At 63.9% G+C, this 47,491-nt stretch carries 45 protein-coding genes (1 of these 45 running past the window's edge); 29 read left to right on the top strand and 16 right to left on the bottom strand.

Annotated features, from left to right (window positions below; translation table 11 throughout):
* Window positions 1-1,032, top strand: the 3' portion of a protein-coding gene (locus tag V7N12_RS00260; RefSeq protein ID WP_333711846.1) for an NAD(P)/FAD-dependent oxidoreductase. 123 nt of this gene lie to the left of the window's left edge; the window shows 1,032 of its 1,155 coding nt (coding positions 124-1,155); the start codon falls outside the window, past its left edge; the stop codon is at window positions 1,030-1,032.
* Window positions 1,033-1,074: 42 nt separating this feature from the next.
* Here the strand turns inward: V7N12_RS00260 and V7N12_RS00265 are convergent, their stop codons facing one another.
* Window positions 1,075-2,091, bottom strand: coding sequence for a P1 family peptidase (locus tag V7N12_RS00265; RefSeq protein ID WP_333711892.1), 1,017 nt, complete (start codon window positions 2,089-2,091; stop codon window positions 1,075-1,077).
* A gap of 239 nt (window positions 2,092-2,330) precedes the next feature.
* Between V7N12_RS00265 and panB the strand changes: the two genes are divergently transcribed.
* Together panB and panC are read left to right on the top strand one after the other, a co-directional pair.
* A complete protein-coding gene (gene panB / locus V7N12_RS00270) occupies window positions 2,331-3,155 on the top strand; it encodes a 3-methyl-2-oxobutanoate hydroxymethyltransferase (protein ID WP_333711847.1) in 825 nt (274 codons plus the stop codon).
* Window positions 3,152-3,994 carry a pantoate--beta-alanine ligase gene (gene panC, locus V7N12_RS00275; RefSeq protein WP_333711848.1) on the top strand — a complete coding sequence of 281 codons (843 nt, stop codon included), beginning with the start codon at window positions 3,152-3,154 and terminating at the stop codon, window positions 3,992-3,994. Before panB ends, panC begins: the two co-directional genes overlap by 4 nt.
* Before the next feature lie 12 nt (window positions 3,995-4,006).
* Here panC and V7N12_RS00280 read toward each other — a convergent pair whose 3' ends face one another.
* Together V7N12_RS00280 and V7N12_RS00285 are read right to left on the bottom strand one after the other, a co-directional pair.
* A complete protein-coding gene (locus V7N12_RS00280) occupies window positions 4,007-5,293 on the bottom strand; it encodes an acetylornithine deacetylase/succinyl-diaminopimelate desuccinylase family protein (protein ID WP_333711849.1) in 1,287 nt (428 codons plus the stop codon).
* Entirely contained in the window at window positions 5,290-6,462 is a 1,173-nt protein-coding gene (locus V7N12_RS00285) for a glycosyltransferase family 2 protein (protein ID WP_333711850.1), read from the bottom strand. The genes V7N12_RS00280 and V7N12_RS00285 overlap by 4 nt, the downstream gene beginning before the upstream one ends.
* A 168-nt stretch (window positions 6,463-6,630) precedes the next feature.
* Between V7N12_RS00285 and V7N12_RS00290 the strand changes: the two genes are divergently transcribed.
* Together V7N12_RS00290 and V7N12_RS00295 are read left to right on the top strand one after the other, a co-directional pair.
* Window positions 6,631-8,412: a hypothetical protein gene (locus V7N12_RS00290; protein ID WP_333711851.1), complete on the top strand. Its 1,782-nt coding sequence runs from the start codon at window positions 6,631-6,633 to the stop codon at window positions 8,410-8,412.
* A complete protein-coding gene (locus tag V7N12_RS00295; protein WP_333711853.1) occupies window positions 8,409-8,819 on the top strand; it encodes a GtrA family protein in 411 nt (136 codons plus the stop codon). The genes V7N12_RS00290 and V7N12_RS00295 overlap by 4 nt, the downstream gene beginning before the upstream one ends.
* On the opposite strand, the gene V7N12_RS00300 is transcribed toward V7N12_RS00295, so the two are convergent.
* Window positions 8,782-9,402, bottom strand: coding sequence for a class I SAM-dependent methyltransferase (locus tag V7N12_RS00300; protein ID WP_333711854.1), 621 nt, complete (start codon window positions 9,400-9,402; stop codon window positions 8,782-8,784). The genes V7N12_RS00295 and V7N12_RS00300 overlap by 38 nt on opposite strands.
* Before the next feature lie 161 nt (window positions 9,403-9,563).
* Between V7N12_RS00300 and V7N12_RS00305 the strand changes: the two genes are divergently transcribed.
* The 6 genes from V7N12_RS00305 (at window position 9,564) to V7N12_RS00330 (ending at window position 16,129) form a co-directional block, all read left to right on the top strand.
* Window positions 9,564-11,573, top strand: a complete 2,010-nt coding sequence (locus V7N12_RS00305) for a hydantoinase/oxoprolinase family protein (protein ID WP_333711855.1) — start codon at window positions 9,564-9,566, stop codon at window positions 11,571-11,573.
* A 103-nt stretch (window positions 11,574-11,676) separates the two neighbouring features.
* Window positions 11,677-12,285: a CDP-alcohol phosphatidyltransferase family protein gene (locus tag V7N12_RS00310; protein ID WP_333711856.1), complete on the top strand. Its 609-nt coding sequence runs from the start codon at window positions 11,677-11,679 to the stop codon at window positions 12,283-12,285.
* Between the two features lie 12 nt (window positions 12,286-12,297).
* Window positions 12,298-13,497 (top strand): ABC transporter substrate-binding protein, encoded by a 1,200-nt coding sequence (locus V7N12_RS00315; protein WP_333711857.1) that lies wholly within the window; start codon window positions 12,298-12,300, stop codon window positions 13,495-13,497.
* A 93-nt stretch (window positions 13,498-13,590) separates the two neighbouring features.
* The gene (locus V7N12_RS00320) at window positions 13,591-15,234 is read left to right on the top strand and encodes an ABC transporter permease (RefSeq protein WP_333711893.1); all 1,644 of its coding nucleotides are present in this window, start codon (window positions 13,591-13,593) and stop codon (window positions 15,232-15,234) included.
* Window positions 15,227-15,868, top strand: a complete 642-nt coding sequence (locus V7N12_RS00325) for an ATP-binding cassette domain-containing protein (protein WP_333711858.1) — start codon at window positions 15,227-15,229, stop codon at window positions 15,866-15,868. Before V7N12_RS00320 ends, V7N12_RS00325 begins: the two co-directional genes overlap by 8 nt.
* Before the next feature lie 69 nt (window positions 15,869-15,937).
* Complete coding sequence (locus tag V7N12_RS00330; RefSeq protein WP_333711859.1) at window positions 15,938-16,129, top strand: YgaP family membrane protein; 192 nt, start codon at window positions 15,938-15,940, stop codon at window positions 16,127-16,129.
* A gap of 16 nt (window positions 16,130-16,145) precedes the next feature.
* On the opposite strand, the gene crtC is transcribed toward V7N12_RS00330, so the two are convergent.
* Together crtC and crtD are read right to left on the bottom strand one after the other, a co-directional pair.
* Complete coding sequence (gene crtC, locus V7N12_RS00335) at window positions 16,146-17,018, bottom strand: carotenoid 1,2-hydratase (RefSeq protein WP_333711894.1); 873 nt, start codon at window positions 17,016-17,018, stop codon at window positions 16,146-16,148.
* Window positions 16,982-18,535: a 1-hydroxycarotenoid 3,4-desaturase CrtD gene (gene crtD / locus V7N12_RS00340; protein ID WP_333711860.1), complete on the bottom strand. Its 1,554-nt coding sequence runs from the start codon at window positions 18,533-18,535 to the stop codon at window positions 16,982-16,984. The genes crtC and crtD overlap by 37 nt, the downstream gene beginning before the upstream one ends.
* An 84-nt stretch (window positions 18,536-18,619) precedes the next feature.
* Here crtD and V7N12_RS00345 point away from each other — a divergent pair, with 84 nt between their 5' ends.
* The 13 genes from V7N12_RS00345 to dxs all read left to right on the top strand — a co-directional run bounded on the left by V7N12_RS00345 (window position 18,620) and on the right by dxs (window position 30,886).
* Window positions 18,620-19,501, top strand: a complete 882-nt coding sequence (locus tag V7N12_RS00345; RefSeq protein ID WP_333711861.1) for a polyprenyl synthetase family protein — start codon at window positions 18,620-18,622, stop codon at window positions 19,499-19,501.
* Window positions 19,501-20,649, top strand: coding sequence for a methyltransferase (locus tag V7N12_RS00350; protein ID WP_333711862.1), 1,149 nt, complete (start codon window positions 19,501-19,503; stop codon window positions 20,647-20,649). The genes V7N12_RS00345 and V7N12_RS00350 overlap by 1 nt, the downstream gene beginning before the upstream one ends.
* A 110-nt stretch (window positions 20,650-20,759) precedes the next feature.
* On the top strand, window positions 20,760-21,698 hold the full coding sequence (gene bchC / locus V7N12_RS00355; RefSeq protein WP_333711863.1) for a chlorophyll synthesis pathway protein BchC: 939 nt from the start codon (window positions 20,760-20,762) through the stop codon (window positions 21,696-21,698).
* A complete protein-coding gene (locus V7N12_RS00360; RefSeq protein ID WP_333711864.1) occupies window positions 21,695-22,699 on the top strand; it encodes a chlorophyllide a reductase iron protein subunit X in 1,005 nt (334 codons plus the stop codon). The genes bchC and V7N12_RS00360 overlap by 4 nt, the downstream gene beginning before the upstream one ends.
* Before the next feature lie 122 nt (window positions 22,700-22,821).
* Window positions 22,822-24,426 (top strand): chlorophyllide a reductase subunit Y, encoded by a 1,605-nt coding sequence (gene bchY / locus V7N12_RS00365; RefSeq protein ID WP_333711865.1) that lies wholly within the window; start codon window positions 22,822-22,824, stop codon window positions 24,424-24,426.
* Window positions 24,427-24,475: 49 nt separating this feature from the next.
* On the top strand, window positions 24,476-25,936 hold the full coding sequence (gene bchZ / locus V7N12_RS00370; protein ID WP_333711867.1) for a chlorophyllide a reductase subunit Z: 1,461 nt from the start codon (window positions 24,476-24,478) through the stop codon (window positions 25,934-25,936).
* Window positions 25,933-26,157, top strand: coding sequence for a cytochrome PufQ (pufQ, locus tag V7N12_RS00375; protein WP_333711868.1), 225 nt, complete (start codon window positions 25,933-25,935; stop codon window positions 26,155-26,157). Before bchZ ends, pufQ begins: the two co-directional genes overlap by 4 nt.
* Window positions 26,158-26,304: 147 nt before the next feature.
* Window positions 26,305-26,460 carry a light-harvesting antenna LH1, beta subunit gene (gene pufB, locus V7N12_RS00380; RefSeq protein ID WP_090208168.1) on the top strand — a complete coding sequence of 52 codons (156 nt, stop codon included), beginning with the start codon at window positions 26,305-26,307 and terminating at the stop codon, window positions 26,458-26,460.
* Between the two features lie 15 nt (window positions 26,461-26,475).
* Window positions 26,476-26,631: a light-harvesting antenna LH1, alpha subunit gene (pufA, locus tag V7N12_RS00385; RefSeq protein ID WP_333711870.1), complete on the top strand. Its 156-nt coding sequence runs from the start codon at window positions 26,476-26,478 to the stop codon at window positions 26,629-26,631.
* Window positions 26,632-26,758: 127 nt separating this feature from the next.
* A complete protein-coding gene (gene pufL / locus V7N12_RS00390; protein ID WP_333711872.1) occupies window positions 26,759-27,589 on the top strand; it encodes a photosynthetic reaction center subunit L in 831 nt (276 codons plus the stop codon).
* 14 nt (window positions 27,590-27,603) lie between these two features.
* Entirely contained in the window at window positions 27,604-28,530 is a 927-nt protein-coding gene (pufM, locus tag V7N12_RS00395; RefSeq protein ID WP_333711873.1) for a photosynthetic reaction center subunit M, read from the top strand.
* Window positions 28,531-28,541: 11 nt separating this feature from the next.
* Window positions 28,542-28,778 carry an RC-LH1 core complex protein PufX gene (gene pufX, locus V7N12_RS00400; protein ID WP_333711874.1) on the top strand — a complete coding sequence of 79 codons (237 nt, stop codon included), beginning with the start codon at window positions 28,542-28,544 and terminating at the stop codon, window positions 28,776-28,778.
* Window positions 28,779-28,957: 179 nt separating this feature from the next.
* Window positions 28,958-30,886 (top strand): 1-deoxy-D-xylulose-5-phosphate synthase, encoded by a 1,929-nt coding sequence (dxs, locus tag V7N12_RS00405; protein WP_333711875.1) that lies wholly within the window; start codon window positions 28,958-28,960, stop codon window positions 30,884-30,886.
* Here dxs and V7N12_RS00410 read toward each other — a convergent pair.
* Genes V7N12_RS00410 through V7N12_RS00420 form a run of 3 tightly spaced genes read right to left on the bottom strand, consistent with a single transcriptional unit; the run spans window position 30,883 to window position 33,705 of the window.
* Window positions 30,883-31,782 carry a dihydrodipicolinate synthase family protein gene (locus V7N12_RS00410; RefSeq protein ID WP_333711877.1) on the bottom strand — a complete coding sequence of 300 codons (900 nt, stop codon included), beginning with the start codon at window positions 31,780-31,782 and terminating at the stop codon, window positions 30,883-30,885. The two genes, dxs and V7N12_RS00410, sit on opposite strands and share 4 nt — an antisense overlap.
* Before the next feature lie 21 nt (window positions 31,783-31,803).
* Window positions 31,804-32,916 carry a THUMP domain-containing class I SAM-dependent RNA methyltransferase gene (locus tag V7N12_RS00415; protein ID WP_333711878.1) on the bottom strand — a complete coding sequence of 371 codons (1,113 nt, stop codon included), beginning with the start codon at window positions 32,914-32,916 and terminating at the stop codon, window positions 31,804-31,806.
* A gap of 9 nt (window positions 32,917-32,925) precedes the next feature.
* Window positions 32,926-33,705, bottom strand: a complete 780-nt coding sequence (locus V7N12_RS00420) for a class I SAM-dependent methyltransferase (RefSeq protein ID WP_333711879.1) — start codon at window positions 33,703-33,705, stop codon at window positions 32,926-32,928.
* 63 nt (window positions 33,706-33,768) lie between these two features.
* Here V7N12_RS00420 and gloB point away from each other — a divergent pair, with 63 nt between their 5' ends.
* The 3 genes from gloB (at window position 33,769) to rpiB (ending at window position 37,615) form a co-directional block, all read left to right on the top strand.
* On the top strand, window positions 33,769-34,542 hold the full coding sequence (gene gloB, locus V7N12_RS00425; protein ID WP_333711880.1) for a hydroxyacylglutathione hydrolase: 774 nt from the start codon (window positions 33,769-33,771) through the stop codon (window positions 34,540-34,542).
* 175 nt (window positions 34,543-34,717) lie between these two features.
* On the top strand, window positions 34,718-37,045 hold the full coding sequence (clpA, locus tag V7N12_RS00430; RefSeq protein WP_333711881.1) for an ATP-dependent Clp protease ATP-binding subunit ClpA: 2,328 nt from the start codon (window positions 34,718-34,720) through the stop codon (window positions 37,043-37,045).
* A gap of 120 nt (window positions 37,046-37,165) precedes the next feature.
* Window positions 37,166-37,615, top strand: coding sequence for a ribose 5-phosphate isomerase B (gene rpiB / locus V7N12_RS00435; RefSeq protein WP_333711882.1), 450 nt, complete (start codon window positions 37,166-37,168; stop codon window positions 37,613-37,615).
* On the opposite strand, the gene V7N12_RS00440 is transcribed toward rpiB, so the two are convergent.
* The 7 genes from V7N12_RS00440 to chlG all read right to left on the bottom strand — a co-directional run bounded on the left by V7N12_RS00440 (window position 37,612) and on the right by chlG (window position 45,037).
* Entirely contained in the window at window positions 37,612-39,297 is a 1,686-nt protein-coding gene (locus V7N12_RS00440) for a peptidoglycan -binding protein (RefSeq protein WP_333711883.1), read from the bottom strand. The two genes, rpiB and V7N12_RS00440, sit on opposite strands and share 4 nt — an antisense overlap.
* A gap of 3 nt (window positions 39,298-39,300) precedes the next feature.
* Window positions 39,301-40,383 carry a biopolymer transporter ExbB gene (locus V7N12_RS00445; RefSeq protein WP_333711895.1) on the bottom strand — a complete coding sequence of 361 codons (1,083 nt, stop codon included), beginning with the start codon at window positions 40,381-40,383 and terminating at the stop codon, window positions 39,301-39,303.
* A gap of 155 nt (window positions 40,384-40,538) precedes the next feature.
* On the bottom strand, window positions 40,539-41,069 hold the full coding sequence (locus tag V7N12_RS00450) for a gamma-glutamylcyclotransferase (RefSeq protein WP_333711884.1): 531 nt from the start codon (window positions 41,067-41,069) through the stop codon (window positions 40,539-40,541).
* Between the two features lie 56 nt (window positions 41,070-41,125).
* Window positions 41,126-41,659: an isopentenyl-diphosphate Delta-isomerase gene (idi, locus tag V7N12_RS00455; RefSeq protein WP_333711885.1), complete on the bottom strand. Its 534-nt coding sequence runs from the start codon at window positions 41,657-41,659 to the stop codon at window positions 41,126-41,128.
* Window positions 41,656-42,837, bottom strand: coding sequence for a geranylgeranyl diphosphate reductase (locus tag V7N12_RS00460; RefSeq protein WP_333711886.1), 1,182 nt, complete (start codon window positions 42,835-42,837; stop codon window positions 41,656-41,658). Before V7N12_RS00460 ends, idi begins: the two co-directional genes overlap by 4 nt.
* A gap of 3 nt (window positions 42,838-42,840) precedes the next feature.
* Window positions 42,841-44,121: a BCD family MFS transporter gene (locus V7N12_RS00465; protein ID WP_333711887.1), complete on the bottom strand. Its 1,281-nt coding sequence runs from the start codon at window positions 44,119-44,121 to the stop codon at window positions 42,841-42,843.
* Between the two features lies 1 nt (window position 44,122).
* A complete protein-coding gene (chlG, locus tag V7N12_RS00470) occupies window positions 44,123-45,037 on the bottom strand; it encodes a chlorophyll synthase ChlG (protein WP_333711888.1) in 915 nt (304 codons plus the stop codon).
* A gap of 201 nt (window positions 45,038-45,238) precedes the next feature.
* On the opposite strand from chlG, the gene V7N12_RS00475 reads away from it, so the two are divergent.
* Both V7N12_RS00475 and V7N12_RS00480 read left to right on the top strand, forming a co-directional pair.
* Complete coding sequence (locus V7N12_RS00475; protein ID WP_333711889.1) at window positions 45,239-46,021, top strand: ThuA domain-containing protein; 783 nt, start codon at window positions 45,239-45,241, stop codon at window positions 46,019-46,021.
* Complete coding sequence (locus V7N12_RS00480) at window positions 46,018-47,067, top strand: Gfo/Idh/MocA family protein (RefSeq protein WP_333711891.1); 1,050 nt, start codon at window positions 46,018-46,020, stop codon at window positions 47,065-47,067. Before V7N12_RS00475 ends, V7N12_RS00480 begins: the two co-directional genes overlap by 4 nt.
* Window positions 47,068-47,491 lie beyond the last annotated feature (424 nt).

Raw genomic sequence — 47,491 nt, forward strand, 5'->3', positions numbered from 1 at the left:
TTTGCCAGTCATTATGATGCGGCGCGGATCACCCGCAAGATCGACACGCGCCCCAACTGGGCGCGTTTCAGTCAGGCAGCCATGGCGCGCTACGGCGAGATCGCGGCGGCGGGCGGCGTTGACTTCCACCATCCCGTCGGGGCCATCGTGGCAGGTCCCGAGGACGGGCCGAAGGCCTCCATGATCCGGCAGGCGCAGGAAAACGCGCAAAGGGACGGGATCGCGTTCGAGGCCCTGCGCGGTGCGGCGCTGCGCGCGCGGTTTGCGCAGTTCAGGTTTCCTGACGGGGTCCTTGCGCTTTACGAGGCTGATCAGGCGGGCTGGATCGACCCGCGCGCCCATGTGCGGGCCGAGATCGCGGGCGCGGTGGCCTTGGGTGTGGCTCTGTTGCGCACCGAGGTGCAGCGGCTGGATGAGGCAGGCGGCGTTGTCACCGCCCATTGCGCGGATGGCACGGTCCTGACGGGCGGCAAGGCCATTGTCGCCTGCGGTCCCTTCTCGAAAGCCGAAGGTCTGCTGCCCGAACCCTTGCCGATGCGGGTCTATGCCCGCACCATCGCGTTCTTTGAACTGCCCGAGGCAGAGGCCGCGCGACTGGCAGACATGCCCTCGGTCATCTATGTGCCGCCCGAAGGGCCGACCGATCCCTACATCCTGCCGCCGGTGCGCTATCCCGATGGCAAGACCTATATCAAGATCGGCGGCGATCCTGCGGATCGTGAACTGACCACCCCGGCCGAGATGAAGGACTGGTTCCGGACAGACGGCAACCCGCAGGCGGGTGCGGTGATGGCCGAGCAGTTGCTGCGTCTGATGCCCGATCTGGCCTATCGGGGCATCACATACGGCAGTTGCGCCACCTGTTTTTCACCGCATGGCAATCCGTTCATCACCCATCAGACCAGTGGCATCATGGCGCTGACCGCCGGCAATGGGGCGGCGGCGAAATGTGCCGACGAATTGGGACGGCTGGGGGCGCTGGTGGCTTTGGGCGAGGGTATTCCCGCACCCTACACGGGGGCTTTCGACTGAGAGCGCCGGAGCCTCCGGCGGGAGTTTCCCGGGAGAAAGAAGTCAGGGACGGTTCATCTGCCCGTAGGTCGCAAGCAGGTCGCCTGCGGCAGGGGTCGCGGCAAAAACCCCGCGTGCGATGGCGCGCGCAAGGCAGACAGAGGCCGCAGCGGCGATCTGCGTGAACTGTGGCAGGCTGACAGGGTCGCCCTGTCCTGTTGCAACACCGAAGACGAGGTCTCCGTCCAGGGGCGTATGGGCGGGAACAATCGCGCGGGCCATGCCGTCGTGGGCGGTGACGGCAAGGCGGTGGCACTGGGTTTTCGTCAGGGGCGCGTCGGTGGCTACGATGGCGATAGTGGTATGCGACATCTCAGTGCTGTGCAGGTGCATCGCTTGCGATTTGCGGCTGGGGTCGGGGCCGGTGTGACCGCCGGTCGGGTCGGGGCCTGCACCGCCGAATTCGGCCCCGATCTCGAAGGGGGCGGCCCAGAAATGCCGGTCGCCTGCGGTGGTCACGCTGCCGAGGCTGTTGACGACGACAAGCGCGCCGACGGTCGTGCCGTCCTCGAGGACCAGTGACGACGATCCCAGACCGCCCTTCTGCATGGCCGAAAGCGCGCCGGTGCCCGCACCAGCGGTGCCGATGGCGAAGTCGCGCGCGGCGCTTTCCAGCGCGGCACGGCCCAGCGCGCGATAGGGGTTTTCGGTCCAGTCCTTTGTGCCGCCGTTGATCAGATCGAAGATGATCGCCCCCGGCACGATCGGCACGCGCATCGGCCCCACGGCAAAGCCGCGCCCCATCGCGCGCAGCCCGTCCATCACGCCGGAACAGGCGTCCAGACCGAAGGCCGAACCGCCCGAAAGAACCAGTGCGTCCACCTCTTGCACGGTCTTGTCGGGGGCGAGCAGGTCGGTTTCCTTCGTCCCCGGTGCGCCACCCATGACATGCACGCTGGCGGTGAAGGGTGCGTCGGCGGTCAGCACGGTAGTGCCGGTCTTGATCGCGTGATCCTCGGCATTGCCGACCCGCAGGCCCGCGATATCGGTGATCAGGTTGCGGGGGCCGGGTGTGGGCATCTGGGCCAATGTCGGTTTCCTTGTCGCCTGTGGACCAGAGGCGCGCCTTGCCACCGTCCCCTGATGCGCCTGCATCCGTCCGTGCGAGGGTGCGCCGCATGATCTATCTTGCACGCCATAGTCGCCTGACCGACTGTCATGCGCAATATGACAAGGTGCCATGCCGCGATGTTCCCTGCTTGACGCTGGAAAGCGCGGCGCTTGGCTGATATTGCCTGTTGGCAAAGAAGGAACCTGCCATGAGTGCCACTGCCAAGAAACGCGCCCCCATGCCGGATGATATCCGCGCCGCCAAAGGGGGGACGCCGCTGGTCAGCCTGACCGCCTATACCACACCGATGGCGCAGATGATGGATGCGCATTGCGACATTGTTCTGGTGGGTGACAGTGTGGGGATGGTGCTGCATGGCCTGCCCTCGACCCTTGGGGTCACGATGGAGATGATGATCATGCACGGGCGCGCGGTGTCGCGTGGTCTGGAAAAGGCGATGATGGTCATCGACATGCCCTTCGGGTCCTACGAGGAAAGCCCGCAGCAGGCCTTTCGCAATGCCGCACGGCTGATGGCCGAAACGGGGGCCGGTGCGGTCAAGCTGGAAGGTGGCGTGGCCATGGCCGAGACGATTGCCTTTCTGATCAGGCGTGGCGTGCCGGTGATGGCCCATATCGGCCTGACGCCGCAGTCGATCAACACGCTGGGCGGCTACAAGGTGCAGGGTCGCGGGGCGGCGCGTGCCGCGCTAATCGCCGATGCCAAGGCGGTGGCGGATGCGGGGGCCTTCGCGGTCGTGCTGGAAAAGGTGCCGGCCAGCCTCGCCGACGAGATCACCTCAGCCGTGCCGATCCCGACGATCGGCATCGGCGCAAGCGCGGGCTGTGACGGGCAGGTATTGGTGCTGGACGATATGCTGGGGCTGTTCACCGCCTTCAAGGCCAAGTTCGTCAAGCGTTTTGCCGAACTGGGCAATGAAGCCGAGGCCGCGATTGCCGCCTATGCCGCCGAGGTCCGTGCGCGCAGCTTCCCCGCCGCCGAGCATGTCTTCGGCGATGAGGTAAAGACGTGATCGCGCCGATTGTCCGCAGTCTGTCGGACCTGCGGGCGCGCACCAAGGCGTGGCAGAGGGCGGATGAAACCATCGGCGTGGTGCCGACCATGGGTGCGCTGCATCAGGGGCATCTGTCGCTGGCGCGCGCGGCGCGCGAGAAATGCGACCGTGTGATCGTTACGATCTTCGTCAATCCCAAGCAGTTCAACGATCCCAAGGACCTCGAGAATTATCCCCGGACCGAGCAGGAGGATGCGCGCAAACTGGAAAGTCTCGGCGTCGATCTGATCTATGTGCCGGACCCCGACCAGATCTATCCGGACGGGTTCGCAACGACGGTATCGGTGTCGGGACTGACGGATATGCTCTGCGGGGAAAGCCGCCCGGGGCATTTCGATGGTGTGGCGACGGTCGTGTCGAAGCTGTTCTTGCAGACCTCGGCGGATTTCGCGTTTTTCGGCGAGAAGGACTATCAGCAGTTGCAGGTCGTGCGCCGCATGGCCGCTGATCTGGACATTCCCATCGCGGTGATCGGCTGCCCGACCATCCGCGAAGAGGACGGGCTGGCGATGTCGTCGCGCAACCTGCTGTTGTCGGATCGTGCGCGGATCAAGGCGCCGGTGCTGGCCGAGGTGATGAATGATCTGCGCGAGGCCCTGTTGGCCGGTGGTCGCATGTCCGACCTCGGGCCAGAGGCCGAGGCGCATTTGCTGGCGGCCGGGTTCAACAAGGTGGATTATCTGGAACTGCGCAGTGGCCGTGATCTGGGATTGCTGGATCAGGCGGCTGAGGATGCACGGCTATTCGCGGCGGCCTGGCTGGCGGGTGTGCGGTTGATCGACAATATCGGGGTCTGAGGGGCGCCCAGATTAGCGGTGGTCTGGGTCCACCAAAACCCGCCTCAACGCCCCCGCCATTACCTTGGCGCTGTCGATCATGTCTTCCACACCGACATACTCGTCCGGTTTGTGGGCCAGTTCCAGTATCCCCGGGCCATAGGCGATGCAGTTCTTCAGTTTCCCGATCCGGTCGATGTGTTTCTGGTCGTAGGTGCCGGGCGAGGCCACGAATTCAGCCGGTTTGCCCAAGACCTGTGCGATCTCGGCGGCGACGACCTGCACCACGGGGGCTGCGCGGTCGGTCATACTGGGCAGGACCACGTTGATTTCGCGCAAGGCGTAGTCGAAGCGGTCGCGGTCGCGTTTGAGGTCTTCGAGCAGGGCCCGCACCTCGCCGCGCACGTCGTCGAGGCGTTCTTCCGCCAGAAACCGCCGGTCGATCACGATGCGACAACTGTCGGGCACGCAATGGGCGGGCAGGCTGGTGTCGTCCGCGTCCTGATCGGGCTGGCCGCCATGGATCGCATTGATGTTCATCGTGGATGAGCGCGCGCCTTCCGGGACCACGGGCATGTCGGTCGTGCGGGCGGCCATCGCGGGGTAGAGCCTTTCCTCGAAGGCGGTCAGCACCGCCCCCATGTGCCGGACGGCGCAATCCCCGAGGAAAGGCATCGCGCCATGGGCGATTTCGCCGAAGGTCTCGATCTCGGCCCACCAGCCGCCACGGTGCCCCAGGCAGACGCGGTCCTTGTTCAGCGGTTCGGGGATGATCACGTGCTGCACGCGGTCGGGACTGAAATAGCCTTGCTCGGCCAGATAGGCCACACCGCCGTAGCCGCCGGATTCCTCGTCCGCGGTGCCGCTGATCTCGATGGCGCCAGCATGGTCGGGGTGGGTCGCGATAAAGGCCTCGGCTGCGATGATCGAGGCGGCGAGACCGCCTTTCATGTCGCAGGCCCCGCGACCGTAGATCCTGCCGTCGATCAATTCGCCGCCGAAGGGGTCCTTGGTCCAGCCAGCGCCGACCGCGACCACATCGGTGTGGCTGTTGAAATGGACACAGTCGCCTGTGCCTTTGCCCTGATGTCGGGCGAGGATGTTCCAGCGGGGGAAGCGGTCGCTGTCACCGGGGCTGCCATGGGCGCGGATCAGTTGGGTTTCGAACCCTGCATCCAGCAGACGCCGTTCCAGATATTCGCAGATCAGCCGGTAATCCTGTCCCGGCGGGTTCAGCGTGGGGATGCGGATCAGGTCCTGGGTCAGCGCGATCAGGTCGTCGCGGCGGTCTTCGATGGCCTGTGACAGCGCCTCGGTCATGACGTCCGGGACGGGGCGGGATCGGGGCGGATCGGTTGTTGCAGCATCGAGGACAGAAACCCTGTCGTGATGATCTGCACACCCAGCGAGGCGCTGACCACGGCCAGCGCGGCCGGTCGCACGATCTCGGTTGCGACCATGTCGCCAAAGCCCGTCGCCCCCCAACTGAAGACACCGGCCAGCGTCGCGATCAGGGCCACCAGCAACAACAGGCCGCCCAAGATACAGGCGTTGTCCACGCTGATCTTGTCGCGCAACCGCGCATAGCGGGGCGAGCTGGGCAAAAGATTGAAACGCACCGCGAAGATGCGGGTCAGCACATGGAAACAGACCATCTGGAATCCGGTCAGGATCAGCGCGCTGGCAAGGATCATCGTGGCGATGTCAAAACTGACGTCGCCGATCTGGATTGGTCCGACCATCAGCGCGAGGAACGCGACCGCGCCCACCGCGAAGAGGATCAGACCGGGATAGTAGAATAGCCAGTAGGGCGCGAAGGTCAGCAGCAGTTTCAGATGCAGCCAGCCGTCGCGCCAGCTGCGCAGGTGCGGTGGCCGCGACCGTCCGTCCGGTTTCAGGGTCGTCGGCACCTCGCGGATATCCAGACCGAAAAGCGTCGCGCGGATCACCATCTCGGATGCGAACTCCATCCCCGGCGTGTTCAGATGCAGCCCGAGGATGGCGTCGCGGTTGAAGCCGCGCAGGCCGCAATGAAAATCGCCGACCGGCGTGCGGTAGAAGATGCGACCGACTGCCGACAGCACCGGATTGCCAAGGTAGCGGTGAAGCGGGGGCATGGCGTTCTTGGCGATGCCGCCGCGAAACCGGTTGCCCATGACCAGATCGGCCCCCTTGCGCAATTCCGCGACAAAGGGATCGAGTTTCGAAAAGTCATAGCTGTCATCGCTGTCGCCCATGATGACGTATTTGCCCTGCGCCGCCGCGATCCCCGCCCCCAGCGCCGCCCCGTAGCCCTTGACCGGCACATCGACCACGCGCGCGCCCAGCCGCCGCGCGATATCCTGACTGCCATCGGTCGAGCCGTTGTCGGCGATCAGCACCTCGCCGTCGATGCCGGATCGTTCCAGATAGCCCTTGGCCTTGACGATACAGGTCTCGAGCGTCTCGGCCTCGTTCAGGCACGGCATCAGGATCGTGAGTTCTGTCATGGTCGGTCGGTTGCCTGTGCTGCTTGGATGGCTTTGCCCATAGCTTGCGGGGATCGCGTCCTTTGTGCAACAGCTTTCGACTTGCGCATGCGGGGTCACCCTTCTGCCTGAATCTGGCCATGGCGGACATGTTAGGTGGGCGCGAAACAGTCGCCAAAGCCGTTACCCATGTTCTCATCGTCGTTTTCCAAGAAGCTGGGCAAAATCGCCTTTCCGACGGTCATGCTCGGGGTCGTCGGGATCGTTCTGATCAAGGCGGTGATCTACGGTCAGGGGCTGGAGGAAAGATTTGCCGGTATGGGCAACGACGACATCCTGCGGCTGACCATGGTGCGCGACCTGATCGCGGGCCAGTCGTGGTTCGATCAGACGCAATACCGGCTGGTGCCGCCCGAAGGTGCGCCGCTGCACTGGTCGCGCTACATCGACGCCGGTATCGCTGCATTGATCATCCCGCTGTCGTGGGTCCTGCCGATGGCCATGGCCGAGCAGGTCGCCGTGGTGCTCTGGCCGACGCTGATCCTTGTCGTGACCTTGCTGGTGATCGGCTATGGGACGCGACGCATTTTCGGCGATGTGGCGGCCTGTTTCGCGCTGGCCTGCACGGTGTTCTGGCCGCTGACCGCCGATCTGCACGCGCGGCCGGGCAATGTCGACCATCACAACGTGCAGTTCCTGACGATGGTGATTGTCCTTTTCGCCATTGTCTGGCCCGGACGCGCGGCACGGGCCGGGATCATCGGCGGGGCCGCGGCGGCGTTTTCGCTGGCGGTCGGGCTGGAGAACATCATTTTCGTCGTCTTGGCCGGTGCGGTGCTTCTTGCGCGCGCGGCCTATCTTCGCGGCGATGATGTCGGGCGCCTGCGGGCGTTCTCGGTCTCGCTGCTGGTCTTCGGCGTTCTTTTCTGGGCGGGGCAGGCGGCGACGATCTACCGGTTCGCGATGATCTGCGACCAGTTGGGCGTGCCTGTGCTGGCGATGATCGGCGTGGCCTGTGCGGCCAGTGTCCTGCCCTTCGCGGTCCTGCGCGGGGACGCCAAACCGCTGCTGATCATCGGGGTTGCCGCAGCCGTCACTTTGGCGGGCCTTGTGCTGTTCTGGCCGATGACGCGCGTCTGTCTGGCGGGCCCTTACGGAACGCTGCCCGACTACATTCAGGAGTTCATCGGCGGCGCCATTACCGAAGCAAGGCCGGGGCTGGTCTATATCCAGCTACGGCCAGAGGCGGCGGTGCTGTTTTTGCTGCCGGTCGTCTCGGCCGTGGTGATCGGGTTCGGGGTCTATCTGGCCGACCGCCGCTTGGGCTATCTCGGGGATCGAGCCCGCACCACGCTGCTGATCTACCTGTGGTTCTGCGTGGCAGGGGTCGGGCTGGTCGCCTACCAGATGCGCATGGTCAATCTGGCCGCGACACCGGTGCCCATGGTTGCCGGCGCGGTCATGGCGTTTGTGTTGCGGGGCTATCTGGCCGAGCGGTCCCCCGCTGCGGCGGCAAAACTGTTTCTTGCAGGCTATCTTCTGGTTGCGCCGATCCTTCCGGGCTATCTGGCGGCGGCGCTGTTTGACTCGAATGCGTCCGATCAGGGCGTTGCGTCCTGCAAGGCGGTTGAACCCATGCAGGCCCTGAACGCAGTGCCGCCTGCGGTCATTCTGGCCCATGGCAACCTTGGTCCGCTGCTGATCTGGGGAACGCATCACGCGGCCCTTGCCGCGCCCTACCACCGCAGCGAGGCGGCCCTTGCGAATGCCATCCTGCCGTTCCGTGCCGATGATGCCGACATCGAAGAGGCGATCAGGGCGACGGGTGCCGAGATGCTGTTGCTGTGCAAGGATCAGGAACTGCAGAGCGGCTTTCTCAACCAGTTGGCGCAAGGCGGGTCTGCCCCTTGGCTGGCGCAGGTTCCCGTGGACAGCGAGGCCATCGCGCTCTTCAGGATATTGCCGCAATGACCGGGCGGGTCGGCCATCTGGCGTCTTTCCTGCGCTTCCTGATGGTCGGCGGCAGCTTCAGCCTTGGCTATGCGGTGCTGACCACGGCGCTGATCAATTTCGCCGGTGCACCGCCGCTTGTGACAAGCGTGGTGGTCTATCTGGTCTGCATCCCGCTGGCCTTTCTGGCCCAGCGCCGGTTCGCCTTCGGGCAGAGCAGCAATCGCCGCTATGGTCTGCTGATCTATACCGCGACGCAAGTCGTCTGTCTGACGTTCGTCGCCACGATCGCCAGCAGGTTCGTCAGCTATGACCTTTTGCTGGATACCGCGCTCTATCTTTTCACCGCAGGCATTGCGGCGGTGGCAAGCTATCTGATCTGCCGGTTCATCATTTTCCGGTCGCCGCCGGATGAAGCCGGGCAATGAAATGCAGGCTGCGGCCGAAGACCCATGACAGCGGCGCTGTGTACAGCGGCACTTGGGTCGAGAAACTGTCCTCGGCCAGTTCTGCCGTCTTGAACCAGTGGTCCCATTGGCGGCGGGGCGCGTAGTTGTAGGGCAGAACCACCCCGTGCGGCGCGTTGCCTACCCAATCCATCAACCGCAGCGTGGCATGGTCGAGCGCGTTTTCGCTGAGGTGGTCCTTGATGATCACGGCGGTCTTGGCGACCCGCGCCGCCTCGGAGATCAGGATCTGCGGATCGTCGGTATGGTGCAGCACGTCGACGAATGTCACCACGTCGACGCTGTTGTCCTCGAACGGGATCTTCGTGCCGTCGAACAGGGTGACGGGAATATGGGTCACCTCGCGCAGCATGATGTCGATGCCCTGAACTGTTGTGCCGGTCTGGCGCTCGCCGATCATCTTGGCGATCTGCCCGTCACCGGTGCCCACATCGAGAATAGAGGCGTTCTGCGGGATCAAAGCGCCGATTTGCTGAACCAGCACTTTGACACGCCGGTTGAAGATCAGCTTTTCATGGGCCTGACCAATCGATTTCTTGAGCATAGCGATCCCTTCGGCGCGGTTTGGTGCCGACAGTTAGCCATCTGTCGCGCGAGGTAAAGGATGCCGGTGCAATCCGTCGCTGATTTGACAGAATAATGTCGAATTGGCGTTGCGCCTTGCCGCAGGCTTCGGGCAACTACCCTGAAACGCAAGGAGGCGGCATGGCATATCTTTTGGGCGTCGACACAGGGGGCACCTATACCGATGCCGTGATCCTCGATGAAGCGGCCGATGCGGTCGTGGCCTCGGCCAAGGCGCTGACCTCGCGGCCGGATCTGGCTTTGGGGGTCGGACAGGCGATTGATGCGGCCCTGGCAGAGGCGGCGGTCGATCCGGCGGCCATTGCGATGGTGTCGCTGTCCACGACGCTGGCGACGAATGCGCTGGTCGAGGGACAGGGCGGGCGAATCGCATTGGTGGCCATCGGGTTCGATGAGGGCGATCTTGGCCGTGCAGGGCTGGCGGATGCGATGCGCGGCGATCCCGTGATCCGGCTGGCGGGCGGGCACAACCATGCGGGCGGACAGGTCGCGGCGCTGGATCTTGCATTGCTGGCGCAGGAGATTGCCGCGCTTGACGAAGGGATCACCGGTTGCGCGGTTGCCGCCGCCTTTGCCACCCGCAACCCCGCCCACGAGATCGCCGCCCGCGACCTGATCCGCGCGGCGACGGGCAAGCCTGTCAGTTGTTCGCATGATCTCAGCCGCGCGCTGGGTGGGCCGAAGCGGGCGCTGACCGCCGTTCTGAACGCGCGCCTGATCGGGATGATCGACCGATTGATCACCGCCTGCGAGGGGCATCTGGAAAAGCGCGGGATCATCGCGCGGCTGATGGTGGTGCGCGGGGACGGGGCGCTGGTCTCGGCCGGGGTCGCGCGCGAGAAGCCGATCGAAACGATCCTGAGCGGGCCTGCCGCATCCATCGCCGGTGCAAGCTGGCTGAGCGGCGAGACGGATGCGCTGGTCAGCGATATCGGGGGCACGACGACGGATATCTGCCTTTTGCGCGACGGACGCCCCAAGATCGACCCGCAGGGCGCGCGGGTCGGCCCCTACCGCACCATGGTCGAGGCCGTGGCGATGCGCACATGGGGGCTGGGCGGTGACAGCGAGGTGCATGTCAAGGAAGGGCTGGAGGGCGGCCTGTTCCTTGGCCCGCGCCGGTTGATGCCGATCTCGCTGGCCGCTGTGCAGTTTCCCGAACTGATCCATGCGACGCTGGACCGTGCGCTGGGTCAGGACATTCCCGCACCCGACGGCGGACTTTTCGTGATCCCGCTTTGGGACCAGTTGCCCGCCGGTCTGGACAAACGCGAGGCGCTGGTGGCCGAACGGCTGGCAGACGGGCCCTTGCGGCTGGGTCATGCGGTGCAGTCGCGGATGGAGAACCCCGCCCTCGGCCGTCTGATCGCACGCGGACTGGTGCTTTTGGCGGGGGTGACACCGTCTGATGCCTCGCACGTCCTGGGGCTGGTTGCGGCATGGGACAGCGAAGCAGCGGAAAAGGCGCTGACGCTGTTTGCCCGCCGTAGGACCGGCGCGGGCGAGCGGATCGCGCCTGATGCCGCAACCCTCGCGCGCCGGATCATCGACCAGTTGACCGCGCAGACGGTGGATTGCCTGTTGCAGGCCGGTTTTGCCGAGGATGACCGCGACTGGCCCGACCCCGTGGGGCTGGCGCGGCATCCGCTGGCGATGGCCGGGCTGGACCACCATAGCGGTGTCATGCGGGTGCAGATGTCCTTGGGTGTGCCGGTCGTGGGGTTGGGGGCCTCGGCTGCGACCTATTACGGTGCTGTCGGCGCACGGCTGGGCACGCGGATGGTGCTGCCTGCCCATGGCGGTGTCGCCAATGCGATCGGCGCGGTTGTGGGGCAGGTGCGGATGCAGGCGACGGGCACCGTGACCAGCGCGGGCGAAGGGGCCTATGCGGTGCATCTGGACGGTGGCCCAAAGGTCTTTGCCGACAGGGACGAGGCGCTGTCGGTTCTGGAAACACAGCTGAGGGCCGCGGCGGAAGGCGCTGTCCGCGCCTCGGGCGTCGAGGAAATCCGGATCTCGGTCAGCCGCGAGATTTCCGAGATCGAGGTCGAGAACAGCACGATGTTCATCGAGGCCACGCTGCGGGTCGAGGCCTCGGGTCGGCCGCGCATCGCCGACGACGCCATGTGAATTGTGACAGTTCCGGCGGGTCGTCTCACTTTCGCGTGGGCCGAATTGCGCGATTGCCGGTGATCGGTCAAAAGGCAACGGACAACCAGAGTGCGATGTCCAGATGCTTGACCGTTTTGCCCGACGCCTGATCGACCCGCCGCTGAACCGGATCGGGCGCGCGCTTGCCGGGGCCGGTGTGACGGCGGATGCGGTGACGCTGGTGGGTCTTGGACTGGGGCTGGTGGCCGCGGCGATGATCGCAGTGGGCGCGCCGCTGCTGGCGCTGGTGCCGTTACTGGCCAGCCGGATCGCCGACGGGCTGGACGGGGCGGTTGCTCGGGCGACGCGCAAGACCGACTTTGGCGGCTATCTGGATATCGCGGCGGATTTTCTGTTCTACGGGGCGATACCCTTTGCCTTTGTGCTGGCGGACCCCGCCGCCAACGGCGTCGCGGGCGCGTTTCTGCTGACCTCGTTCTACGTCAATGGCACCAGTTTTCTGGGCTACGCCATTCTTGCCGAAAAGCATGGTCACAAGACGGAGGCGCAGGGGCAGAAATCGCTTTACTACTCGAACGGCCTTCTGGAAGGCACCGAGACCATCGTTTTCTTCGTTCTGCTGTGCCTCTTTGAAACTTATTTCGTACCGCTTGCGTGGGTCTTTGGAACGCTCTGCTTTGCCACCGCTGTCCTGCGGATCTATGCCGCCAAACAAATCTACACGACCTGAAAGGAACCTTTGATGAAACATCTTGCCGTGCTGGCCGCCCTGCTGGCCCCCTTGCCTGCCTTGGCCGACACAGATCCCGCGGATTGGGACGCGGTGACTGCGGCTGCCCAAGGGCAGACCGTGTTCTGGAACGCCTGGGGCGGTTCGACCACGACGAACGACTTCATCGCATGGGTTGGCGCGCGCGTGGCCGAGGACTATGGCGTCACGCTGGAACACGTCAAACTGACCGACACGGCCGATGCCGTGACCCGCGTGTTGACGGAAAAGCAGGTCGGGGAGGACGACGATGGCGCGATCGACATGATCTGGATCAACGGCGCCAATTTCGCCGCGATGAAAGAGGCCGATCTGCTGTTCGGCCCCTTCGCCGAGCAACTGCCGAACTGGGCCCTTGTCGATGTCGAGGGCAAGACGGTCCAGACCGATTTCACCGTGCCTGTCGAAGGGTTCGAGGCCCCTTGGGCGATGGCACAGGTGGTCTTTATCCATGACACCGCCGATCTGGCCGAACCGCTGGGCTCGATGGACGAGATACTGGCGTGGTCCGTCGCGAACCCCGGTCGGTTCACCTATCCGCAGCCGCCGGATTTCCTTGGCACGACGTTTCTGAAACAGGCGCTTGTCGATCTGCTGGATGATCCTTCTGTCTTGTCGCAGCCCGCGACGGATGACAATTACGATGCGGTCACCGCACCGCTTTGGGCGTTCCTTGAAGAGCTGACACCGACGCTCTGGCGCGAGGGCCGCGCCTATCCGGCGACCGGCCCCGCGCAGTTGCAACTGATCGCGGATGGCGAGGTCGATCTGGCGATTTCCTTCAGCCCCGGTGAAGCGACGGCGGCGATTGCCAACAACCAGTTGCCCGACACGGTCCGCACCTTCGTGCTGGACAAGGGCACCATCGGCAATGCGTCCTTCGTGGCGATCCCCTACAACTCGGGCAGCAAGGAAGGCGCGATGGTCGTCGCCAACTTCCTGATGTCGCCCGAGGCGCAGGTGCGGGCGCAGAACCCGGAAATCCTGGGCTACGGCACCGTGCTGAACATGGACGCGCTCAGCGCCGAGGATCGCGCGGCCTTCGAGGCGCTGGAACTGGGGATCGCGACACTGTCACCGGCGGAACTGGGCACGGTTCAGGATGAACCGCACCCAAGCTGGATGACCCGCATCGCTGACGACTGGGCCACCCGCTATGGCGTGGCGCAGTAAGTGATCTTGGCGCGGCGGCTGCGTCGCGCCAAACTCTATCCTGTGACCCGCCGCCGTTTCCTGCCGCTGCTGCCTGCCCTGACGCTTCTGGCGATGCTGGGGCCTGTGGCGGCGGGGCTTTGGGGCACGGTGCTGCCCGCTTTCGGGCATCTGCCTGCGGCGGGGCTGACCGGGCCGAGCCTTGATCCTTTCCGCGACCTGTTCGGCTGGGCGGGCCTGCCGCGCGCGGTTTTCCTGTCCGTCAGCACCGGCCTGCTGGCGACGTTCTTTTCGCTGGCGATTGTCACGCTGGTCACGGCGGGCTGGTCCGGCACGCGGGCGTTTCGTGTGCTTGAACGCCTGCTTTCGCCGCTTCTTTCGGTGCCGCATGCGGCGGCGGCCTTTGGTCTGGCCTTTCTGATCGCACCATCAGGCTGGCTGTCGCGGTTGGTCTCGCCGGGTCTGACGGGCTGGGAAAGGCCGCCTGATCTTCTGATCGTGCAGGACACATGGGGTCTGACCATGACCGCCGGGTTGATCGTGAAGGAAGTGCCCTTCCTGTTGCTGATCATGCTGGCAGCCCTTGGGCAGGCGGATGGGCGGCGCAGTGTCGTCGTGGCGCAGGCCTTGGGCTACGGGCGGCTGACGGGGTGGCTGAAGACCGTCTTTCCGCGCGTCTATGCCCAGATCAGACCGCCGGTCTATGTGGTGCTGGCCTATTCGATGTCCGTGGTCGATGTGGCGGTGATCCTTGGCCCCAACACGCCACCGCCCCTGTCGGTGCAGATCGTCAAGCTGATGTCCGACCCCGACCTTTCCATGCGGCTGGAAGCGGCGGCGGGGGCCTTGCTGCAACTGGCGCTTGTCGTGGCCGCGCTGGGGCTCTGGCGGTTGGGCGAGGTCGCCGTCGCGCGGTCGGGTGCGCGCTGGATCGCGGCAGGCGGGCGCGGGCGGCTGGACGGGCCGGTTGCGGCCCTTGCCTTGGTCGGCGGGGCAGGTGCCGCACTGGCGGTTCTCTTGGGATTGGCCGTGCTGACGGTCTGGTCCTTTGCGGGGTTCTGGGGGTTTCCCGATGCCCTGCCTGACAGCTTTACGATGAAGAACTGGATGCGGCACAGCGACGGCGCCGTCGCGGCCTTGGGCGAGACGGCCCTGATTGCCGCCGTTGCCGCGCTGCTTGCGCTGATCCTGACCATCGGTTGTCTGGAGGCCGAGTATCGCCATGGCCTGAAGTGGAGCACGCGATCCGTCTGGTTGCTCTATCTGCCGCTGCTTGTGCCGCAGACGGCGTTTCTGCCGGGATTGCAAACGCTGATGCTGGGGATCGGCGCGGATGTGGGGCGGTTGCCCGTGATGATGGCGCATCTGGTCTTTGTGCTGCCCTATGTCTTTTTGTCGCTCGCCGATCCCTACCGCGCCTGGGATGCGCGGATGGGAACGATTGCGCGCGCCTTGGGTGCAAGCCCCGACCGCGTGCTCTGGCGGGTGCGCCTGCCGATGCTGCTGCGGCCGATCCTGACCGCCTTGGCGGTGGGACTGGCGGTCTCGGTCGGGCAGTATCTGCCGACCTTGCTGATCGGTGGGGGCCGCGTGGCAACGCTGACGACCGAGGCGGTGGCGCTCGCATCCGGAGGTGACCGCCGCGCCATCGGCGTTTATGGGCTGATGCAGACGGGGGCGGCGCTGGTGCCTTTCGCGCTGGCGCTGCTGATCCCCGCGCTGGTCTGGCGCAAGAGACAGGGGTTGCGGCATGGATAAGGGCTTGGTCCTGCAAGACGTGGTGATCGCCAAGGGCGGCAATGTGCTGCTGCGGGTCGATCACACCATCGGCCCGGGCGAGGTGCTGACGGTCATGGGCCCGTCCGGCGTCGGCAAGTCGACCCTGTTGTCTTTCGTCACGGGCACGCTTGCGACCGAGTTTTCCGCGACAGGGCGCGTTCTTCTCGACGGGCATGACATCACCGAGGCACCGGCGCATCTGCGGCGCGTCGGCATCCTGTTTCAGGACGACCTGCTGTTTCCACATATGTCCGTGGGGGCGAACCTTGCTTTCGGGCTTGCGCGGGGCGGGTCACGGGCGGAACGGGCGGCTAAGATCGCAGAGGCATTGTCAGAGGTCGGGCTAGAGGGTTTCGCCGACCGCGATCCGGCGACCCTGTCGGGGGGGCAAAAGGCGCGGGTCGCGCTGATGCGGATGCTGTTGTCGGACCCCTGCGCCTTGCTGCTGGATGAACCTTTCTCGCGGTTGGATGCGGCCTTGCGCGCGCAGGTGCGCGAGATGGTCTTTGCAAGGGCGCGCGTGCGGGCCTTGCCGGTGCTGATGGTGACACATGACGCCGAGGATGCGGCGGCGGCGGGGGGGCAGGTGATCGTCTTGTGCAACGATGCGTGACAATGTCACCGACTGGCGGTGCCAATCAGGCTAGGATGGCGATATCATCTCTCGGAAAGGAGACCCCCCATGACACGCAATGAAGGCACAATCGACCGCGCAGTCCGGATCATTGTCGGACTTGTCCTGATCTCGCTGGTTTTCGTCGGGCCACAGACCGCTTGGGGCTGGGTCGGCGTGATCCCGCTGGTGACCGGTGCAATCGGGACCTGCCCGCTCTATCGCGTCCTTGGCATCAATACCTGCGGTATCGCCAAATAGGGCAGCGACGGCCTGACTACGCCCCCGGCCAGCCTTTGCGCCGGGGGACACGCACGGCCAGCATCGGCTTGATCAGCGGCGAGGCGAAGCGGTCGAGGTCCAGCGCCTCGTGCACGCCGGTGACTGTCTCACCGTTGATCTGCGTCTGCACCGCCGAGCGCGAATAGAACGGCGCATCCAGCATCGGCAGCACCTGTTTGGGCATGACGCCCGCATCGGCCCGGGTTTCGCGCATGACCTGCCAAAGCGAGCGTTTGAACCGCCTGCGCGGCGGGGCCTTGACGATGCGGGCCTCGCCTTGCGCATCGAATGCGATCGCGGTGTCCAGTGTCGTGCCATCCCGCCGCACGGCATCATAGATGCAGGTCGCCCCCTCCTTGGTCGGATAGCGTCCCCATGTCCAGAAGCTGAAGTCCTGTTCCAGCGCCCGCGTGCCGAAATTGGCGTCGAAATAGCCATGGCCGGACCATTGCCAGCCCTTCGCCTGAAGTTCGACCTTGATGTCGGACGAGGGCGCGAAGGGGCGCCAGATATGGGTGCCCTCGGGTGTCAGCAACATTTCGACCGAGGTCAGCGCATGGGGTGTCACCGTGATCCGCCCGCGCAGGCGGCTGATCAGGGGCGGGCTGCTGATTTCATCGATCTCGATGACCAGTTCCCTGCCGGTCCAGTGCATCGACGAGGGGCCGACCTGAAGCCTGTCGGGTGTCGTTTGCAGCGCGTCGCGGCCTCGGTCGGTCATGGTGAACCGCCCGCCGCGCCCGTAGGTGGCGACGTTGATGCAGCAATGGTTGGCGGGGTCCTTGCGGCCCGACCACGCATACCAGGGCGAAAAGACCGATCCGATAAATCCTATGACCGAGACGGCTTTTGTCCCGTCATCGCTGATCCCGTCGACATACCACCACGCATACCCATTCGGCGGGACGTCGAGGTGGAAGCATGGTCGGTCATGATCGCCGCGACCGCGTGCTGCGCGGAGAGGGTGGCCATCGGCACCCCCGCCCCCGGATGCGCCCCGCCCCCGCACAGGTATAGCCCCGGGATCGCCGTGCGCGCCGTCGGGCGCTTGAAGGCCGCCATCAGCCCATGCGGGCTCCGCCCGTAGAGGGAACCGCGGCTCGCCGGAAAGAGCGCGTCGAACTCTGCCGGTGTGGTCAGCGCCGCGGGTTCCGGTGTCGGTGTGAAGTGCAGGCCGAAGTCCCGGAACCGGTTGAAGATCTGTGTCTGACATGGGGGCTTCTCCTTGGCCGGATCGCGCGGGACCGGGGGGGCGTTCATGATGATCTCGAACCGTTGCAGGGCGTCTGGGGCCACTTGCCCGTGGTCCTGCGCGCAAAGGTAGAGTGTGGCGTCGGTCGGCATTTCGTCGCGGGCGAGGGCTGCGAACTCGGCCCTCGGGTCGCGGCCGAAAAAGACCGTGTGATGGGCAAGAGGCAGGCCGTCGGGCATGGCCGCGAAGGCGTGGACATAGGCCGACAGGCTGCGCGGGCTGACGTGGTGGGGGGCGATGGCCTTGCGCGGCCCCTCGCCCAGAAGGCCGGTGGCCAGCGCATTGGGGTCGCCGTTGAAAAGCACGGTATCCGCGGGAAAATGGCTCGCCCCGGTCTGCACGCCCGACACGCGCCCGTTCTGCCGTGTGATCCGTGTTGCTGCCGTGGTGTAGTGAAAGACCGCGCCGCGCGCTTTGGCAAGGCTTTCGATCGCGCGGGCGAGCGCGTGCATCCCGCCTTTCACGGTCCAGACCCCCTGCGCCTCGGCCTGCCAGATCAGCGAAAGGATCGCGGGCGCGGCATAGGGCGACCCGCCGACATAGGTGGCATAGCGCCCGAAAAGCTGCGCAAGGCGCGGGTCAGAGAAGCTGCCGCGCAACAGGCCGGCCAGCGTGCGGTGCGGTGCCATGTCGAAGACAAGTGATGGGTGCCGCATGACAGTTGCGGTCAATGCGAACTGGCTGGGCGCCGCGGTGCGCATCATGGGCCCATCGAAGGCCTGAAACAGGCGCGCGGCGCGTTTGCTGAAGCGGGCGAACTGGCGCGCGGCCGTGTCGCCGAAGGCGGTGCGGATATTGGCGATGTTCCGGGCTTCGTCGGTCACCAGATCAAGGCTGGTGCCGTCGTCCCAATAGTGTCGTGCCAGCGTGGTCAGCGGGGACAGCGCGACATGGGCGTGCAGGTCCTCGCCCGCGTCGCGGAAAAGCGCCTCGAATACCGGCAGCATGGTCAGCACGGTCGGCCCCGCATCGACCGGCCCGGCATCCGAAGGCACGGTCCGCATCTTGCCGCCCGGGCCGCCATGCAGGTCGAGCACGGTCACATCGCAGCCCCGATGCGCCAGTCGCAGGGCTGCCGCAAGACCGCCGATACCAGCCCCGATAATCACCGTCTTGGGCCCGTGATCCGTCATCTTTGCCCTGATTCACTGTTTCATTTGATTTACATTGACATATGTAAACTAAAATAGACACACTGGAATGCAAAGGAGAGCCTGATGCGAATCTCGGACCGTATTGATGTCGCGATGCAGCGTGCCATTGCGCGCGGACAGGGCGGCGCGGCTCCGGCCAAGCTGGCCTCGGCGCTGGAATATGCGGTCACACCGGGCGGTGCGCGGATCAGGCCGACGATCCTGACCTCGGTTGCGATGGCCTGCGGTGACGATCAGCCCGCGCTGACCGATGCGGCGGCTGTGGCGCTGGAGGTGATCCATTGCGCCAGTCTGGTGCACGACGATCTGCCGTGCTTCGATGATGCCGACATGCGGCGGGGCAAGCCCGCGCTGCACAGGGCCTATTCGCAGCCGATCGCGGTTCTGGCCGGCGACAGCCTGATCATCATGGGCTTTCAGATCATTGCCCGCGCGGCGACGGCGGCGCCGGATCGCGCGCTGACCCTGATCGACATTCTGGGCACGCGGACGGGGATGCCTTTCGGGATTTGCGCCGGACAGGGCTGGGAAAGCGAAGAGACGATCGACCTTTCCGCCTATCATCAGGCCAAGACAGGCGCGCTGTTCATCGCCGCAACCCAGATGGGGGCCGTGGCCGCTGGGCAAGAGGCCGAGCCTTGGGAAGAACTGGGCGCCCGCATCGGCGAGGCGTTTCAGGTGGCCGACGACCTGCGCGATGCGCTGTGCGACGAGGCGACCTTGGGCAAACCTGCCGGACAGGACGGCCTTCACGGCCGCCCCAATGCTGTCGCGGCCTATGGTGTGCAGGGTGCCATCAGGCGCTTTGACGACATTCTCGGCGGTGCCATCGCCTCGATCCCCGCTTGCCCGGGCGAGGCGGCGCTGGCGCAGATGGTGCGGGCCTATGCCGACAAGCTGGTCCCGGCGGGTGCGCGTAGCAGGTCGACCGTTCCGGGCGAGTGATGGCGGACCAGCGACCGACCTCTCGGGTCGCGGTGCCCGACCGCCGATCCCTTCGCCGGTCGCGCTGGCTGACGCGGCTTGTCGCCTCGCGCGGGTTTCAGCAGTGGGCGACCCGGTTTCCCTTCACGCGCGGCATTGTCGTGTCGGAAGGCGAGGCGATGTTCGATCTGGTCGCGGGCTTTTGCCACAGCCAGATCCTGCAGGCTTTCGTGCGGCTGGACCTGCCCAAGATGCTTTTGGCGCAAGAGATGAAAGCCGATGCGCTGGCGATCGAAGCCCGCGTTCCGCCCGAGCGGATGCAGGTGCTTTTGTCGGGTGCCGTAGCGCTGAACCTGATCAAGCGGCGGCGGTCCGGCTTTTATGCCCTGACCCAGCGCGGAGCGGCCCTTGCCGGTGTGCCGGGGTTGCAGGGCATGATCGACCACCACGACATTCTCTATCTTGATCTCGCCGATCCGGTGGCCTTCTTCCGTGGCGAGGTCGAAACCGAGCTGGCCGCGTTCTGGCCCTATGTTTTCGGCGCGGGCGGCGCGACTAACCCCGAAACCTCGGCGCAGTATTCGCAACTGATGGCCGACAGTCAGGTCCTTGTGGCCGAGGACACGCTTGCCATGGTGGATTTCCGCAGGGCGAACCATGTCCTCGATGTCGGCGGCGGAACCGGCGCGTTTCTCGGCGCCCTCAGGCAGGCCCATCCGCAACTGGAACTGACGCTGTTCGATCTGCCTCAGGTGGCGCGGGTCGCCGAGGCGCGTTTCCTGGCCGCAAGCCTGGCCAAGACCGTCAATATCGTGCCGGGGTCCTTTCGCGACGATCCGCTGCCCAAGGGCGCGGATACCATCACGCTGGTCCGCGTTCTCTATGATCACAGCGACGAGACCGTCGCCGCATTGCTGAGGTCCGCCTTCGACGCCTTGCCTGCGGGCGGGCGGATCATCGTGTCGGAGCCGATGACGGGGGGCGATGCGCCGCAGCGCGCGGGGGATGCCTATTTCGCCCTTTATTGCATGGCGATGCGCACCGGAAAGGCGCGGTCCCCGGCGGAAATCACGACCCTTCTGGAAGGCGCGGGATTTACCACCCCCCGCGTGCCGCGTGCGCGGCGACCCTACATCACCTCGGTCGTTCAATGTGTAAAGCCAGATTGACAGATTAAGTGTCAAAAGAATTTGACACTTTGGTATGTAACACTACACTATGATCACGAAAGGGTGTCGCACCTTGCAGGACCTGCAGGCGCCACACGGCGGAGAAAACTTTGAAAACTAATGCAGTAATACTCTCAGCCCCGGGAAAGCTTTCGCTGGAAACGGTTGGAATCACACCGCCCGCCGCCGACGATATCGTTGTCGAGATCAGGCATTCGGGAATTTCCACGGGCACCGAGAAGCTGTTTTGGACGGGTGAGATGCCGCCGTTCCCCGGAATGGGCTATCCGCTGATCCCCGGCTACGAGGCTGCGGGCGAAGTGGTCGAGGCCGGTTCCGACAGCGGTTACCGCGTGGGCGAGCATGTCTTCGTGCCGGGTGCAAGCTGCTATATCGGTGCGCACGGGCTTTTCGGCGCGGCGGCCCGGACGATCGTCACCAAAGCGTCGCGCGTGACACGGATCGACCGTGGTCTCGGGGCGGCGGGTGCGCTTCTGGCGCTTGCCGCGACGGCGCGCCACGCCATGGCTGGCCCGCACAAGTCCGTCCCTGATCTGATCATCGGTCACGGTGTGCTGGGCCGTTTGCTTGCCCGTCTGACGATTGCCTCGGGCGCGCCTGCGCCCACTGTGTGGGAGGTCGATGCCCAGCGGATGGACGGCGCCACCGGATACAAGGTCATCACACCCGACACCGACGCGCGCCGCGACTACCGGTCCATCTATGATGCCTCCGGCCGGGGCGATCTGCTGAACGACTGGATCGGCCGCATCGCCAAGGGCGGTGAGATTGTGCTGGCGGGGTTCTATACCGCGCCGCTGCAATTCGCCTTTCCGCCCGCTTTCATGAAAGAGGCGCGTTTCCGCATCAGCGCGGAATGGGCACCCGACGACATGACCGCCACCAAGGCGCTGGTCGAGGCCGGCACGTTGGAACTGGCCGATCTGATCACTCACGAACAACCGGCGGGGAACGCCGCGGCTGCTTACGAGGCCGCTTTCTCTGATCCCGCCTGCCTGAAAATGATCCTGAACTGGGGAACCGCATGAAAGACGAAGTGCCGAACCTGAAAGACTTCGACAAGCGCCTGCGCGACGAAGCCGCGGTAGAGCCATCGCTGGAGGTGCCGCAGGGTGAACCCACGTCGAAAACCCAGATCATCGCGATCTATGGCAAAGGCGGCATCGGCAAGTCGTTCACGCTGGCCAACCTCAGCCACATGATGGCCGAGATGGGCAAGCGCGTGCTGCTGATCGGTTGTGACCCCAAGTCGGACACGACCAGCCTTTTGTTCGGCGGCAAGGCCTGTCCCACGATCATCGAGACATCCGCCAAGAAAAAGCTGGCGGGCGAAGAGGTCGTCATCGGTGACGTCTGCTTCAAGCGCGGCGGTGTCTTCGCGATGGAGCTCGGCGGGCCCGAGGTTGGGCGCGGCTGCGGTGGGCGCGGGATCATCCACGGGTTCGAACTGCTCGAAAAGCTGGGCTTTCATGACTGGGACTTCGACTATGTCCTGCTGGATTTCCTTGGCGACGTGGTCTGTGGCGGTTTCGGTCTGCCGATTGCCCGTGACATGGCGCAGAAGGTCATTCTTGTCGGCTCGAACGATCTGCAATCGCTTTACGTGGCGAACAATGTTTGCTCGGCGGTGGAATACTTCCGCAAACTGGGCGGCAATGTCGGCGTCGCGGGCCTTGTGATCAACAAGGACGACGGCTCGGGCGAGGCGCAGGCTTTTGCCAAGGCCGTCGATATTCCGGTGCTTGCCGCAATCCCGCAGGATGACGACCTGCGCAAGAAATCCGCCAATTACCAGATCGTCGGCACCCATGAAAGCAAGTGGGGTCCCATGTTTGAAGGGCTGGCGACGGCGGTGGGCATTGCCCCGCCCGTCCGGCCTTCCCCGTTGGATCAGGACGGTCTGCTGGACCTCTTCGACAGCAAGGATACCGGCGGCGATTACCAGTTGGTGCCCGCCACCGACATCGACATGCGCGGCAAGAATGCCGCACCGAAAGAAAGCCTGGAGGTCATCTACGACGATGCGTGAGGCTGGCCAACATATCCCCGCGGATGTCCGCGCGATGCTTGCAAAAGCGACGCCACAGCAACTGGCGCGTCTGCTGCAGGACATCAAGGCGACGCCGCCCGCGCCATGCAAGGACGTGCACTATGACGCATGACACCCAGACCCAAGGCTATGAGGTCGGCTATGACGCATCCGGCGAGGTCGAGATCATCGAAGGCGTTGCGCGTGAAGCTGGCGAGGTTGTCCTGAGCGAGGCTGACCAACAGACCGCGCTTTCGGGTGGCTGCACTGCAAGCGCCGGATCGATGAAGGCCGCGGCCCGTGCTGCGGGCAAGGCCGGTATCCTTGACCAATTCGCCAAGGATTATCCCACCGGTCCCCATGATCAGCCGCAAAGCATGTGTCCTGCCTTCGGATCATTGCGTGTCGGCCTGCGGATGAAGCGGGTGGCGACGGTGCTGTCCGGTTCGGCCTGCTGCGTCTATGGCCTGACGTTCGTATCCCATTTCTATGGCGCGCGCCGGTCGGTCGGATACGTTCCGTTCAATTCCGAAACGCTGGTCACGGGCAAGCTGTTCGAGGACATCCGCGAAAGCGTGCACGAAATGGCCGACCCCGATCGCTATGACGCGATCGTTGTGACGAACCTTTGCGTGCCGACCGCCTCAGGCGTGCCGCTGCGCCTTCTGCCGCCTGAAATCAACGGCGTGCGGATCGTCGGCATCGACGTGCCGGGCTTCGGCATCCCCACCCATGCCGAGGCCAAGGATGTGCTGGCCGGTGCCATGTTGAACTATGCCCGCAAGGAAGTCGCCGCTGGTCCCGTGCAGGCCCCTGTCGGCGGCAAGGCGGATCGTCCGACCGTTGCCCTGCTGGGCGAGATGTTCCCCGCCGATCCGATGATGATCGGCGCGATGCTGGCCCCGATGGGGCTGGGCGTCGGCCCGACCGTCCCGACCCGCGAATGGCGCGAGCTTTATGCCGCGCTCGACTGCGGTGTCGCCGCGGCCATCCATCCCTTCTACACCGCGTCGATCCGCGAATTCGAGGCGGCTGGCCGCCAGATCGTCGGCTCGGCCCCTGTGGGCTATAACGGCACTGCCGCGTGGCTGATGAATATCGGCGAGGCCTATGGTGTGCCCAAGGCGCAGATCGCCGCCGCACAGAACGCCTTCCTGCCCGCGATTTCCGAGGCGCTGAAGGGCGCGCAGATCAAGGGCACGATCACGCTGTCGGGCTATGAAGGCTCGGAACTGCTCGTCGCGCGTCTGCTGGTCGAAAGCGGTGCGGATGTGCCTTACGTCGGCACCGCCTGCCCCAAGACGAAGTGGTCCGCCGAGGATGCGGCCTGGCTGGAATCGCGCGGCGTGAAGGTCGTTTACCGGGCCTCGCTGGAGGATGACTGCGCGGCTGTCGATGCGATCAAGCCGGATCTTGCCATCGGGACCACGCCGGTTGTGCAGCACGCCAAGGAACGCGGTATTCCCGCGCTCTATTTCACCAACCTGATCTCTGCCCGTCCGCTGATGGGACCTGCCGGTGCCGGGTCACTGGCGCAGGTCGTCAATGCGGCGATCCGTGGCAAGGAAAAGATGGATACGATGCGCGCCTTCTTCGAGGGTGTGGGCCATGTCGACACCGCAGGAGTCTGGGAAGGCGCGCCCAACCTGCGCCCCGATTTCCGCGCCCAGCATCAGAAGAAACTCGACAAGCTGGCCCGTGCCGCCAAAGCCGAGGAGATGATCTGATGCCGGCGTTTGTGGCCTTGAGTATTTTGAGCAAAGCGAGGCGGGTGTCATGCTTGTGACCGATCATGATCGCGCTGGCGGCTATTGGGGGGCGGTCTATGCCTTCTGCGCCGTGAAGGGCCTGCAGGTCGTGATCGACGGTCCTGTCGGCTGTGAAAACCTGCCCGTCACCTCTGTGCTGCATTATACCGACGGCCTGCCCCCGCATGAGTTGCCGATCGTGGTCACGGGCCTGTCCGAGACCGAGATGGGCGAAGGCACCGAAGAGGCGATGAAGCGCGCATGGGATACGCTCGATCCGGCGCTGCCCGCCGTTGTCGTCACCGGTTCGATCGCCGAGATGATCGGCGGTGGCGTGACGCCGCAGGGCACCAATATCCAGCGCTTTTTGCCGCGCACCATCGACGAGGATCAGTGGGAATGCGCGGACCGCGCGATGACGTGGATCTTCACCGAGTTCGGCATGACCAAGGGCCGGATGCCCCCTGAAAAGAAACGTGAAGAGGGTGCGAAGCCAAGGGTCAACATCCTCGGGCCGATGTATGGGGCCTTCAACATGCCCTCGGACCTTGCCGAAATCCGGCGTCTGGTCGAAGGCATCGGCGCCGAGGTCAATATGGTGATGCCTTTGGGCGCCCATGTCGCCGAGATGCGCAATCTGGTGAATGCCGATGTGAACGTCACCATGTATCGCGAATTCGGACGCGGCCTGTGTGAAGTCCTTGGCAAGCCCTACCTGCAAGCGCCCTTCGGGATCGACAGCACCACGAAATTCCTGCGCAAGCTGGGTGATCTGCTGGGGCTGGACCCTGAACCCTTCATCGCGCGCGAAAAACACTCGACGATCAAGCCGGTCTGGGATCTGTGGCGGTCCGTCACACAGGATTTCTTCGCCACCGCCGAATTCGGGATCGTCGCGAACGAGACCTATGCGCGCGGTGTCCGCAACTATCTCGAGAACGATCTGGGCTTTCCTTGTGCCTTCGCCGTCGCGCGGTGTCGCGGCAAGAAGACCAACAACGAAGAGGTCCGCAGCCTGATCCATACCAAGCGCCCCTTGGTGATCCTCGGTTCGATCAACGAGAAAATGTATATGGCCGAAATGAAAGCCGGCCATGGCCCGTCGCCGGTGTTCATCCCCGCCAGCTTCCCCGGCGCTGCGATACGGCGTGCGACGGGCACCCCATTCATGGGCTTCGCCGGCGCGACCTACCTGCTGCAAGAGATTTGCAACGGCCTGTTCGATGCGCTGTTCCATATCCTGCCGCTGGGCACGCAGATGGATGCCACCGATGCCACGCTGACCCCGCTGCGCCGCGATTTCCCATGGGATCCCGACGCGCAGCGCAAGCTGGACGAGATCGTGGCGACCCACCCGATCCTGACACGGATTTCTGCCGCCAAGAGCCTGCGTGACGCAGCCGAGCGTGCAGCCCTCGATGCCGGCAGCGACCGCGTTGTCCTGGAAACCGTCGAGGCACTTCAAACCACCAACGGAGGAAGACAATGACTGACTTTACCACCGATGCACCCATCGCCCGGGTCCGGTCCGCGCCTCCGAAGCGGGAATACTACGCGTATTTCGCGCTGATCTTTCTGGCCACCCTGCCGCTTTGCTTTCTGACATGGGCGCTGTCTGCCGCCCGTCGGATGGAACTGCCGGAAAAGGGGCCGTTCGCGAAAGCCTGGACCCAGGCGCGCATCATCACACCGCAGATCTTCAGCGCATGAAGGCTGTGACACCAGTTTTGTCCGGAAACGGACATCCGATGTTCATCGCTCCCCCCCGGGGTGATGGATTGGGGCAAAGGATGAGCCTTTGTCGTAACCCGGCCGCGGGGGGTGCGCGGCGTCAGTACTTAATTTTGGAGACAAAACATGGCTGACAAATCTGATCTGTCTTTCACAGGTCTCACTGACGAGCAGGCCCAGGAGCTGCACGCAGTCTACATGAGCGGGTTCACGATCTTCACGATCGTCGCCGTTATTGCTCACGTGCTGACGTACATCAAGCTGCCCTGGTTCAGCTGGTAAGAGAGGAATACACGAATGGCACAGTTCTACAAAATCTGGCTGGTCTTCGATCCTCGCCGCGTATTCGTGGCGCAGGGCGTTTTCCTGTTTCTGCTTGCGGCGATGATTCACCTCGTCCTGCTGAGCAATGACAGCACCAACTGGTTCACACTCGCCTTTGGCGGCATGTAATCGGCTTGCGCTGAAATGACAAAGCTGCGGGCGGTCAATCCGTCCGCCCGCGGCAAACACCGAACTTACGCGAATACAGGGCGCGCCCAAGGGGGTCGCAGGGCCTGTTGCAAATTGGAGTAGGAAGATGGCACAGCTCAGCTTCGAAAGAAAATACCGGGTCCGTGGCGGGACCTTGGTAGGCGGTGATCTGTTCGACTTCTGGGTGGGGCCATTCTACGTTGGCTTCTTCGGGGTCACGACGTTCTTTTTCGCCGTCCTTGGGACAATCCTGATCTTTTACGGGGCCAGCCAGGGCCCGACATGGAATCCATGGTTGATCTCTATTGATCCGCCACCGCTTTCATACGGCCTCGGGGCCGCGCCGCTGATGGAAGGTGGCCTGTGGCAGATCATCACGATCTGCGCGATCGGCGCCTTTGTCAGCTGGATGATGCGCGAGGTGGAAATCTGCCGCAAACTGGGCATCGGCTATCACGTGCCATTCGCTTTTGGCGTGGCGATCTTTGCCTATGTCACACTGGTGGTCATCCGTCCGGTGCTGCTGGGAGCATGGGGGCACGGTTTCCCCTACGGCATCTTCAGCCACCTCGATTGGGTGAACAACGTGGGCTACGCCTACGGGAACTTCCACTACAACCCCGCCCATATGATCGCGATCACGTTCTTCTTCACGACGACGCTCGCCCTGGCCCTGCATGGCTCTTTGGTTCTGTCCGCCGTGAACCCGCCGAAAGGCCAGGAGATCAAGTCGCCGGATCATGAAGACACCTATTTCCGCGATCTGATCGGCTATTCGATCGGGCCATTGGGGATTCACCGTCTGGGCCTGTTCCTTGCGCTGAACGCCGGTTTCTGGAGCGCGATCTGTATCGTGATCTCGGGCACCGTCTGGTTCGAGGAATGGATCGTCTGGTGGGACTGGTACTTTGAATTGCCCTGGTGGGTCGACCTTTAAGGAGGGTATGAACAATGGCTGAATATCAAAACATCTTCACCCAGGTTCAGGTGCAAGGCCCCCCCGAAATGGGGATGGGCGCACCCGATGGCTCTGCCATTGCCCGCGGTGATAAAACCGGATTTTCCAAGCTCTTTGGCTGGTTCGGTAACGCGCAGTTGGGTCCGGTCTATCTGGGCTCGTTCGGGATGATCTCGCTTGCGACCGGTCTGATCTGGTTCGTCATGGTGGGCCTGTCCTTCTGGGCGCAGGCAGATTACAACCCGGCGATCTTCATGCGGGACCTGTTCTGGCTGTCGCTTGATCCGCCCTCGCCCGGTTACGGGTTGGGGATGCCTCCGATGGATGACGGCGGTTACTTCATGATCGCGTCCTTCTTCCTGCTGATCTCGGTCCTGACATGGTGGGTGCGCACCTACCTGCGGGCCGAGGCATTGGGCATGGGCAAGCATGTGGCATGGGCCTTCGCCTCGGCGATCTGGCTGTTCCTTGTGCTGGGTCTGTTCCGTCCGATCCTGATGGGCGACTGGTCCGAGATGGTGCCTTACGGCGTCTTCAGCCACCTCGACTGGACGAACCTGTTCTCGATCACTTATGGCAACCTGTTCTACAATCCGTTCCACGCCCTGAGCATCGTGTTCCTTTATGGATCCGCCCTGCTTTTCGCGATGCACGGTGCGACAATCCTTGCGGTCAGCCGTTTCGGCGGCGAGCGTGAGATCGAACAGATCGTCGACCGCGGCACTGCGACCGAACGTGCGGCTCTCTTCTGGCGCTGGACCATGGGTTTCAACGCCACGATGGAGGGTATCCACCGCTGGGCGTGGTGGTTCGCAGTCCTGACCACGCTGACCGGCGGTATCGGGATCCTGCTGACCGGCACAGTTGTCGACAACTGGTTTGTCTGGGCACAAGACCACGGCTACGCGCCGCTTAACTGAGGAGAGAGTTTATGAGCGAACAAGACAATATCCTCGATCTTGACAACAAGACGCGCCTTTTTGCCGACATCACTTATCTGATGCTGAAAGGTGCGGGCTACGCAGCGGTCTTCGTGCTGGCCTTGTGGTTCATCATCGCGGCAGTGGCCTTCATCGGACGGATCCTGCCCGAAGAAAGCCGCGGCACACCGGATCCGATCAACCGCTCGTCGATCGAGTTGGTAATCGAAGAGACCGCAACGGTCTGACCGATCGGAACAGGCGGCGCGCGACGCTCCGCCTGTTCCTCAGCTATCGGGCTTCCCTCCCTGGCTGGCCCGATATTGGGGCGATAGCCCCAGTTCCCTTCCTGTTGGCTACAGGAGACTAGCGTCGCAAGTGGGGTCACCCATTTGCGGCGTTTTTTTCATATCACAAAGGTGCCGCCATGACGATACGCCCTGAAACCCCGTTCCTGGATGCTGTTTCCGGCCCTGCCGATCTGCGGCGGATGAACGACACGGCGCTGGCCAATCTGGCCGACGATGTGCGGGCCGAGGTGATTTCGGCGGTCTCGCAGACCGGCGGGCATCTGGGATCGTCGCTTGGTGTGGTCGAACTGACGGTCGCCATCCATGCGGTTTTCGATACGCCGCGCGACAAGCTGATCTTCGACGTGGGCCACCAGTGCTATCCGCACAAGGTGCTGACAGGACGGCGGGATCGCATCCGCACCCTGCGGCAAGAGGGCGGCCTGTCCGGTTTCACCAAACGCGCGGAAAGCGAGTTTGATCCCTTCGGTGCGGCCCATTCCAGCACCTCGATTTCGGCGGCGCTGGGCTTTACGGTTGGCCGCGACATGGGGATGCCCACCGGCGATGCGATTGCGGTGATCGGTGACGGCTCGATCAGTGCGGGCATGGCTTACGAGGCGCTGAACAACGCTGGTGCCGAGGGGCGCCGGATGTTCGTCATCCTCAACGACAACGAGATGTCCATCGCACCGCCCGTGGGTGCGATGTCGAAGTATCTTTCGGGGCTTTACGCCTCGCCCATGGGTGAATTGCACAAGATGGCCGAAGGCTTCGAGGCCGCCTTGCCCGGTCCCTTGCGCGACCACGCCCGCCGTGCGCGGCAGTTGGTGACAGGGATGCAGACCGGCGGGTCGGGGACACTGTTCGAAGAGCTTGGGTTTTCCTATGTCGGCCCGATTGACGGCCACGACATGCGCCAGCTTCTGCCGGTCCTGCGCGCGGCACGTACACGGGCGACGGGGCCGGTGCTGATCCATGTCTGCACCACCAAGGGCAAGGGCTATGCCCCCGCCGAGACAAGCGCCGATCGCGGGCACGGTGTGTCCAAGTTCGATGTGGCCAGCGGCGCTCAAGCCAAGTCGCGGCCCAATGCGCCGAGCTATACCAAGGTCTTCGGCACCGCGCTGACGCATGAGGCGCAGCTTGACCCGAGGATTGTCGCGGTGACCGCGGCGATGCCCTCGGGCACCGGCGTCGACATCATGGGCGCGCGGTTTCAGAACCGCGTCTTCGATGTGGGCATTGCCGAGCAACACGCGGTCACCTTCGCGGCAGGGATGGCGGCAAGCGGGCTGAAGCCTTTCTGCGCGATCTATTCGACCTTCCTGCAACGCGGCTACGATCAGGTCGTGCATGACGTGGCGCTTCAGAACCTGCCTGTCCGCTTTGCCATTGACCGTGCGGGGCTGGTCGGCGCCGATGGCCCGACCCATGCGGGGGCTTTCGATATCGGCTATATGTCGGCGCTGCCGAACATGACCGTCATGGCCGCCGCGGACGAGTTGGAGCTGATGCATATGGTCCGCACCGCTGCGGCCCATGACGCGGGGCCCATCGCCTTCCGCTATCCGCGCGGCGAGGGCGTGGGGCTGGAACTGCCCGAGCGCGGTGATATCATCGAGATCGGCAAGGGCCGGATCGTGCAGGAAGGCGCGGATGTTGCGATCCTGTCCTTCGGGGCGCATCTGGCCGAGTGCCGGAAGGCGGCCGAAAAGCTTGCCGCGCAAGGGGTCAGCGCGACCATCGCCGATGCGCGCTTTGCCAAGCCGCTGGATCACGCGCTGATCCGCCAGTTGGTCCGTCACCACAAGGCAGTGGTCACGGTCGAACAAGGCGCACAGGGCGGGTTCGGCGCGATGGTGCTGCACTTCCTTGCCAACGAGGGTCTGCTGGATGGCCGCTCTGCCGTGCGCACGATGACCTTGCCGGACCGCTACATCGATCAGGCCGCCCCGGATGCGATGTATGCCGAGGCCGGTCTGACCGCGGTCGATATCGCCGCCACCGCGATGCAGGCCGCCGGGATCGAGATCAAGCGCAAGGGTGCGGCGGTGATCGTCTAGCAGGCAAGGTCGCTGGTTTCGGCAAGCCAGCGGTCCAGTCGCGTCATCGCGTCATCGTTCATCGGCAACAGCGGGCGCGGCAAAACGGCCTCGCCCAACCCCAGCCGGTCGGTCAGGGCATAGGCCAGACGCAGGCTGCCGTTGTCTTTGCATAGCTGCATCAGGGGCGCCAACCGTGCCTCTAGCGCGGCGGTTGCGTCCTTATCTCCGGCCATGGCCATGCGGGCCAGATTGACGAAGGTTTGCGGCAGCGTGCCGCCAAGCGCCGTGAAAAAGGCATCCGCGCCGGCCAGCAACGTCTCGCCGCAGCCCCAGTCGCCGCTGTAGCCGATCACGAAATCCTGTGGCAGCAGGTCCCGCAGCCTCGCCAGATCCTCGGCGGGGGTCACTTGCGCGGGCAGCGGCATCTTGACCGCTGCGATCTGCGGATGGACCGCCAGCCTGTGCAACAGGCGGTGGCTGAAGGTGAAATGCGTCGTGCTTGGGTTGTTGTAGATGCAAAGCGGCAGGTCCGTCGCCTCGGCCACGGCGATGAAGTGGGCGTAGGCCTCGTCCTCGGTCAGGGGGGTGTATGACACGGGCGCCAAGAGCAGACCATCGGCACCCGCAGCGGCGGCATCGCGGGCAAGCGTGACGGCCTGATCGGTCCGGATCGCGCCGACCCCCACGATCAGCGGGGTGGCTCCTTTGACCGCCGCCGCTGCCTTGGTCGCCTGATGCCGCGTGTCGCGGTCGAGATAGGCATAGGTCCCGGTGCTGCCCAAAAGCCCGATGGAGTCCACTTCGGCCCCGCGCAATCGCCGGATCAGGTCTTGCAGGCAGTCCGTGTCGAGCGCGCCACCGGCGTTGCAGGGCGTGATCGGGAAAGCCGAGAGGCCTTTGAAGATATGGGACATTGAACGCGCCTTTCTGTCGGATCAGGGCAGGGGATCGGTCTGGAACAGCCAGACCTTCATGCCGCCATGGGGGATCGGCGGCCCTTTCGGTTTGAAGGGCAGGCGGGTGGCCTGCGCAAGGCCGGGGTCGCTTGTGACGACCGCCACACGCCAGCCCGAGAATTGGTCCGCCAGCATCCGCCCAAGGCCCGCATAGACGCCGAACAGCATCTTCTGGTTGCCGATGCGTGCACCGTAGGGCGGATTGCAGATCACAAGGCCGGGCGGGCCGTCGGGCCGCGTCAGGTCGTTGGCGTTCAGGTTGGCGAAAGTGGTGATATCGGCGACACCCGCGCGGGCGGCGTTGTCGGTGGCCATGCGGATCGCGCCCGCGTCTCGGTCAGATCCGTGAAAGCGGTGTTGCGTGGTCCGGACCGTGCCGGTCTGACGCAGTGCCGTCCATCGCGCGGGGTCGACGGTGGCAAGCTGTTCGAAGGCAAAACCGCGGGACCGCCCCGGCAAAAGGCCCGTCGCGATCTCGGCCGCTTCGATGACGAAGGTGCCCGATCCGCACATCGGATCGACAACCGGTTCCTCTCCGTCATAGCCGCAGGCGCGCAGCATCAGCGCCGCAAGCGTTTCGCGCATGGGCGCCTTGCCCACCGCCTCTTTATGGCCGCGCTTGTGCAGGCTTTCGCCCGAAGTATCGACGCTGATCGTCACGCGGTTATCGTCGATGCGCAGCTTGATGGCGACGGGCGCATCGGGGCTGAGGGTGATCCCGTGATCCTCGGCCAGCGCCTTTTCGATCCGCTGGGTCGCGGCCCCCGCGTGGTAGATTTTCGATCTTTTCGAGGTCGCGACCTCGACCCGCACAGGCACGTCGGGGCGCAGCACATCACCCCACGGAAATTTGCGCGCGCGTTTGTCCAACTGCGCCAGGTGGAAGGCCATGAAGCTGCCGATGCGGGCCAGAACGCGGGTGGCACCGCGCAACACAAGGTTGGCCCGCCAGACATCGTCCCACGTGCCCTGAAAGCTGACGCCGCCATCGGTCAGCCGCGCGGTCAAGAACCCCGCCGCGATTGCTTCGTCCAGCAAGGGCTGTTCGAGCCCGGGCGTGGCGACAAGGAAGATCTCGAACGGGTCGGTCATTCCGGCTGACTACAGCGTCCCATCCGCCGCTGCAACGCGCGCGCTTTCGGGTTTGGGAACGGGCTTGGCAATGCCCTCGAGCGCGCGCAGCGGTTTGCGCACGGCTTCGGTCAGGCCGGGGCGCTTGGGGGCGGCAATCTGCTTGCTGACCTCGATGATCAGCACGCCGCCGGCGGCGACGATGGGCAGGTTGTGACCGACCCTTTCCAGAAAGCCCGCCGATTTGCGCCACAGCTTCTTGCCCGAAGGCGGCTGATAGAGCGCGGACAGGGTGCGTTCCGTGAGGAACTGATGGCGGCGCAACTGCGCCTCGAGCTGGCTGAACGAATAGGGGCGGCCGTATCCGAACGGCGTCTTGTCTGACCGCGACCAGAGGCCCGCGCGGTTCGGCACCACGATCACCGCCCGCCCACCGGGGCCAAGGACGCGCCACGCCTCGTCCAGCAATAGCGAGGGTTGTTCGGTGGTCTCCAGCCCGTGCAGCATCACCAGACGGTCGACATGCCCGGTCTCGATCGGCCAGAGCGTATCTTCGCACAGCACGCTGACGTTCTTGCCATCCGCAGGCCATGGCATCACCCCCTGCGGTCCGGGCATCAGCCCGATCACCCGCCGCGCGTCCTTCAGGAACGGGCGCAGCAGCGGCACGGCAAAGCCGTAGCCGACGACCATATGCCCCTTGCAGTCCGGCCACATGCCCACCAGCTCGTCCCGGATCACCTTTTGCGCCGCCCGCCCAAGGGCGCTGCGGTAATAGAAATTGCGCAAATCCAGCACATCGAGATGCATTGCGGTTTACGGGCCCTTCGGCAAAGCTACGTCTTCACCATAACAAGGAAAGGCCGCATTGCCATGCCAAAGACCGCGCCCCTCGAACTGGTTACTGTTCCCTGCCTCACGGACAATTATGCCTACCTGGTCCATGACCCCGCAACCGGCGAGACGGCACTTGTGGATGCTCCCGAGGCTGCGCCGATCAAGGCCGAGCTGGACAAGCGCGGCTGGACCCTGACCGATATCCTGATCACGCATCACCACCACGACCATATCGGCGCTGTCGATGACCTGCGCGGGACCGCCCGTGTCGTCGGGGCCGCCGCAGATGCTGAACGCCTGCCCAGGCTGGACCTTGCTGTGACAGAGGGTGACCTGATCAGGGTTGCCGGACAGCAGGTGCACATCCTCGATGTGTCCGGTCACACCATCGGACATATCGCCTTTTACATGCCTGACGCGGGTTTCGCCTTTACCGCTGACAGCCTGATGGCGCTGGGATGCGGCCGCCTGTTCGAGGGAAGCCCCGCGATGATGTGGGACAGTCTACAAAAGCTGCGCGCGCTGCCTGACGATACGCTGATCTGTTCCGGTCACGAATACACGGCTGCGAATGCGCGTTTCGCCCTGTCTATTGACGCGGCCAATCCCGACCTTATCTCAAGATCAACAGGGGTCGACGCCGCCCGTGCGGCTGGTCAACCGACGGTCCCGTCGACTCTTGCCGAAGAAAAGCGCACAAACCCGTTCCTGCGTGCCGATCTTCCCGAACTCAAAGCGGCCATAGGCATGTCCGACGCGTCGGACGTAGACGTCTTTGCCGAAGTCCGTGCGCGCAAAGACCGCTTTTGAACCGACGACAGGCCCGAAAGCGCCAATTCGGGCTGAAATCCGAGGCATCACATGAATTGTGAAGGCCGATCCGAAAAAAGCCCTTGAAGGTTGGCGAAGAAAACCAAACCTTAAGGGCTAGAGGCCACGGTAAGTGTGCGCGGCATACTTGCCCTGATGTGAAGGAGCACAAGACGTGCCATCATTTTCGACCACACTCGAGCAATCCATCCATGGCGCGCTTGCGCTGGCCAATGCGCGCAAGCACGAACTGGCGACGCTGGAACACCTGCTTCTTGCGCTGATCGACGAACCGGATGCAGCGCGCGTGATGCGGGCCTGTTCGGTGAACCTTGATGAATTGCGCAAGGACCTCGAAGATTTCATCGACGACGATCTGTCGACCCTGATCACCGATGTGGAAGGGTCCGAAGCCGTGCCGACCGCCGCCTTCCAGCGCGTGATCCAACGCGCGGCGATCCATGTGCAGTCGTCCGGCCGCAGCGAGGTGACCGGCGCCAACGTGCTGGTCGCGATCTTTGCGGAACGTGAAAGCAACGCCGCCTATTTCCTGCAAGAACAGGACATGACCCGTTATGATGCGGTGAACTTCATCGCGCATGGGGTGGCCAAGGATCCGGCCTATGGCGAAAGCCGCCCCGTCACCGGGTCCACCTCGGAAGAGGGTGAGACCGTCAATGCCAGCGAGGGCGAAGAAAAGGAAAGCGCGCTTGCCAAATATTGCGTCGACCTGAACGCCAAGGCCAAGAAGGGCGATGTCGACCCGCTGATCGGGCGCGCCCATGAGGTGGAACGCTGCATTCAGGTGCTCTGCCGCCGCCGCAAGAACAACCCGCTTCTGGTGGGTGATCCCGGCGTGGGCAAGACCGCCATTGCCGAGGGTCTGGCCTTCAAGATCGTCAACGGCGATGTGCCGGATGTGCTGTCCAAGGCCACGATCTTTTCGCTCGACATGGGTGCATTGCTGGCAGGCACGCGCTATCGCGGCGATTTCGAGGAACGGCTGAAAGCCGTGATGACCGAGATGGAAAACCATCCCGATGCGGTGCTGTTCATCGACGAAATCCACACGGTGATCGGCGCCGGTGCGACCTCGGGCGGGGCGATGGATGCCTCGAACCTGCTGAAGCCCGCGTTGCAGGGCGGCAAGCTGCGCTGCATGGGCTCGACCACCTACAAGGAATTCCGCCAGCATTTCGAAAAGGACCGCGCGCTCAGCCGCCGGTTCCAGAAGATCGACGTGAACGAACCTTCGGTGTCCGATGCCATCAAGATCCTGCAAGGTCTGAAACCCTACTTCGAAGAGCATCACAGCATCAAATACACTGCCGATGCGATCAAGACGGCGGTCGAGCTTTCGGCGCGCTACATCAACGACCGCAAGCTGCCCGACAAGGCCATCGACGTCATCGACGAGGCGGGTGCAGCCCAGCATCTGGTCGCCGAATCCAAGCGCCGCAAGACAATCGGCACCAAAGAGATCGAGGATGTCGTGGCCAAGATCGCCCGCATCCCGCCCAAGAACGTCTCCAAGGACGATGCCGAGGTGCTGAAGGATCTGGAACGGACGCTCAAACGTGTTGTTTTCGGGCAGGATCAGGCGATCGAGGCACTGTCGTCAGCCATCAAACTGGCCCGTGCCGGGCTGCGCGAACCCGAAAAGCCCATCGGCAACTACCTGTTCGCCGGTCCGACCGGTGTCGGCAAGACCGAGGTGGCAAAGCAACTGGCGGATTCGCTGGGTGTCGATCTGCTGCGCTTTGACATGTCCGAGTATATGGAAAAGCACGCGGTGTCGCGTCTGATCGGCGCGCCTCCGGGTTATGTGGGGTTCGATCAGGGCGGGATGCTGACGGATGGTGTGGATCAGAACCCGCATTGCGTCCTGCTGCTGGACGAGATCGAAAAGGCCCATCCGGATGTCTACAACATCCTGTTGCAGGTCATGGACCACGGCAAGCTGACCGACCACAACGGGCGGACAACGGATTTCCGCAATGTCATCCTGATCATGACCTCGAACGCCGGTGCCTCCGAGTTGCAGAAAAACGCGCTGGGCTTTGGCCGCGACAGCCGCGAGGGCGAGGATACCGCCGCGATCGAACGCACCTTCACGCCGGAATTCCGCAACCGTCTGGATGCGGTGATCAGCTTCCGCGCGCTGCCGAAAGAGGTGATCATGCGGGTGGTCGAGAAATTCGTCCTGCAGCTTGAGGCGCAACTGATCGACCGCAACGTGCATATCGAACTGACACCCGCCGCCGCCGAATGGCTGGCCGACAAGGGCTATGATGAAAAGATGGGTGCGCGCCCCTTGGGCCGCGTCATTCAGGAAAGCATCAAAAAGCCGCTGGCCGAGGAACTGCTGTTCGGCAAGCTGGTCAAGGGTGGTCTGGTCAAGGTCGGCGTCAAGAAGGGCGAGCTGGAACTGCGCTTCGAGGAACCGGGCCCCGGCAAGATCACCGGCGGGGGCAACAAGCCGCCGCTGCTGACCGCCGACTAAGACCGTCAACTGGAAAGACAATCGGCCCGCCGCACCAATGTGCGGCGGGTTTTTCGTTTGACGGGGCAGGGCGAAGCTGGTCCAAGGCCACGAAGATCATCACCTTGAAAGAGCCGCGCCATGACCGCAAACACCCGCATCGTCCTGTCCAGTGATCACGCTGCAATCGACCTGCGGCTGGCCATCGCGGCCTATGTTGCGGGCAAGGGATACGCGATTGTGGACATCGGCCCCACGACCACCGAAAGCACCCATTATCCCAAGCATGGCGAGGCTGCGGCGCGGATGGTGGCCTCGGGTGACTGTGCGCTGGGCATCATCCTGTGTGGCACCGGGCAGGGCATCATGATGGCGGCCAACAAGGTCAAGGGCATCCGCTGCGGCGTTTGCATGGACACCTTCTCGGCCCGCATGATCCGCCAGCATAATGACGCGAACATGCTGGCCCTCGGGGCGCGGGTAGTCGGCGACATGCTGGCGCTGGACATCGTCGATGCCTTCCTTGATGCGGAATTCGAAGGGGGCCGTCATGGCACCCGCGTCGACATGATCAAAGAGATCGAGGCCTAGCGTTCCGTCAGTTTCAACTCGATCCGGCGGTTCTGGGCGCGCGCTTCGGGCGTGTCCAGCGGGTTCAGCGGTTGATGTTCGCCGAACCCGTTGGCGGCAAGGCGGCGGGGGTCGAAACCCAGTTCTTCGGACATGAACCGCACCACTGACAGCGCGCGGGCCTGCGACAGTTCCCAGTTGTCGGCGAACCGGCTGTTGCTGCCCACGGGAATGTTGTCGGTGTGACCATCGACGCGGATCAGCCAGTCGATGCCATCGGGGATCTGGTCGGCGATGTCGAAAAGCAGGTTCGCGATATTCGCGATTTCGGCTTCGCCCGCAGGCGAAAGTTCGGCGCTGCCCGGCGCAAAGAGAACCTCGGAGTTGAAGATGAAGCGATCACCTTCGATCCGGATACGTTCCTGACCTTCGAGGATCTGGCGCAATTCGCCGAAGAAATCCGACCGGAACCGTTCAAGGTCCTGTGCCTCTTCGGCGAGGCGGGCGTTTTCCTCTTCCAGACGGAGACGCTCGGCCTCTTCCAGCGCGATGCGGCGGCGTTCTTCGGAAACGGCACGGGCAAGGGCGGTGTTCAGTTGCGCGCCCAGCGTCTCGATCTGCACCTGTGCCTCGCGGTCTTCCTCTTCGGCGAGGTTCAGCAGCGATTGCAGGTTGCCGACCTGGTTGCGTAGCTGGGTGACCTGCTCGTTCAGAAGGGCCACCTCGCGCCGGCTTTCGGCGGACAGGGCCTCTTCCTGCGCAAGGGCAAGGCGGGCCATTTCCAGCAATTGCGCCTGCCGTTCGGTTTCGCTTGTCGTGGTTTGCTGGGTGGCTTCCAGTTGCGCGATCCGCGCGCGGGCCTCGGCCAGTTGCACCTCGAGTGTGTCGTTTTCCGAAGCGAGCGAGGCGCGCAGCCGGTCGAGTTCTTCCTGCGCGGACTGCGCGGCGGCCAGCAAGGTCAGGGTGTTTTCGGCCTCTTGCCGCTGGCGTTCGAGGTTCAGCGTCATTGCTGTCAGTTCGGTGTCGGCATTGGCAAGGCGTTCGCGCAGGGCCTCGGCGGCGGCGGCGTCGACAAGGGTTGCTGCTTCGAGGTCGCTGATGGCCTCTTCCTGTGCGGAAGTTTCGGCTTCAAGATCGGCCACCAGTGCCTCAAGCGCTTCGCGGCGGGCGGCGGCAAGGCGGGCAGCCTCGGCGCCGGCGTCGATCTCGCTGCGGGCTTGCGCAAGGGCGAGGTTCAGCGCCTCTTGTTCGGACAGCAGTTCGGTCTGCGCTGCCTCGAGGTCCGCAATCCGGCCCCGTGCCTCGGCGCGGTCGGCGAGAAGGCCCGCGACCTGTGCCTCGAATTGGGTGATCTGGCTTTGCGCCTGCGCCAGCGCCTGATCCTGCGCCTGCCTTTCGGCGATCAGCGCGGCGATGCGGCCGGCCTGCCGTTCGGCCTCGGCACTGGCGGCGTCGAGGTCGGACGAAAGCGCGGCACTGCGGTCCCTTTCCAGACCCAGCGTAGCGGTCAGCGCGGCCACGTCGCGGCTGAGTTGGTCCAACTCGGTTTCCTGACCGGTGATCTGCTGGCGCAGCACGAACTGGATCACCATGAAGATCGTCAGGACAAACATCAGGACCAGCAACAGGCCGGTCATCGCATCCACGAAGCCCGGCCAGATCGCATTCTGGACCCTGTTGGATTTCCTGCGGCTGAGCGCCATGGGTTACCCCCGGTTCTTGATCGCGTTGGCGAGGGTCAGAAGGTCGCCGCGCAGGTCGGCAATGCTTTCCTGCCGTCCGGCGGACATCTCTTCGAGGATGCGCAAAAGCTGCACGTCGATGGACCGCAGCCGCATCCGGCTTTCGGCATCGATCCCCTCCATCCCGCTTTCGTCCAGCTTCTTGATCAGCGCCTCTTGCCCCAGTGCGACCCTTTCAAGCAGAACCGTATTGGTGCTGGCGGTTTCGTTCTGGGCCATCTGCTGCATGGCTGTGGCCAGCGCCTGAAAGCGGGATTCGTTGGTTTCGCGGTCGGCATCGGCCTGACCCATCATCATGTGGATGGTGTCCATCAACTCGCCCAACTGCTCGACGAAGGCGCCCATCGCGCTCCTGTCGGCGGGCGCGCCATCCTCGGTGTCGATGCCGATGCGGGTGATGGTGGACAGCCATTCCTCAAGTTCGCGGTAGAAACGGTTCTGGCCGTGGCCCGCAAACAGTTCCAGAAGACCCACGATCAGCGATCCGGCGAGACCCAGAAGCGAGCTGGAAAAGGCGGTGCCCATCCCGCCTAGCTGCGATTCAAGGCCCGACTGGAGCCGCGCAAAGATGTCGGCACCGGATTCGCCCTCACCGGGGTTGAGCGACCGGATGGTTTCCACAAGGGCGGGCACGGTGGTCGCAAGGCCGTAAAAGGTGCCCAGCAGGCCAAGGAAGATCAGCACGTTCCCGATATAGCGGGTGATCTCGCGGTCCTCGTCGATCCGCTGCGCGACCGAGTCGAGGATCGACCGGGACGAGGATGACGACACCTGCGTGCGGGCCCCGCGCTGCCGCAAAAGTGTGGCAAGCGGCGCCAGCAGGGACGGGGCCGCGCTATAGGAATGACCGCCCGCCTCGCGGGCGAAGCCTTCGATCCAGCGCACCGAATTCATCAAAAGGAAGACCTGATTGAAACAGGACAACACCCCAAGGATGAAGACACCGAAGATCACGCCGTTCAGATAGAGATTGGTCTGGAAGATCGCGACGATCTGTCGTTGACCAAGATAGAAACCGGCAGCGATAAGCCCGATGACGGTCAACATGAAAAGAAGCTGGCGTATGGGTTGTGAAAACTGCGCCTGTATCTTCGGCGGGCGTTTTTCAGACACGTGTGTGCGTCCTTATCTCTGTTTTCTCGCTGAATTTCATACCAGCATATGGGGCGATAGAGGCAAAGACTAACAAAATCGGGGCGGAACTATGTTGCTCGCAAGGCACGGACGCGCTGCACCAGCAATGCCATATCATCGTCGCGGATGCCCAGCGCATCCAGATGTGCGGCGGTGTTGAACAGGTAGTCCGTATTCGGCCCCCGCCCGCCGATCGCATGGGCGATCATCTGCGCCTGCCGTTCCAGATCGAACTGGCAGTATTGGACGTGGTCGCGGTTGATGATGTAGGCGAGTGCAGAGATGGTCTCGCCCTGGTCGGTCTGCAAGGTGACGGTGTCTTCGTAATAGGCCGAAGAGATCAACTCGCGGTCGCGCAGGTAGGCGACCACCGCGACTTCCTGATCGGGTGCCACCTCGAAGGCGACACCGGTGCATTGCCCGCCCGCCTGCCGGTCGAGCGCAAGGACAAGCCCCGGATCGTCCACGGTCCCGCGGTGATGGATCGAGAGCATGCAGAAACTGCGGTGATAGTCGTGCAGCCGCGCCTTGACCTGCCGGACCGGAGTGAACCCCGGGTCCCACAAAAGCGAACCGTAGCCGAATACCCAAAGTGCCATGTCGTCATCCGTCCTTCGGCCTCGCGCATAGCACCGCGCGGGGCGAAACGGAATGGTCAGCCGACGCGCATCAGATCGCCGAAGATCGCCGCCTTGTGATCGCGCAGATAGATCCGCAGCCATGGGGTATAGTCGCCCGGATGCCGCGCGATATCGGCGCAAAGATCATAGAAATCGACCCAGCGGGTCGCCATGACCTCGTCCGGGTTGGGTCTGACCTTCAGGTCGTCGGGGGCATCGGCCACGAAAACCTCGACCACCTCATGTTCGATCAGGCCCTTGCCCACATCGGCGCGGTATTCGATCTGTTCGCGGTGCGCAGGGTAGAGACCGGTGATCCCCAACTCTTCTTGCAGCCGCCGGACGGCGCAATCGGTTGCGTCCTCGTTCCATTCGGGATGCGTGCAGCAGGTATTCGCCCAAAGGCCGGGGGTGTGGTATTTTCCCAGCGCCCGCTGCTGGATCAGCACGCGCCCGTGGTTCATCACGAAGATGCTGACCGCTTTGTGTTTCAGCCCGCGCTGATGCGCGTCGAGCTTTTCCACCGGATGAAGGATGCCGTTTTCCCAGGCCGGGATCATGATGGTCATGTGCGTAGCGGAGAAACGATCCGTGTCAGGTGGGCAAGGTTCTTGATGCCGATTTTCAGATGGGCCAAGGGACGGGCCTTGACCAGCTTCTTGTTCATATAAGCCTCGAACGTCAACTTTTGCACGTCGACATCATGACACAGCGAGACGAAACGCTCGCGCCGCTCGTCGCTGCGGTAATAGGCGTTCTGCATGGCCCCCAGAACACGGAACACCTGTTTGTGTTCCCGCATGAACAGCTTGCGGGCCAGTTGCAGGTTCTTGACCTGACCCGATGCCAGTGTCGCGGCAGCGGCGGTCGCGGCGACGCGGCCCCCGACCATGGCGTAGTAGATCCCCTCGCCCGATGAGGGGGCGACGACGCCGGCGGCATCACCTGCCAGAACGACATCCTTACCGTTGTCCCAGCGGTCAAGCGGCTTCAGCGGGATCGGTGCGCCCTCCTTGCGGATGGTCTTGCAGCCGGTCAGGCCGGATGCGGCGCGCAGATCGGCGGTGGCCTGTTTGACATCCACCGACTTGATCATCGACCCCATGCCGACGCTGGCCTGCGCCCCATGCGGGAAGACCCAGCCGTAGAAGTCAGGCGAGATGCGACCGTCATAGACGACATCGCAGCGTTGGGGATCGTAGCTTTGAGTCGCGGCGGGGGCCTCGATGATTTCGTGATAGGCGATGACATAGGGGATCTTGTCGCCGTCCTTGATCTCGGCCCGCGCGACGTTGGACCGTGCGCCATCCGCGCCGATCACCAGTTTCGTCGAAAGCGTCATCTCGTTGCCGCTGATCTTGTCGCGGTAGACGACATGGGTGCCCTCGCCGTCGCGGTCGATCCGGACGAAGGTGCCCGAGTAACGGTGGGCACCGGCGGCCTTGGCGCGCTTGCGCAGGTATTCGTCGAAATGCTCGCGGTCGACCATGCCGACAAAGCCGTTCTCGATCGGGATATCCACCTGTCGGCCCGTGGGCGAGATCATGCGCGCGGTATTGACCTTGGCGACGATCTGTTCGTCGGGAATGAAGAAGTCCGCGATCAGGCGCGGCGGGATCGCGCCGCCGCAGGGCTTGATCCGGCCCTCGCGGTCGATGAAGGCGACCTTGTGCCCGCCACGGGCAAGGTCTTCGGCGGCGGTAGCGCCAGAGGGGCCAGCCCCGATGACGATGACATCATACTGCATGTTTCATTCTCCCGGGACGAGCGTGGCTGTGGGGACCCTGTGGTCCATGATCTTGGCCGCAACCGTGGCTGCGGTGATGAAGAGGGCAGCTTCGCCGATGAAGACGATGCCGAAAGCCTGTGTATCGGTCAGGGTGCTGCGGAACAGATCGACGCAAGCGGCACCCAGCAGACCGCCGAAACCGGCGGCAATCGCCTGCGCAGCACCCCAAAGGCCCATGCGTGTGCCTTCGCGGCGTTCCCTGCCTTCGGCGGCAAGCGCCATCATCGACCCGATGGCAGCGACCGCGAACATCCCGTTGAAAAAGCCCAGACTGATGACGGCGGGCACAAGCGGCGCCCCCGGTCCCATCGGCCCCAGCATGGCTACCCCGCAGAGGGCCGCGGCCGAGCCAAGGCACCCCGCCATGACCCACGACCGCAGCGCCCCGATCTTGAGGCCGGTCGCCATGATCCCGACGGTCAGCATGCCAAGGAAAACCCCGCCGTTCTGCGCACCCGAAAGCGAGGTGCTCTGTCCGGGGGTGAAGCCGAAGACAAGGCCCGCGTAGGGTTCGAGGATCAGTTCCTGCATGAAATAGGCGGTCATGGACAGGAAGACGAACATGGTGAAGTTGCGTGCCTTGCGTTCGCCCCAGACCTCGCGCAGGCCTTCCATAAAGGGGGTCGGGTCAGGTTCGCGCGTGGCGGCCAGACCGCGCTCGATGCCCCAGACGGCCAAGGCGGTGACCGCCGTCGCGATCAAGCAGACAGCGCCCACGATCCGGATCAGCTTGGCGGGGGTGTAGGGGTCGATCAATTGCCCGACGATACCGGCGGTCATGGCGATGCCGAAGATCATCATCAGCCAGGTGATCGTCGCGGCTGCAGCGCGGCGTTCCGGTTTGGTGGTTGTGGCAAGCAGCGCCAGCATGGATGTGCCCGATGCGCCGACGCCAACGCCGATCAGGCCATAGGCGAGGATCGACAACAGCAGACCAGCGCCGAAGGATTGCGGAAAGACCGGAAGGGCCACCGCGGCCAGAAACGCCCCAAGGGCCAGTGCCGCCATGCCCCCGATGATCCAGCGCGTCCGGTGCCCGCCCTTGTCCGAATAAAAGCCCCAATGCGGGCGCGACAGCTGGATGCCGTAGTGCAGGCCGACCAGCAGACCGGGCAGGATTGCGGGCAGGGACAGCTCGACCACCATGATCCGGTTCAGGGTCGATGTGGTCAGCACGACAATCGCGCCAAGGGCCATCTGCACGAACCCCAGCCGCACGATCTGGAACCATGAAAGTGTCATCTCAGACTCCCACGCTGCGCAGCGCGGTGGCTGCGATCATCATGCCGGTGATGTAGAAAAGAATGCCCATGCCCTGATACCACGGCGTCTTGCCCTCGGGATCGCGCAGCAGCACGCGCATCGCGGCGAGTTGAACAGCCAGCATCGCGGTCACGCCCAGTGCATGCAGCGGCTTGTCCCACAAAAGCAGCAGTCCGATCACCAGCGCCTGCGGGATCGCCATGACCCAACACGCGACTTTCGCGGCGCGGTCAGGCCCCAGAACGACAGGCAAGGACCGCAGGCCCATCTGGCGGTCGCCCTCGATGGCCTTGAAATCGTTCAGTGTCATGATCCCGTGCGCGCCCAGCCCGTAAAGGATCGCGACCAGGATGATCTCGGCGCGCGGTGCACCGGCCGACAGCACGGCTGCACCCGTGATCCACGGCAGCGTTTCATAGGCCAGACCACAAAGCCCCGGTCCCCAAAGCCCCGATTTCTTGGCGCGGAACGGCTCGGCCGAATAGGCCCAGGCGGCAAGCACCGCAAGGATCGTCGCCCCAAAGCCCCAAGGCCCAAGCTGGTAACCGATCACAAGCCCCAGCGCGGTCATGGCAAGCGCGATGTAAAGCCCCCAGCGCCCGGGGATACGACCCGACGGAATGGGCCGGTCCGGTTCGTTGATCGCGTCCACATGGCGGTCGCACCAGTCGTTCGCCGCCTGCGACATGCCGCAAACGATGGGACCGGCAAGGATGACGCCCAAGACGACCAGGAACAGATGATCGGACGGGCTGATCCCAACCGAGACGACCCCGCAGAGATAGGCCCACATCGGCGGAAACCATGTATGCGGTTTCAGCAAGGTCAGCGTCGCGCGCGGCGCGGGCCAGCGGCGGGGATTGGTCTTGAGATGTAAATCAGAAGTGACACTCATGTTGTCAGTTTAGATTTACAGATAGCCTGCGGCAAGTGTAATCACAGGCTGACACTGTGCTATAATGTCTCGGGTGTCGCCCGCCTGAAACGGCAGCGCGCGCCCTTTGCGGCGGTTCTGTCGTGACCCACAGATTCCCTCTTGCTAACGCTAACATCGTCGCACAACGTCCCCTCAAAGCGCTTTGAAGGGAGAATCATCATGACGATCAGGGCAGTGGTCTGGGGTGAGAATGTCCATGAACAGACAAACCGGGTCGTCTCGGGCATCTATCCCGATGGCATGCATGAAACGATTGCCGCCAGCTTGCGGGCCGATGGAATCGATGCGTCCACCGCGACCCTGCAACAGCCCGAGCACGGGCTGACCGAGGCGCGCCTTGCAAAGACCGATGTGCTGCTGTGGTGGGGGCACGCCGCCCATGGCGATGTCTCCGATGACGTGGTCGCGCGTGTCGCCGATCACGTCAACGCAGGGATGGGCCTGATCCTTTTGCACTCGGCCCATTTCGCGAAGATCTTCAAACGCCTGATGGGCACGCCCTGCAACCTCACATGGCGCGAGGCGGGCGAGCGTGAACGGCTTTGGGTCACCTCCCGCAACCATCCGATTGCGGCGGGTCTGCCGCTGCATTTCGAGCTGGAGAACGAAGAGATGTATGGCGAACCTTTCGGTGTGCCCGAACCGCTCGAAACCGTTTTCATCAGCTGGTTTCAAGGGGGCGAGGTGTTCCGCTCGGGCCTGACCTACAAGCGCGGGGCGGGCAATGTGTTCTACTTTCGCCCCGGACACGAGACCTATCCGACCTACCACGACGCCAATGTGCAGACCGTTCTGCGCAATGCGGTGCGCTGGGCCTACAACCCCGCGCCGCGTGTGATTGATGTGAACGACGCGCCGAATGTGCCCGTTGAAACGGCTCTCGAACCCATCGAAGAACGCGGCCCCCGTCTGCACAAGGACGGCGAGGAGGGCTATCGGTGATCCGCGTCCTGATCGTGGGCACCGGCGGGATGGCCCGCGCCCATGTGGAAGCCTATCAGGCGATGGAGGATGTAGAGGTCGTCGCGGGCGTCGATGTGAACCCCGACACGCTTGCCGCGTTTCAGGCCGATTTCGGCATTCCGCACGGGTTCTCGACCGTGGAAGAGGCGATTGCATGGGGCGCATTCGACGCGGTCTCGAACGTCACGCCGGATGCGATCCACTACAGGACCACCTTGCCGCTGCTGGCGGCAGGCAAGCATGTGCTGTGTGAAAAGCCGCTCGCCGTGTCCGAGGAACATGCAACGGAAATGGCTGAGGCCGCGCAGCAGGCAGGTGTCGTCAATATGGTTAACCTGACCTATCGCAACGTGCCCGCATTGATCCATGCCGCGCAATTGGCAGCCGAGGGGCGGATCGGCGACATCCGCCATTTCGAGGCCTCTTATCTGCAAAGCTGGCTGACCCAGCCGGCCTGGGGTGATTGGGCGACCGAACACCAGTGGCTCTGGCGTCTATCCACGCGGCATGGCTCGATGGGGGTTCTGGGGGATGTCGGCGTCCATATCATCGACTTCGCCAGCTTCGCCGCCGGTGCCCCGGTCGAGCGTGTGTCCTGCAGGCTTCAGACCTTCGACAAGGCCGAAGGGAACGAGATCTTTCCCTACGTGCTGGATGCCAACGACAGCATGGCGATGCACCTGCGGCTGACGAATGGGGCGATTGGTGTCGTTCACGCCAGCCGCTTTGCCAGTGGTCACCTGAACGACCTGCGGCTGCGGCTTTACGGGACCAAGGGCGGGCTGGATTTGCGGTATGAGAAGGGGCAGTCGGTCCTTTACATCTGCGAAGGCGAAGCGATGCTGACGGGCGACTGGACAGAACTGTCCCCGCCCGAAGTGCCGACGAATTACGAACGGTTCATTGCCGCCGTCAGGGAAGGCACAAGCGTTCTGCCCGATTTCGCGCGCGGCGCTGCTTTGCAGCGGGTGCTGGATCTCGCGGTTGTTTCCGATGCGCAAGCTGCGGCGGACCAACTGGTCTGAACCGCCACGTTCGGCAAAAGACGTAATTTCCGCTAAATAGGCCGCGCCAAACAATGGGCCACATTGAAACGAAGCTCACGCCCTCATGCGAGCTACTGGTTGAAAGCTTGCATCAACCAAGCGTAGTAAATCACAAATGCGGTCAATCACCCCTTCGCAGTCCAGCCTTTTGACAATCGAATTATCCTCGGCTGAAACATGTCAGAAGTACCGCGTAGGCCTTCATTGAGTGCTCGGGATCGAAAAGGTCGGATTGTCACAAAAGCTTCACACAGATTTTGCAAAAGCATCATGTTGGCCAGTTAGCCCTCGGCCGAGGTCGGTTTTTCGATCTGACACGACAATCAGGAGTTCCTTATGTCTTTCACTAAACTTTCCGTGTCGGCGCTGGCGCTTGCCGCAGTGTCCGCCACCGCAGCGACCG

Origin of the sequence: Yoonia sp., assembly GCF_036770585.1 — a bacterium.
GTDB lineage: Bacteria > Pseudomonadota > Alphaproteobacteria > Rhodobacterales > Rhodobacteraceae > Yoonia.

What these genes read in the sequence shown, in the direction of transcription:
- V7N12_RS00265 (WP_333711892.1), bottom strand. Translation starts at nt 2,091, where the DNA reads ATGCCCACACCCGGCCCCCGCAACCTGATCACCGATATCGCGGGCCTG.
- panB (WP_333711847.1), top strand. Translation starts at nt 2,331, where the DNA reads ATGAGTGCCACTGCCAAGAAACGCGCCCCCATGCCGGATGATATCCGC.
- V7N12_RS00280 (WP_333711849.1), bottom strand. Translation starts at nt 5,293, where the DNA reads ATGACCGAGGCGCTGTCACAGGCCATCGAAGACCGCCGCGACGACCTG.
- V7N12_RS00285 (WP_333711850.1), bottom strand. Translation starts at nt 6,462, where the DNA reads ATGACAGAACTCACGATCCTGATGCCGTGCCTGAACGAGGCCGAGACG.
- V7N12_RS00290 (WP_333711851.1), top strand. Translation starts at nt 6,631, where the DNA reads ATGTTCTCATCGTCGTTTTCCAAGAAGCTGGGCAAAATCGCCTTTCCG.
- V7N12_RS00295 (WP_333711853.1), top strand. Translation starts at nt 8,409, where the DNA reads ATGACCGGGCGGGTCGGCCATCTGGCGTCTTTCCTGCGCTTCCTGATG.
- V7N12_RS00300 (WP_333711854.1), bottom strand. Translation starts at nt 9,402, where the DNA reads ATGCTCAAGAAATCGATTGGTCAGGCCCATGAAAAGCTGATCTTCAAC.
- V7N12_RS00305 (WP_333711855.1), top strand. Translation starts at nt 9,564, where the DNA reads ATGGCATATCTTTTGGGCGTCGACACAGGGGGCACCTATACCGATGCC.
- V7N12_RS00310 (WP_333711856.1), top strand. Translation starts at nt 11,677, where the DNA reads ATGCTTGACCGTTTTGCCCGACGCCTGATCGACCCGCCGCTGAACCGG.
- V7N12_RS00315 (WP_333711857.1), top strand. Translation starts at nt 12,298, where the DNA reads ATGAAACATCTTGCCGTGCTGGCCGCCCTGCTGGCCCCCTTGCCTGCC.
- V7N12_RS00320 (WP_333711893.1), top strand. Translation starts at nt 13,591, where the DNA reads ATGCTGGGGCCTGTGGCGGCGGGGCTTTGGGGCACGGTGCTGCCCGCT.
- V7N12_RS00325 (WP_333711858.1), top strand. Translation starts at nt 15,227, where the DNA reads ATGGATAAGGGCTTGGTCCTGCAAGACGTGGTGATCGCCAAGGGCGGC.
- V7N12_RS00330 (WP_333711859.1), top strand. Translation starts at nt 15,938, where the DNA reads ATGACACGCAATGAAGGCACAATCGACCGCGCAGTCCGGATCATTGTC.
- crtD (WP_333711860.1), bottom strand. Translation starts at nt 18,535, where the DNA reads ATGACGGATCACGGGCCCAAGACGGTGATTATCGGGGCTGGTATCGGC.
- V7N12_RS00345 (WP_333711861.1), top strand. Translation starts at nt 18,620, where the DNA reads ATGCGAATCTCGGACCGTATTGATGTCGCGATGCAGCGTGCCATTGCG.
- V7N12_RS00350 (WP_333711862.1), top strand. Translation starts at nt 19,501, where the DNA reads ATGGCGGACCAGCGACCGACCTCTCGGGTCGCGGTGCCCGACCGCCGA.
- V7N12_RS00360 (WP_333711864.1), top strand. Translation starts at nt 21,695, where the DNA reads ATGAAAGACGAAGTGCCGAACCTGAAAGACTTCGACAAGCGCCTGCGC.
- bchY (WP_333711865.1), top strand. Translation starts at nt 22,822, where the DNA reads ATGACGCATGACACCCAGACCCAAGGCTATGAGGTCGGCTATGACGCA.
- bchZ (WP_333711867.1), top strand. Translation starts at nt 24,476, where the DNA reads ATGCTTGTGACCGATCATGATCGCGCTGGCGGCTATTGGGGGGCGGTC.
- pufQ (WP_333711868.1), top strand. Translation starts at nt 25,933, where the DNA reads ATGACTGACTTTACCACCGATGCACCCATCGCCCGGGTCCGGTCCGCG.
- pufB (WP_090208168.1), top strand. Translation starts at nt 26,305, where the DNA reads ATGGCTGACAAATCTGATCTGTCTTTCACAGGTCTCACTGACGAGCAG.
- pufA (WP_333711870.1), top strand. Translation starts at nt 26,476, where the DNA reads ATGGCACAGTTCTACAAAATCTGGCTGGTCTTCGATCCTCGCCGCGTA.
- pufL (WP_333711872.1), top strand. Translation starts at nt 26,759, where the DNA reads ATGGCACAGCTCAGCTTCGAAAGAAAATACCGGGTCCGTGGCGGGACC.
- pufM (WP_333711873.1), top strand. Translation starts at nt 27,604, where the DNA reads ATGGCTGAATATCAAAACATCTTCACCCAGGTTCAGGTGCAAGGCCCC.
- pufX (WP_333711874.1), top strand. Translation starts at nt 28,542, where the DNA reads ATGAGCGAACAAGACAATATCCTCGATCTTGACAACAAGACGCGCCTT.
- dxs (WP_333711875.1), top strand. Translation starts at nt 28,958, where the DNA reads ATGACGATACGCCCTGAAACCCCGTTCCTGGATGCTGTTTCCGGCCCT.
- V7N12_RS00410 (WP_333711877.1), bottom strand. Translation starts at nt 31,782, where the DNA reads ATGTCCCATATCTTCAAAGGCCTCTCGGCTTTCCCGATCACGCCCTGC.
- V7N12_RS00415 (WP_333711878.1), bottom strand. Translation starts at nt 32,916, where the DNA reads ATGACCGACCCGTTCGAGATCTTCCTTGTCGCCACGCCCGGGCTCGAA.
- V7N12_RS00420 (WP_333711879.1), bottom strand. Translation starts at nt 33,705, where the DNA reads ATGCATCTCGATGTGCTGGATTTGCGCAATTTCTATTACCGCAGCGCC.
- gloB (WP_333711880.1), top strand. Translation starts at nt 33,769, where the DNA reads ATGCCAAAGACCGCGCCCCTCGAACTGGTTACTGTTCCCTGCCTCACG.
- rpiB (WP_333711882.1), top strand. Translation starts at nt 37,166, where the DNA reads ATGACCGCAAACACCCGCATCGTCCTGTCCAGTGATCACGCTGCAATC.
- V7N12_RS00440 (WP_333711883.1), bottom strand. Translation starts at nt 39,297, where the DNA reads ATGGCGCTCAGCCGCAGGAAATCCAACAGGGTCCAGAATGCGATCTGG.
- V7N12_RS00445 (WP_333711895.1), bottom strand. Translation starts at nt 40,383, where the DNA reads ATGTTGACCGTCATCGGGCTTATCGCTGCCGGTTTCTATCTTGGTCAA.
- V7N12_RS00450 (WP_333711884.1), bottom strand. Translation starts at nt 41,069, where the DNA reads ATGGCACTTTGGGTATTCGGCTACGGTTCGCTTTTGTGGGACCCGGGG.
- idi (WP_333711885.1), bottom strand. Translation starts at nt 41,659, where the DNA reads ATGACCATCATGATCCCGGCCTGGGAAAACGGCATCCTTCATCCGGTG.
- V7N12_RS00460 (WP_333711886.1), bottom strand. Translation starts at nt 42,837, where the DNA reads ATGCAGTATGATGTCATCGTCATCGGGGCTGGCCCCTCTGGCGCTACC.
- V7N12_RS00465 (WP_333711887.1), bottom strand. Translation starts at nt 44,121, where the DNA reads ATGACACTTTCATGGTTCCAGATCGTGCGGCTGGGGTTCGTGCAGATG.
- chlG (WP_333711888.1), bottom strand. Translation starts at nt 45,037, where the DNA reads ATGAGTGTCACTTCTGATTTACATCTCAAGACCAATCCCCGCCGCTGG.
- V7N12_RS00475 (WP_333711889.1), top strand. Translation starts at nt 45,239, where the DNA reads ATGACGATCAGGGCAGTGGTCTGGGGTGAGAATGTCCATGAACAGACA.